The sequence below is a fragment of the Daejeonella sp. H1SJ63 genome (genome assembly GCF_029360775.1).
In the GTDB taxonomy this organism is placed as follows: Bacteria; Bacteroidota; Bacteroidia; order Sphingobacteriales; family Sphingobacteriaceae; genus Daejeonella.
In genome coordinates this window covers 56,880-114,550 of sequence record NZ_JARKMZ010000042.1, presented here as the reverse complement: position 1 = coordinate 114,550, position 57,671 = coordinate 56,880, and the positions used below count along the sequence as shown (strand labels likewise).

The window sequence follows — 57,671 nt, the reverse complement described above, 5'->3', positions numbered from 1 at the left end:
ACGCTCCACAATTCACTGGGAACCAAATATTATTACTGATAAGGAGGGTAAAGCCAGTGTATCTTTTTATTCTTCAGATTTGCCTGGCCAATATTCAATCATTGTTGAGGGGACAGACATGAACGGAAGTATCGGCTTTTTAAGACGAACAATAGAAATCAAAAAGTAGAGCACCAACTATGCCGCTCTAAGCATTCAGATACAGATCAATCAAACCCTCAGGAAGGTCAACATGTAAAATTCCACTCTCATCATCGATCTCAATAATCAGATCATCATTCAGAGGGAACATGATCTCTTTGTTTTTATAGGGCACCACAGCCACAAACTGCTGAGGGTATTCATGAATTTCAATGATCTCACCCAGTTCACCTGCCTTTTCATCATGCACAATGAAGCCTTTCAGATCAGTAATCAGAAACTCATCCTCATCTCTTTCGGGCTTTAAACTATTAGGCAGGTACAGCTTTTTACGAACTAATGCTTCGGCCTTTTCAATGCTGTCTATATCATCGAAATAGAAATTGCCGGTCTGATTATTCTGCAATTTACAGGAGGAGATGAAAAAAGGCACCAGCTTTCCATTGATCTCTGCAAAAACAGAATCCAGCTTAAGATCAGCAGGTTCATCGTATTCAAAATAAACCTGAACTTCTCCTTTTAAACCTTTGGTCTTGGTGATATAACCAATGTAAAAACAATCTTCAATCTTCATCGCTGTAAAACAGGAACGTCATTGCCAATGTCTCTTAACAGCCCTCCCGGAGGAGAACATGCTGATCAAACATCTGCAATGACGTTATTAAAATTATTTTCTGAGAATTACTCTGCAGCAGTTTCTTCAGAAGCAGCTTCTTCTGCAGGAGCTTCAGTTTCAGCAGATGCCTCAACTTCAGCAGCTTCTTCAGCTACAGTTTCCTCAACCTCTTCTACAGGAGGAGTATTTTTTGCAGCGATTGCAGCAGCAATTTCCTCTTTCTTCTTAGCCTCAGCAACTAAAGCAGCTTTCTTAATTTCTTCTTTAGATTTAGAAAGGCTTTCTTTCTTTCCTTCAATCTTACCTTCTTTTCCTTGTAACCACTGAGCAAATTTTGCTTCAGCCTGCTCAGGAGTTAAAGCACCTTTCTTTACACCACCTTCAAGATGTTTTTTGTATAAAACACCCTTGTATGAAAGGATAGCACGGCAGGTATCAGTAGGTTGAGCACCTTTGTTAACCCAGTCTAAAGCTTTATCGAAATTGATATCAATAGTAGCCGGATTTGTGTTAGGATTGTAAGAACCTAATCTCTCGATGAATTTACCATCTCTTGGAGCACGGGCGTCTGCTACCACTACGTGATAAAAAGGTTTTCCCTTCTTACCGAATCTTTGCAATCTGATTTTAGTTGCCATTTTTCAAGTTTTATGTATTCAACATATTCCCGGAGTCTATTCTGCGGGGCTGCAAAGATAATAAAAAATCAGAATTAAAAACTGGAATTAGCTATTTTTGAGGCATGTCTGAAAGAAAACCCCGAATTGCAGTGGATATGGACGAAGTAATTGCCGATCCGATCTCTAAATTTATACAACTTTATAACCGCGACTATGGTATCCCGCTCGATCTGAAAATACATCCGGGAAATGAAGTTTATCATCATGTTCCTGAACATGCTAAAATGAAATTATGGGAATACATTAACGAAAAAGGCTTTTTTCGTGATCTTGATGTCATGCCCGACAGCGTGGAAGTACTCAGGGCCCTTCAGGATAAATATGAAGTTTTTATCGTATCAGCAGCCATGGAATTCCCTAATTCGCTGCAGGATAAACACGAGTGGCTGGCAGATCATTTTCCGTTCATAGGATGGCAGAATATCATCTTTTGCGGACTTAAAATCGTGAATGTAGATATCATTATCGACGACCGCATCAAAAATTTTAAGGATTTTAACGGCAGAAAACTCCTTTACAGCTCGCCGCACAACTTATTATTAACTGATTACGAAAGGGTAAACAACTGGAAAGAAGTTGCAGAAAAACTCCTGTAACATTTTCCGGTTTTTCAATCTAAAAAGAAAAACCAGTCATGATAGTTACAACAACAAACGAAATTGAAGGGAAAAAGGTAGCTAAATACTTAGGTATCGTATCCGGAGAAGCCATTATAGGCGCAAATATTGTTAAAGATTTCTTTGCCGGTATCCGTGATATAGTTGGCGGTCGCTCAGGCTCATACGAAGAAGGACTGCGTGAAGCAAAGGATATCGCTTTACGCGAAATGCAGGAACAAGCTTTACGCATCGGAGCTAATGCTATTCTGGCCGTTGACCTTGATTATGAAACTCTGGGAAGCAACGGAAGTATGCTGATGGTTAGTGCTTCGGGTACTGCTGTCATACTTGAAGACAGGGTCTGATTACCTTCCCGGATTATAGCCGGGATTCTACAAAATCAATCAGTGAATGAATGACCTTAATGTGAATTTCCTGCGCTCTGTCGGCATATTCCGACTTCGGAGCGCGGATTTCTACATCACATAATCCGGCCATTTTACCCCCATCCTTACCACTTAAACCGATTACCCTCATCCCCTTTTTCTTTGCCGCTTCTATCGCATTCAATACATTTTCAGAATTTCCGCTGGTGCTGATGGCAAAAAGCACATCACCTTTTGACCCGATGGCTTCCACCATTCTTGAAAAAACAAAGGCATAACCATAATCATTAGCCACACAACTGAGGTGGGAGGGATCTGAAATTGCAATTGCCGGATAAGCCGGACGATCATTACGATACCTGCCGGATAGCTCTTCGGCGAAATGCATGGCATCACTCATCGAACCGCCATTACCGCAGGATATCACTTTTCCACCGGCCCGAATGGCCTCTACCAGAATATTTCCTGCCTGTTCAATGTTTCTGAAATTACTGTCATCAGAAATAAACTGATCAAGTATTTCTCTGGCTTCTGTAAAATGTTGTTTTATTCTTTCCATCAGGGCTTTACCAATTAATAAACAGCTCTCCCGGTATCTTTGGGGGCCACATCCTGACGAATCAGGATGTAAAGTTCAGCATCAATGTCTTTGGCAAATCCCAGAATCTTAAGATTACCTTCAGGCTTACCATTCAGCACAATATTGCCCCTCACCCAGGTTTCTGCCTTCTTTTCCAAATTCATAATATGAACTTTTTATGTCAATCCGGTTTCACTGAGGATTAAGCAGACTTTGATTTTAAGATTAAAGAGAAAGAATCTCTACAATCTTCAGCAATTCAGAATTTACTTCCTTGTTATGTTTTATGGCATTACCGAAAGGGGTAAAATGAATTTTTCCGTTCACAATACCGATCATTTCACTGCTTTTTCCCTCTATCAGCGACTCAACCGCTGCAACACCAAGCCTGCTGGCCAGCACTCTGTCCATGCAGGAAGGAGGACCACCTCTTTGAATATGTCCGAGGATAGAAACCCGGGTATCAATTGCCGGAAACTTTTCTTTAACAACCTTAGCCACCTCAAAACCTCCGCCTGCATCATCCCCTTCCGCTACAATAATGATCTTTGATGATTTGTCCTTCCGGCTGTGCTCCAAACGTGACAGAAGGGCATTGATATCAGTTTTCGTTTCCGGAATCAGAATAGCCTCAGCACCCGAGCCAATACCACTCCTCAAAGCAATAAGTCCGGAGTCGCGTCCCATAACCTCAACAATAAACAAACGGTCATGCGACTCGGCTGTATCACGTATTTTATCCACTGCATCAATTACCGTATTGATTGCAGTATCATAACCAATGGTAAAGTCAGTTCCGATCAGATCGTTATCAATTGTACCCGGAAGACCGATTACAGGAATATCAAACTCCTCACTGAAAACCTTGGCGCCGGTAAAGGTACCGTCACCACCGATTGCCACCAGTGCATCTACATCATGCTTCTTTAATTGCTCATAAGCCTTCTGACGGCCCTCTTTTGTACGGAACTCATCGCTTCTGGCCGTTTTCAGCACAGTTCCACCGCGCTGTATGATGTTGGCAACAGATTTACGGTCCATGGATTTAAACTCACCACTGATCATACCATCATAACCTCTTAAAATTCCGGTCACATTCAGGTTATGGTACAATGCGGTTCTTACTACGGCACGAATCGCAGCATTCATTCCGGGAGAATCACCACCGGATGTGAAAACACCTATATTTTTAATATTTACTTTACTCATCTTTCTTTACTATTAAAAGCGGATTTGCCGCTATCCAAAAACTTCACATAATTCTGAATGTCCAGGTCAAATGCCTGAGGCGGAACAAGCACATTACCCTCATGATCTGCAATTACATAATAGGGCTGAGAATTTGTTCCAAACTTTGAGGCCTGAAAATCACTCCATTTCTGTCCGATTGATTTTATTTTTTTACCGCTGAAAGTAGAAACATATTTCTCTTCTTCTGCAAGTTCTGTTTTATCATCAACATACAAAGATATTAAGACATAATTTTCTTTTAATCTGCGCAAAACCTCTTTATCAGGCCATACACTGGCTTCCATTTTGCGGCAATTGGTACAGCTCCAACCGGTAAAATCTATCAGAACGGGCTTATTCACACTTTTTGCATAGGCAAGTCCCTGTTCGTAATCATAAAATGCGTCCAGACCATGAGGTGCATGGAACAATCCTGCATATTTCTTTCCTGATGTCTCCGGAGATTTTACCGCAGCCGGTCCCGCATTCGAATACAAATCAAACTCCTGTGTTACCTGTGGAGGAAGCCAGGCACTGATCGCTTTAAGCGGGGCTCCCCATAATCCGGGAATCATATACAATGTAAAACCAAGAATAAACATAGAAAAGAACAATCTTGGCAATGAAAGGAAGTTAATCTCCGAATCGTGTGATAAACGAATTTTGCCCAGCAGGTATAATGCCCATAATCCAAACACCACGATCCAGATGATCAGGAATACATCCCTGTTCAAGATACCCCAATGATAAGCCAGATCAACATTTGATAAGAACTTAAATGCAAGCGCAATTTCAAGGAAGCCCAGAGAAACCTTAACGGTATTCAGCCAGCCTCCGGATTTTGGCATCTCCTTCAGCCAGGAAGGGAATACCGCAAACAAGGTAAACGGAATGGCAAGGGCTGCTGAAAAACCAAGCATCCCGGTTGCCGGACCTAAATAAGATCCTTTTGAAACTGCATCAACCAGTAATGTTCCAATAATCGGTCCGGTACACGAAAAAGAAACCAATGCCAGGGTGAATGCCATGAAAAATAATCCCATAATACCGCTTTGATTCGATTTTTCATCCATTTTATTGACCAGTGATGATGGAAGCGTGATCTCAAAGGCACCCAGAAATGAAATTCCAAAAATAACCAGAACAACAAAAAACAACAGATTAAACAGGGCACTGCTTGCCGCTTCATTCAATGCTGATGCCCCAAATATCAACGTAATCAGCAAGCCAAGCGCAACGTAAATTACTATGATCGATAATCCATAAATAGCTGCACTGCGAATTCCTTTTGCTCTTGATCCGCTCTGCTTGGTAAAAAATGAAACGGTCATCGGAATCATCGGATAAATACAAGGCATGAAAAATGCCGCAAGTCCGCCGATAAATCCGGCTATAAAAATTGCCCAAAGTGATCCTGATGCATCATTTTGAGGAACTACAGCTACTGCTGGGCTCATGCTTTCGACATTGGCTGAGGCCGTATCTGCCGGAAGGGCAGCGAGCTGAGAACTATCAGTTGCTGCCTTGGAGCCTGCAGTGCCGGCCATAGCAGAAGCAGCTGCCAGATCAATCCCGAATTCAAGCTCTGCAGGAGGTAAGCAGCGCTGATCATCACAAACCATAAATTCGAGTACACCTTTAACCTTTGTCTTTGGCACGTTTAAACTTACACGCTGTTTAAAAACTACCTGATCCTGATGCCAGGCAATTTCCATATTGAAATTCTTGTCGAAAGCTGTTACTGCCTTAGGGCTTTCGCTAACCTTACCTATAAGTTTGTAGTCGGCTGAGGGCTGGAACTTAAATGAGGTTGGAATTGGCCCCCCATCTTCAATAAACTGCGAATACAAATGCCACCCCTTATCAATTTTGGCTGTAATGACCAGATTTGATTCCTTATCATTCAGCTTCTCGGATGAAAAGCTCCATTTTACCGGATCAAACATTTTGGCCTTAGGATCAGTAAATTGCGCCTGTGCCCCAAGACCAATAAACAGAAGTATAACTCCTAAAAATCTTTTCATATCCTATTGATTAATAAACTCAATTTCCTTGTTATTAAACTTTTTTTGACCTTCTGTGGTTTCCAGTAATAATTGTCCGATAGCGCTTACCCCGAGAATTTTCCCACTCTCTATACGGCCATCAAATTTGAAAAGAGACCATTGATGCATCAAATAAAGCTTTTGCAAATACTCTTTGTCAAGCTTTTCAAACGCTCCTGCTCTCAATTGTAAATACCTTGCTTCAACAGAGTTGCAAATTTCGCTTAATATTCCCATTAAGTCATAATCCTGATGTAATTCTTGTTTGAAAGAACTAATATTTTTCAGATTGTCAGGAAATTGACTCTGATTTACATTAAGGCCAATGCCAACTATGGCATGTTTGATCCGACTACCCTGAATAATATTCTCAATCAGCATTCCACCGATTTTTTTATTGTCAATATAAAGATCATTAGGCCATTTAATGTGCGCCTTTCCATTAAAATACTTATATAAAACATCGTTTAAAGCCAAACTGATGGCTTTATTAAGCTCAAATTGCTGTTCAACCTGTAAAAAAGAAGGATTCAGAAGTATACTGAAAGTAAGGTTTTTTCCTTCTTCACTTTGCCATGAATTGCCCGACTGGCCTCTGCCGGCAAATTGCTTCTCTGCCAATATAACAGTACCATCCAAAAATGGCGTAGATTTTGACAAAGCATCCCTAAGAAAGGTATTTGTTGAGTCTACCTCTTTTAGTCTAATTAGATTTTGACCGACGAATAGTCCTGAAAAAGTATTATTTTGCAATTAAGATTTGCTTTATTTAATTTATCAAAACTAATTTTTTTTAATGGTAAAAAATAAAAATGTCCGGGAATCAACATCCATCTCAGAACTCATTATACACGGAATTCAGGAGAAGAAAGGAAATGAAATTGTACGACTGGATCTAAGAAATATACATAGCTCGGTTGCTGATTATTTTGTTATCTGCCATGCCGAGTCATCCACCCAGATTAAAGCTATCGCCCAGAGTGTTGAAGAAGAAGTTTTTAAAGCATTAAAAATTGAACCCTGGAGAAAAGAGGGACTACAACAGGCCGAATGGATTATTATTGATTATGTAGATGTTGTAGTTCATATTTTCAAAACCGACAAACGGGAATTCTACGGAATTGAAGACCTTTGGGGTGATGCTGAGATGCAATCTTTTCAAAGTGCATAAACCATAAGAGGCTTCATTACGTTATACATAGATATTGCTAAAAAAATGAAAGAAAATAGATCCGATTCTAAAAAAACGATAAAAAAAATACCGGGTAAAAAGATTGTCCCCAAACCGCCAAGATTCAATATTATGTGGTTATATGCCATCATAATTCTGGGTCTTTTTGTTGTTCAGTATCTTTTTAGCGGAAACAATGCTAAAACCATCAATTACCAGAAGTTTGAGACAGAAATGCTTAAGCCGGGAGATGTTGAAAAGCTTGTTGCCTATAAAAACGGAGATCTGTATAATGTGGATGTCTACATTAAAAAAGATCGTTTAGACCAGAAAAAATACGATGATGTAAAGAACAAGAGCAGTTTTAATGCTGCTCCGGCAGGGCCTCAATATATCTTTACCTCAGCAACTTATGAAAGTTTTGAGTCTAAAGTGATGGCAGCAGAGAAAGACCTGCCTGCCGACCAGCGTACTCCAATCATTTCTGAATCGAGAGAAAGCCCATGGGCAGGATGGTTCATGTCATTCATTTTACCGGTTCTGCTTCTTGTTGGATTCTGGGTGTTCATCATGAAAAGAATGGGTGGCGGAGCAGGCGGTGGTGGTGGCGGCCAGATATTCAATATTGGAAAATCGAAAGCCACACTGTTCGATAAAGAGTCGCAGGTTACCATAACATTTAATGATGTTGCCGGACTTGAAGAAGCGAAACAGGAAGTAATGGAGATTGTTGATTTTCTTAAAAATCCGAAGAAATACACCAATCTCGGAGGTAAGATTCCTAAAGGCGCTCTGTTGATCGGTTCACCCGGAACAGGTAAGACCCTTATGGCAAAAGCTGTAGCAGGCGAGGCTCAGGTTCCGTTCTTCTCATTATCAGGATCCGATTTCGTTGAAATGTTTGTTGGTGTAGGTGCATCACGTGTTCGGGATCTTTTCAAACAGGCAAAAGATAAAGCTCCTTGTATCATCTTTATCGATGAGATTGATGCTATCGGACGTGCCAGAGGAAAAAACAATATTGTAGGAGGTAACGACGAAAGAGAAAATACATTGAACCAGCTGCTGGTTGAAATGGACGGTTTTGGTACAGATTCAGGTATTATCATCCTGGCAGCTACCAACAGACCTGATGTACTGGATACAGCATTATTGCGCCCGGGACGTTTTGACCGTCAGATTTCTATTGATAAACCAGATCTGGTTGGCCGTGAGCAGATATTTAAGGTTCACCTTAAACCACTGAAGCTCGCTGAAGGCGTAGATGCGAAAAAACTTTCTGCTCAAACTCCGGGATTTGCGGGTGCTGAAATTGCCAACGTTTGTAATGAGGCTGCATTGATTGCGGCACGCCGTAACAAAGAAGCAGTCGACATGCAGGATTTTCAGGATGCAGTTGATCGTGTAATTGGCGGTCTGGAGAAAAAGAATAAGATCATATCACCTGAAGAAAAGCGAATTGTTGCTTATCATGAAGCAGGGCATGCTATTGCAGGATGGTTTCTTGAACATGCTGATCCATTGGTGAAGGTATCTATTGTTCCGCGGGGTGTTGCAGCTCTGGGTTATGCACAGTATCTGCCAAAAGAGCAATTTTTATACACCACTGAGCAATTGCTTGATGGAATGTGTATGACACTGGGCGGACGTGTAGCAGAAGATCTCGTCTTTAGTAAAATTTCTACCGGAGCACAAAATGATCTTGAACGTATCACCAAACTTTCTTATGCCATGGTTACTATATACGGTATGAATGACAAGGTGGGTAATGTTTCATTCAATGATACACAGGGTGAATACCAGTTCAACAAACCTTATTCTGAAAAAACTTCAGAAATGATTGATATTGAAGTGCGCAATCAAATCGAAAAGGCATATAACCGAACCAAACAATTACTGACAGATAAGCGCGAGGGATTGGAAAAGCTGGCTGAAAAGCTTCTTGAAAAGGAAATTTTATTCCAGTCTGATCTTGAAGAAATCCTGGGTAAACGTCCGTTTGATAACCGTACAACTTACGATGAATTCGTTAATGGTACCCCATCTGAAGATGAAAAAGTACAGCCAAAAGAACCGGTTGAGCACGAAGGTGTGGTAGATCATAATATCGATCTGGCTGAAAACCGCTCTTCACAGGACTAAAAAATATCATTCCAGAGAAAGGAGAACTAAGCATTTAACCATGTTTGGTTTTCCTTTTTTAAATACAAGGAGTTCATGAAAGAAACTACTTCTAAAGAGAAAATGCTGAAGAAGATCCGAAAGGCCCTTCTTGAAAAACGCGATAATCCTTATCCTAATTTAGAAGATACTCCGCTCTACGAAGAGTATAACGACCATCTGGATATCCTGTTTGCAGAGCAGCTTACAGCTGTATCCGGAAATTTTGTTTTTTGCGAGAATGATATTCAGCTGATAGAAAATCTGCTGCATCTGGCAGAAGAAAAAGGCTGGCGTAAACTCTATTGCTGGGAGCCCGGATTACAGAAGCTTTTAAGCACTTATGAATTCCCGTTTTACAGCACTGACACAGACTTTTTAAATGCCGATGTCGGGATAACAGCCTGCGAGGCACTTATTGCCAGAAATGGCAGTATAATGGTATCTAATGGCACAGAAGCCGGCAGAAGATTAAGTATATATCCTCATGTTCATATTGTAATTGCATATACCTCTCAGCTCGTACTTGATCTAAAAGACGCCTTTAAGCTTTTAAAAGAAAAATATGCTGAAAATCTGCCAAGTATGATTTCAAACATTACCGGACCAAGCCGCACTGCCGATATTGAAAAAACCCTTGTCCTTGGTGCCCATGGCCCTAAGGAACTTTATGTCTTTTTACTGGAAGGATAAGAAACACGGATAGTGAATTTCATCTGCAGAAAATAATTCGGAAAACGCTTTCTGCATCAGGTATCATTAATCAGATATTACTGATCATTTTTACCAGAAGCTTGTGTGCTCCTGCCCCCTGAATACTAACCAAAACTGATTGGGCAATATACCCTGCTGAAATAACATCTATATAATACCTGCCGGGAGGCAGGGCATTTAAACAAACTCTGCCCAACTGGTCGCATACAGCGGTCATCCCTATACTATCAATACTGATCATAGCATTGCTTACGGGATGCTCTCTTTCAGAACTAACTACCTGAAGATCAAGCTCCCCCTTTAAAGAATCAGTTACAGTCCGTATCCTTTCAAGGACAGAACCCGAATCGAACGGAGCATCTTTATGCTCTAAGGTTCCGGAGTGAGAATTTACATCTTGCATTATTTTCAATTTTGCCGAATTAAAAAAACAACAAAGTATATAGAACTAATCAAATATACGTCAGAATAACGAATTAGTAGTCTTTTGATACAAAACAAATTTGAAACCGGTATGAATTTTTAACCTGTATCTTTCAAACAAAAAGATCAATGGCACTGAAATCATTAAAAAATAATACTAAAAAAATTAGTATTTTTGAAAATGCTGTATGTTCAAAATAAGGATTTCTTTAAAGGGAGAGGTGCACAGATAAATACGCACAATAAGTTTTTAAAGTCTGATTATGTAGCCGAACATCCCGAAGGGATAGATGAATTAATGCTCGAAAACGCCAGCACTCAAATCTATGAAGAGCATCCCAAAACTATTGTCAGCATATCCAAAAGCCAGGATCTTCCTTTCTTACATTCCATAAATCCGTATCAGGGCTGTGAACATGGATGCATCTATTGCTATGCCAGGAATTCACACGAGTATTATGGCTTCAGTGCCGGCCTCGATTTCGAGAGAAAAATTATTGTGAAAAGAGAGGCCCCTCAATTACTTGAAAAGTATCTGAATAAACCCGGATATACTCCATCTGTGATCATGCTATCAGGTAATACAGACTGCTATCAGCCAATAGAGCGTAAGCTAAAGATTACCAGATCACTTCTCGAAACATTTCTGAAGTATAAACACCCTGTAAGCATAATCAGCAAAAATAATCTAATGCTCAGGGACCTGGATATTCTGAAAGATCTTGCGGCCCTTGATTTGCTTCATATATCGGTAACTCTCAACTCGCTCAATGAAAACCTGAGACAAAAAATGGAACCCAGAACCGTAACCGGCCAAAGCAGAATAGACCTTATTAAAAAATTAAGTCGGGAAAACATTCCGGTAAGACTAATGTTTGCACCCATTATTCCGGGTTTGAATAGTGATGAGATACCCGAAGTAATCAAGGCCGCCGCAGATGCAGGCGCATCAGAAGCTGCTTTTACGCTTGTAAGACTGAATGGGGCAATAGCTGAGATTTTCACAGACTGGCTAATTAAATCATTCCCCGACAGGGCAGAAAAAGTATTGAATCTGATTGCAGCTTGCCATGATGGAAAGCTAAACGACAGCCGGTGGGGGAAACGAATTTCAGGAGATGGAAAAGTAGCTGAAAGCATTCATAAACTGTTTAAAATATCTGTCAGGAGGTTTATGAATGGCCGAAAAATGCGGGAATTTAACTTTGATCATTTCAACCAAACCGGAGGTAAGCAGTTGAATTTATTTTAGCTTTTTATTTTTCTTAAAAAGAATATGTACCTTTAATACAGTAAACCAATACAGTATTCAGTATAATTTCTTTTAATGAGCATTATTATCAGGTCTGTAATTACAGGTACGGGTAGTTTCGTACCCGGAAATATTATTTCAAACAAAGACTTTTTAGAACATCGCTTTTACGAAAAAAATGGAGAACCCATTTCACGTGAAAATGAAGAGATAATAGAAAAATTTAAAGATATCACAGAAATCGAGGAACGTCGTTATGCAAATAAGGAGCATAGCGCCTCAGATTTAGGTTATTTTGCCGGAAAAGAGGCCATTGAGACCTCGGGTATCGACCCGGAATCCCTGGACTATATCATCGTAGCGCATAATTTCGGAGATATCGTCCCCGGCAGTACACGTGCCGATGTTTTACCCGCTGTAGCATCACGCATTAAACATAAACTTGGAATTAAGAACCCTGATTGTGTAGCCTACGATCTGCCATTCGGATGCCCCGGATGGCTTCAGGGAATGATACAGGCTGATTATTTTATACGTTCGGGTGATGCAAAACGCATTCTGATTATAGGAACAGAAACTTTATCAAGAGTTACTGACCCGCATGACAGAGACAGTATGATCTATTCTGATGGAGCAGGCGCCTGTATACTTGAAGGCCGGGAAAACAGCGCTGAAGGTATTTTAGCTCATAAAACCCAAACCCATACTTCTGAAGAAGCTTATTATTTATATTCAGGTAAATCGAGCAATCCCGATCTGGTTTCCGATGAAAAGTTCATCAAAATGGATGGCCGTAAGATTTATGAATACGCACTGAAAAACGTGCCTCTGGTAATTCAGCAGGCATTGGAAAAATCTGCTACATCTATAAATGATGTAAAAAAGGTACTGGTTCATCAGGCAAATGGTAAAATGGATGAGGCTATCCTTAAAAGACTATTTAAACTTTATGGGATAAAAGATGCTCCATTAGAGGTAATGCCTATGACTATTGCAAAGTTTGGAAACAGCTCTGTGGCCACGGTCCCAACACTGCTTGATATGATCCTTAAACACAGAATGAAAGATCATCAAATCAAAAAAGGAGACAGAGTAGTATTTGCCTCTGTGGGTGCCGGAATGAATATTAATGCAATGGTTTATCAGTTTTAACAAGAGATAACCTAATTCCCAAGTCGTTTTAAACCCTCTTTGGCCCTGTGTTCGATACTGTTCTCGAAATCATGGTCTTTCATATTTATTGCAAGATTAAAATAAATCTTTGCCCTGTTCTTATTCTTAATATTTTCATAAATCATTCCTGACCAGAGCGCAGCATTTGAAGCAAAAGAATAAGGTTCATTTTTGCCGAGATCAATTGCCTGCTGATAGTATTTCAATGCCTGCTCTTCTCTGGAACTGAGGTCGTAGATACGGCCCAAACGATAATTAAATTCAATCTTATCTCTAAATAGCTTGAAATCTTCTGTACTTTTCCCGGATAGCTGAGAAAGAGCTCTTTCATAATTACCACCATCAGATAGTAATCTTGCTTTGAGTAAACTAATATCCGGAGCCGGATAATTTACTTCACGGATTGCCTGTACATCTCTCCAATCTATATCATAACCTTTCTCCTTTACTGCATCAGTGTAACTATAATAAGCTTTTGTATTAGATCTCAGCAATTCAAGCCAGGCAAGACGCAAATAGGTATCCTTAATTAAATTAACCCCTTTGTAATTTTTGAGGTAATTATTAAAACTTAAAGTTGCGGAGGGGTCAAGATTTTGCATTTTTGCCATCCCGCTCAAATAATCAAGATAAGGATAGCTTTGATAATAAGGTTCAGTAGGTCTCTTACTCAATTCTTCCAGTGTCCTTTTGCTATTCCCTGATTTTAAAGCGGCATAAGCTCTTAGGTATGTTCTCAGGAGACTTTCCCTATCCATTCTATCAGTATTTTTAATAATCTTAGCAAAGTTTGCCGTATCAATTACAATATCCGTTTGAATGATAGAAAGGTAGAACACAGTCTCGTCATAAAAATGAGAATAAGCTGAAGCCGGCAGCCTTTCAACAAGACTTTCAAGCATTCTCATACCGGTTCTGGTATCACCACGAATTCCGAACAACTTTTTCAAAGCATCAGGCAATGTACCCAGTGCTGCATTGATCATACCCAGACCCTTCTGATTAGGAAGAAACTCCGGAAACTTTCTGGCATTTTCCTGAAATAAATTATAGGCTCTGTTAATTTCAATGGCTGCGGTAAAATACTCCTTTGCCTTGCCGCGGCATATCGCAAGCTGAAGGTTTATTTCAGCCAATGAATAAAGATAGTACGGCGAACTTTTATCATCTTTTTCTATCCTCTTTAATATTTGATTCTTACTATCCTTAAGCCGCTCAAAATCAGATTCATTTTCAGTAGTCATCAGATTGAAGTAGTCAACATAATTATCCAGAAGATATGGTATTGCATTAGTTGGGTTCTTTCTTTTCTCAGCATTGATAAGTATACGTGCCGTGCTAAGTTTCAAAGACAATATATTCTCATAAGCTCTGATACAATTGGCATTGAAATCAAATTTTGCATAAGAAACCTTAGAGATCAGCAAGCACCCTAATAAGATCAAAAATCTATATTTTACCATTCAGCAAAAATAAGGTATTAGGTCAAAAAAAAAGCGACCAGAACCCTGATCGCTTTTCGATTTTTTTTAATCCCTGATTATAATGCAGGAGTTTCTTCTAATGCGAAGCCTTCATCAACAAGAATACGTCCGCAATGCTCGCAAACAATAATACGCTTACGCTGACGGATATCCAGTTGTCTCTGTGGAGGAATCTGGTTGAAACAGCCTGAACATGAATCACGCTGAATAGTTACAACTGCCAATCCGTTTTTAGCATTCTTGCGAAGACGGTGATAAGCTGTTAATAAACGTTCTTCGATATGTTTCTCAGCAACCTCAGCCTTTTCGAGGATACTTGCTTCTTCCTTTTGAGTTTCTGCAGTAATTGTATCCAGCTCAGCCTTTTTCAGATCAAGATCATTCTTACGCTCAGTAATATTTGCTAATGCCTTTTCGTAAATCTCTGTCTTATTCTGAATTTCAAACGAATACTCTTTAATCTTCTTCTCAGAAACCTGAACTTCTAAACCCTGAATTTCAATCTCTTTGGAGATCGCATCATACTCACGGTTATTTTTAACTTCATTCAACTGAGCTTCATATTTCTTGGTGGCAGCTAATGCCTCCTTGATCATATTCTTGCGGGTTACAATAGAATCCTCAAGTTCATCAAGCTCTGCTTTTATTTTCTGAATACGGGTTTCTAAACCTGCAACCTCATCTTCAAGGTCAGCAACTTCCATAGGAAGCTCTCCCCTTGTCTGACGGATCTTGTCGATCTGTGTGTGAAGGGTCTGAAGCTCGAATAATGCCTTTAATTTATCTTCTACTGATTGTTCCATTAAATCAAGTAATTTACGGGGTTTGTGTTCTGTATTGTTAAACGGAGGGCAAAGTTAGGAAAATTTTCTGTAATTAATTCCAACAATAATTCCTGTGTAAACTGCTCACTTTCAAAATGTCCGACATCTGCAATGATTAATTTTCCTTCCGCATCAAAAAACTCATGATATTTAAAGTCGGCGGTAATAAAAATATCTGCTCCGGCGCTGATTGCATTTTGCAGGAGAAAACTTCCCGATCCCCCGCAAACAGCCACTCTGCGTATCTTTTTAGACCTCAATGCAGTATGCCTGATCACTTTAGCGCCAAGCTTTTCTTTTATAAAATTTAAAAAATCAAGCTCATCTCTGTCGCTTTCCAGGCTACCGATCATACCCGAGCCCACCTCACTAAATAAATTATTAAGGGTATAAAGATCGTAAGCAACTTCTTCATAGGGGTGTACTTCATGCATTGCAGCCAGAATTTTCTTCTCCAGATAAGCCGGGTAAATCATTTCTATCCTCACTTCCTGCTCCAGATGCTGCTTTCCTATTTCACCTACAAAAGGATCGGTTCCTTCCATCGCTTTAAATGTTCCTATGCCATCAGCGTTAAAGCTGCACTCTGAGTAATTACCTATATGGCCCGCCCCCGCAGCAAACATAGCTTTCCTTACCATTTCTGCACTTTCCAAAGGACTGAACGTTACAACCTTTCTGAGAATTCCGGATTTGGGACTCAGAATACGGCAATTCTGAACTCCGAGTTTATCACATATTTTTCTGTTTACGCCTTCCGAAACATGATCCAGATTGGTATGAATAGCAAAAATGGCAATATCATGCTTAATCGCCTTAATCACCACCCTCTCTACATAGTTCTTCCCGTTAAACTTCTTAAGTCCTTTAAAAACAATGGGATGATGTGAAATAATCAGATTCAGGCCATGTTCTATGGCTTCATCAATAATTGATTCAGTACAATCGAGTGAAATAAGGGCACCTTTGATTTCCATATCCTGATAACCGACAATCAGTCCGGAATTATCATAGTCTTCCTGATATGCCGGAGGTGCAATGGATTCAAGAAAGGATGTAAGTTCTCTTAATTTCATAGACAAAGATACCCTATAAGTTCAGCCAGCTCCAAATTCTGGCTAAAAGGCTGATCAAAACACTTAAAAGAATCATGCTGGTAATTGGCATGTAAAAACTGAAGCCAGGCCGGGTAATCCTGATATCGCCGGGAAGATTACCAATCCAGCTTAGTTTATCATGAAAAAAATAAATCAGAATGCCGAAAAGAAGGATAATTATACCCGCCATTATCAGCACCTTACCGGTAGTAGTAGTCATTAATTATTAAATGGGTTATTATTTCGGCATCATTCTTACCAGCTCAGCACTTTCATTTGCTGCTTTACGATTATATTCAAAAGTAATAGACCTGTGATTAATAATGTCAACAATAGTTCCGATAAAACACAATCCTACTGTTAAAATATACAAAATGCCCATTCCAAGCTGCCCTGTAATAAACCGCTGAATACCTGCCAAACCCAAAAATCCAAGTAAGGTAAAAAGAAGAATTTCCTGAGGATCCTTACGTCTGCCGGAGTAAAACATAACAAACCCCTGCTTTTGACGCTCATTCATTCCGCTCATAACCTGTTGCAAATAGGAATATTCTTCGGGACTCAGCCCTTTTAAGTGAATCAAAGGGTCTCTTTCCATGTTGTTATCTTTTTGATGTATTTAAATTTAATAAATTATTAATCAATTCTATAATCCTGTAAATCAGTATGAAAGTGGCCGGAATACCAAACCAATGCCGGCTGAATGAAGCCTGAAACTCGCCCTGAAAAAAATACCTGATCGAACGGCCAAGTCCGCAACCGGGACACCAGCTAATCCCCAGGTTATCTAAAGGGCAAAGTGTATAGTGATCTGACCCTGATCTGGTAAAGGCAAATAACAAAAGCCCCCCTGTCCATAAGAACAATTCAACAGGAAAGCCTTTTATAAAAGAATAAATCACGAATTTTCCCGATTAATTTTGAACCCTTTTTGTCTAATTTAAATATATGAAATATTGCCCAAAGTCCATTTTAGCTCTCTGATGCATATTAGTGCTTTTAAGCGTATATTTGCTTTGAAATTCAGGGCGTGAACATTCGGGATATTTTAAATCAGTATAAAACGGACCCCCGCATTGCCATTCTGGCGGCGAGCCTCAATACAGGCAAAAAAAAACGGGTACATCTGAAGGGACTTGTCGGATCCAGCGATTCGGTCATTGCTACAGCTGCGTATTTTTTACTGCACAGGCACATGGTCTTCGTTCTTCCTGAGCGGGAAGAAGCAGCCTATTTTCTCAGTGACCTGGAAAATCTGTTTGAAAAAGAAATTCTCTTCTTCCCATCTTCCTTCAGAAAAGCATTTGAGTTTACACAGATCGACAGCAGCAATGTATTGCAGCGTGCTGAAGTTTTAAATGAGCTTAATCATAGTAGTGAATACGGAAAGATCATCGTAACTTATCCTGAAGCACTGGCAGAAAAAGTGATAGACCGGAATGCGCTGGAAAAAAACACTCTGGAAATTGCTGTTGGGAATAAGCTCAGTATCGACTTCATTAATGAATTTCTGATTGAATATGATTTTGAACGGGTTGATTTTGTATATGAACCCGGACAATTCTCGATTCGTGGCGGCATCGTTGATATCTTCTCTTTTTCTCATGACCTTCCTTACAGGATTGAATTTTTTGCTGATTATATTGAAAGTATAAGAACTTTTGAAATAGAAGATCAGCTTTCTGTTGAACAGGTAAAAAGCATCACGATTGTACCGAATGTACAATCGAAATTCCTGACAGACCATAACATTTCCCTGCTTGAGTACATTGATAACGACAGCATGTTGTGGTTTAAAGATGTGGAGTTTACGCTTGATATTGTAAAAAGCGGATATAAAAAAGCTGTAGAATTCTGGAAGGCCCTTCCGGCAAAAGATAAAGAGGAGAACCCTCAGTGGATTGATCCGAAATTCAATTTTACTGATGAAAAAATGCTGGCTGATCAGCTTAAGGATTTTGATCTGATTGAGTTTGGGAAACAGTTCTTTTATCAGGCAGATGAAAGCATCGCATTCGATATTAAACCTCAGCCTTCATTCAATAAAGATTTCAATCTGCTCATTCATAACTTTAAAGAGAATGAAAAAGCAGGAATTGAAAATCTCATTTTCACAGATTCAACCAAACAGATTGAACGTCTTTACAGCATTTTTGATGATTTAAATGCCGGCGTACAGTTTAAGCCGGTTCACCTTTCATTGAGGGAAGGCTTTATTGACGGGGGACAGAAACTGGCTTGCTATACTGATCATCAAATCTTTGACCGATACTATAAGTACAAATTAAAGAAGGGATATATCCGTAGCCAGGCAATTACACTTAAAGAGCTCCGCGAGCTGAAGCCGGGCGATTTTATTACGCATATTGACCATGGTATCGGGAAATATGCCGGTCTTGAAAAAGTAGATGTGAATGGCAGATCGCAGGAAATGATCCGTCTGGTTTACGCAGATAATGATCTTCTTTATGTGAATATCAATTCACTGAACAGAATTTCAAAATACTCAGGTAAAGAGGGTACTGTTCCTAAAATGAACAAACTCGGAACAGATACCTGGGAGAAGCTGAAGAAAACTACAAAAAAAAAAGTTAAGGATATTGCCCGCGACCTGATTAAACTCTATGCAATCAGAAAAGCCCAAACGGGTAATGCCTTCATGCCTGATACCTATCTGCAGACCGAACTGGAGGCCTCTTTCATTTATGAAGATACTCCTGATCAGATCAAAGCTACAGCCGATGTAAAGAAAGATATGGAATCACCGCATCCTATGGACAGGCTTGTTTGCGGTGATGTGGGATTCGGTAAAACCGAGATTGCAATACGTGCGGCATTTAAGGCGGTAACTGACAGCAAACAGGTTGCCATACTGGTTCCAACAACCATTCTTGCATTACAGCATTATAAAACTTTCAGCTCCAGGCTTGCTGAGTTTCCATGTAACATTGACTATATCAACCGGTTTAAATCGGCAAAACAGGTGAAAGAAACCCTGCAAAAGCTGGCAGATGGGAAAATTGATATCGTTATAGGTACTCACCGGATTGTAAGTAAGGATGTTAAATTCAAAGATCTTGGATTGCTGATTATTGATGAGGAGCAAAAATTCGGGGTAAGTGTTAAAGAAAAGCTGAAACAATTCAGGGCAAATGTTGATACTCTGACACTTACAGCTACTCCAATACCAAGAACACTGCATTTTTCACTGATGGGTGCACGCGACCTGAGCATTATCAGCACGCCTCCGCCAAACCGGCAGCCGGTAGTTACTGAACTGCATGTATTCAATGAAAAATTAATCAAGGAGGCTGTAGAATTCGAGATCGACCGAGGCGGTCAGGTCTTCTTCATACATAACAGGGTTCAGGATCTGATGCAACTGGGCGGACTGATCAATACCCTGGTTCCGAGGGCAAGAATAGGAATTGCACACGGACAACTGGAAGGTGATGCCCTCGAAGATGTGATGCTTAAATTTGTCAGCGGCGAATACGATGTTCTGGTTGCTACAACAATTATTGAAGCCGGATTGGATATTGCCAATGCAAATACTATCCTGATCAACCATGCGCATATGTTCGGTCTTAGTGATTTGCACCAGATGCGCGGACGTGTAGGAAGATCCAATAAAAAAGCTTTCTGCTACCTGCTCAGTCCGCCATTATCCACTCTAACCACCGAAGCCAGAAAACGCCTCAGTGCGATCGAGGAATTCTCTGATCTGGGCAGCGGCTTTAATGTGGCGATGCGCGATCTGGATATTCGCGGAAGCGGTAACCTTCTGGGTGCCGAACAAAGCGGGTTCATCGCTGAAATCGGTTTTGAAATGTATCACAAAATTCTCGATGAAGCCATCCAGGAACTAAAAGATGACGAATTCAAAAATCTGTTCAAAGATGAGAAACCAAGACCTTTCATCTCCTTTACCCATGTGGATACCGACCTGGAGGTAATGATTCCGGATGAATACGTAACCAATATCGCCGAACGCTATAATCTGTACACAGAACTTTCGAATATTCAGGACGAAACAGAACTTGATACCTTCAGACAAAAACTGGCCGACAGGTTTGGTCCGGTGCCGCCTCAGGTTACTGAATTGATTGATACCTGGAGGCTTCAAAATCTGGGTAAAATGATAGGATTCGAGAAGATATCATTTAAAAAAGGAGTTCTCAGAGGATATTTCATCGCTAATAAGCAATCACCCTATTATGAATCCGAACAATTTGGGCGTGTGCTTCAATTCATGCAGACACATCCGGGCATCAGTAACCTCAAAGAAGTAAAAAATACCCTGAGGCTTGCCATCGAGCATGTTAACTCATTGGATACAGCAATTGATTTTCTTCAGGAAATGGCGCTGGAACAAGTTTCTTAATCGGCCAGCTGGAAAGTGATCGGCAATGTGTAAGAAGTTCTTACAGGTTTCCCATTCGCATAACCCGGGTTCCATGGCGGACTTAACTTTAAAACTCTGATCGCTTCCTCATCACAACCATTTCCAATACCTCTGATTACTTTAAAATCAGTGAGTGAGCCATTTTTCTCAACAATAAAACTAATAAAAACCTTCCCCTGAGTTTTCTTTCGTCTGGCTTTTGGAGGATAACGTAACCGGGAACCAAGAAATCTGGCCAATGCATTTTGGCCGCCCTGAAATTCAGGTGCATTTTCAACATTACCAAGATCATATAACCTGCCCTCGTACCTTGCATCGCTAACTGCCTCATTTTCTTCTGCAACCGCCTGAGATTCAGGATTACTTAACGCCGTGTTTGCTGTTTGCTCAGACTGATTCTGAGCATAGGATGCTGTATCATAAGAGCGTCGTGTTTCGATCAGATTCTTAATCTCAAGCTCTCTTAACGCAAGTATTTTACCCTCCTCATCAACGGTCATCTCTATTTTAATATCGGCTGAAACATCCTGATTTCTTGAGGGCTGAAAATAGCTAACACTCGTCCAGTAGCTTGCTATCAGCAAATTCCCGACACGCTCATATTCAAGGCTGGATACAATCCATTGGAGATTAAAGTTTCTCATATCAGACAAGCGTTTCCAATGAAGGTCCTTCAGACGCTGATAAGTAAGATTGTGGTAATTATAATAGGTTTGAGTAATTGGAGTAAAATAACTTGGCGGATCAAAATAGCCCTTTCTCTGATCAGTGTAAAAAGCCTCAATAAATTTGATCAGTGAACTACGCACCTCACTATCATCCATGCTTGAATTCTCAATCAAAGCATCCGAATTCCTGTCGTGTATAAAGGTAGGAACTTCTTCTTTGGTGGAAAAAAGACTGTGAACATCATCCACAAAAAGTGTAAGATAACCCATGATCAAAATAATCAGACCAAGGCCAATGCCCATATACCATAATGAACGATCAGGCTTCGGTTCATTATCAGTACCTAAATTATTAAGTCTGTTAAAGTCCTGCTCCATATATTTTCTTCTTCTTACAGAATCTCAATAAAAATTGTTCCAAATTTTGTTCTGCAATCAAAAAGTACTGATCAGATGTAAATATACAAAGACAAGTGGCGCTGCAAGCAAAAGACCATCAAAGCGATCGAGGAAGCCCCCATGACCTGGTAAAAAAGAGCCTGAATCTTTGGTTGAAAGACTGCGTTTAAGCATAGATTCAGATAAATCGCCTAAAGTACCCGCTGATGCAATTATTACTGCAACAGCAAGCCAGTGGATAAGCGGAAGCCCGGTAAAATAAATATTCACAATATAGGCCGCAAGCATGCTGCAAATGATCCCACCGGCAAAACCTTCCCAACTCTTTTTAGGAGAATGCCTCTCAAAAAGACGGTGTTTTCCTAAACTTATTCCAAAAAGATACGCCCCCGTATCGCTTGACCAAAGCATGATCAGAAAAGCTAAAGGATAATGACTGGAATATTGGCCGTCTCTGTAAGCCATAGCATAGAAAAAGCAGAACGGAACTACTGCATAAATTACTCCAAAAATTGTATAAGCAATGTTATGAAATGGATTCTTATGTTTTCTATACAGTTCGGCGATAATGACAAGAATAACAAATGGAACACTAAGCAACAGATTAGAAAACGATGCGCCGTTCAGAAAATAAGCTGCCAGAGGTAAAGTTATACTAAGCATCAGCAACAAACCGGTAATTATCTGAGGCTGCACATCTTCTGTTTTAACCAATTTGTAAAACTCGAGGCTGCATATTGCACTTATTAAAATAAAAAATAATGTAAATGTATTGCTACTAATCAGCACCAAAGCCAGTACAACCGCAACAAAGAAAAAACCAGTTATAGCTCTTGTTTTCATCCGTAAATATTTTATTTGCTTTTTATCCCGCAGGTGCAGGATGGAACCTTTGATGATTAAACCCCGTAGGGCTCATGGCCACAAAAACTAAAGACCGGGAATAAATAAAAATTGCCCTGTGCGCTTAATATTTATTTTAATCATGTCGGATTCATTTAAAGTTCGTTTTCTGTAATTATCCTCATCGCTTTTTCAGAATTTTCTTGATGGATATAAACCTCTGCTTCTCCAATTCTGTAAGGAAAACCTTGCTTATTGATCAGAATAGCTTCTATTTCATGATCAATCAATACCTGCCTGACCAGTTCTGATTTAAAAAAATCAGCCGATGAAAAGATCTTAACCCAGCCCGCTTCCATCACTGATTGTTTTTAGCTTATTTTCTCTCATTGCTGAAGCATAGAAATAACGCAGTAGTATAACAGACACAGCCATACCGATAAACATGAAAGGCATATTAATGGCTTCCATCTCAAACATTTCCTCAACAGACTTGCCATTTTGCTGATACACATAAGCGGTAACTACCGCGGCTGCATTATTCAAAAAATGCCCCAGAATCGGAATCCATAAACTTCCGCTCCAAACAAATAAATATCCAAAAAGAGCTCCCAATAACATTCTGGGCATAAATCCATAAAACTGAAAATGAATTGAGCTGAAAATAATCGCTGTTATCCAGATTGCTGCATGGTAATTTCCGGTCCAGCGGCTAAATATTCTCTGCAGGCAACCCCTGAAAGTCAGTTCCTCACCCACAGCCGGAATAATTGCCAGCATCAGCATATTCACAAGGAATGAATTTATAGAAGGCATCACCAGCAACTGCTTGGTTATTACCTCCATTTGCTGCTCCTTCAGGAGCATCCAGGCCTCAAGATCCTTTAAGAAGGAAGGGAGAGCCATAGACTTATTCAAGTCATTAACATACTCAAGAAATTGTGCCAGACCAAACATGATAAGTATTGTTAATCCGGCCAAAACCCATGAAAAGTTATTTAATTTAAGAAAAGCTGACCAGTTATTACTTTCCATTTTAGCAAACCACAATGCCGGTAAAACAAACATTCCAACTGAAGTTACAATTTGAATCAGCTTAAGTATCTGAATATTTTCAGCAGATCCCGAACTCATTTTAATCATCGGTTCCAGTCCGTAAATTGCTGTTCCAAGAGCAAAGCCAATCATTGTAAACAGGAAGGCACCGCTAAAGATCAACAGTAAAAGAAGGAGTAATGAATTGAAAGGATGACGTTCTGCTGACCCGGATTTAAACATGCTGATTAATTATTTGTAATTTTGCGTTTTATTGCTGTCGGCGGATAGCACTGAAATAAAAGTTGAAAGATAGTTAATGTCTGTTAAGATTGGAAATATTGATTTAGGGGAGTTCCCGCTCCTGCTTGCTCCGATGGAGGATGTGAGTGATCCGCCATTCCGTTTTGTGTGTAAACAGAACGGCGTGGATATGATGTACACAGAATTCATTTCTTCGGAAGGGCTGATCCGTGATGCGGCAAAGAGCAGGGCAAAGCTGGATATTTTTGAGTACGAAAGGCCTATCGGCATTCAGATCTTTGGAAGCGAAATCGAAAGTATGCGTGAAGCTACCCGGATTGCAACTTTAGCTAAACCGGATTTGATCGATATCAATTATGGCTGTCCGGTGAAAAATGTTGCATGCCGTGGTGCAGGTGCAAGTTTATTGCAGGATATCGACAGAATGGTCTTAATGACTAAAGCTGTAGTGGAGGCCACCCATCTTCCTGTAACAGTTAAAACCCGTCTGGGATGGGACGATAGCACAAAAAATGTTTATGAAGTTGCAGAAAGACTCCAGGATATTGGCATTCAGGCCTTAACCATTCATGGACGTACCCGCGCTCAGATGTACAAAGGAGAAGCTGACTGGACCATGATCCGTGAAATCAAAAGAAATCCAAGAATTAAGATACCAATATTTGGAAATGGAGATGTAACCTCTATTGAACGGGCAGCAGACTGGCGTATGGAATATGAGGTAGATGGCATTATGATTGGAAGGGCGGCAATTGGTTATCCATGGATTTTCAGAGAAATTAAACACTTTTTCAATACCGGCGAATATTTACCGGGCCCAACGATTAGTGAAAGGGTAGATGTATGCAGAACACATCTCGATAAGTCGATTGCCTGGAAAGGAAATAAAACCGGTGTTTTTGAGATGAGAAGACATTATGCCAATTATTTTAAAGGAATACCGGATTTCAAGGAATACAGAATGAAACTGGTTTCACTTGAAAATATTAATGATATTCATTCTGCTCTTCAGGAAATTAATGAACGATTCCAGCCTGAAATGGCCTGATTTTTTGCTTTATTTTTATATTGCCATTAATTAATTTTATTCAAATGATTACCAGGATCACTGACGGAGTAAAAATATCGGTAGAAACGATATACCAGCCTGAATATTCAAATCCGGCGAATGAGCATTTTATGTTCGCTTACCGGATAAATATTGAAAACATGACGGAATACAGTGTGCAATTGTTAAACCGTCATTGGATGATTTTTGATTCCAATGGAAGTAAACGTGAAGTTGAAGGTGAGGGTGTTGTTGGCTTACAGCCGGTAATAGAACCCGGAAATCACCATGAATATGTTTCAGGATGTAATTTAAAGACAGATATGGGCAGTATGAAGGGCTCCTATGAAATGATGCGCATTGTTGACGGCCGGAAATTCAAAGTCAATATTCCCGAATTTTTATTAATTGCTCCCTATAAGCTAAATTAATTTTAAGCTATAAAAAAAGCCCTGCTGAATTGAATTCAGGAGGGCTTTTTATTTTTTTGAAGCAATCTTTATTCTTCTCTTCTTCCCATCAGCATACTTGCGTAATATACCAATGTTGCAAGAGAACCCAAAGCTGCAACCACATAGGTCATGGCTGCCCACCATAATGCATCTTTTGCCTGATTATTTTCTATTTCAGCCTGCATAATACCCTTGTTCATTTGTAGCCATGCTAATGCCCTGTTACTTGCATCGAACTCTACAGGTAAGGTGATAAATGCAAAAAGAGTAACAATTGCAAGTGCAGCTACACCGATAGCAAGTACCGTTATATCGCCTGAAAAGGCAAGAAGCAACACACCAATCATCAAAGCCCATTGTGTAATCTTTGAGGCCACATTAACAGCAGGTACAACGGCAGATCTGAATTTCAACCAGCTGTATGCCTTTGCATGCTGAACAGCATGTCCGCATTCGTGAGCTGCAACCGCTGCTGCGGCCACACTACGGCCATGATATACTTCCGGACTTAAATTTACCGTACGATCCATTGGATTATAGTGGTCTGAAAGTTGTCCTTCGGCAGAAATGATCTGAACTCCGGAAACTCCGTTATCCCTTAACATTTTTTCTGCGATATCCCTGCCGCTCATACCTGAGGCAAGTGGCATTTCTGTGTACTGCTTAAATTTGCTTTTAAATCGCCACTGCACTGCAAAACTGATTACAGCAATGACTATCATTAAAATTAATCCCATAGTTTAGTTCAATTTTTTATAAACATATTCAATAACCATTCCGAATAAAAATAAATTGAAATAATTTACCTTTAAAAGACGATGGCCGATACCTTTTCTTACTGGGAAAAAACCTCATTCCTGTCCGGATTTGATGTCCTGATTATTGGCAGCGGTATCGTTGGTCTCAGTGCAGGTATGCATCTGAAGAAAAAAAGACCTGAATTGAATATTGGAATTCTGGAGTCAGGTTTTATCCCCGCAGGCGCCAGTACAAAAAATGCCGGTTTTGCTTGTTTTGGAAGCATTTCCGAGCTTTTGGAAGAACTCAAAACAGGTACTGAAAACGAGGTTTTGAGTCTGATTGAAATGCGCTGGAGAGGACTTGAGAAGTTAAGAAAAAATCTTGGGGATGAGGCACTTTCATTCAAAAACTATGGCGGATTCGAACTGTTTAAAGAAACTGAAACAGAGGCATCTGAACATTGTATAAATAATATTCCCTACTTCAATCAATTGCTTAAAAATATTATTGGAAAACCTGACATTTATGCAGTAAATAATGCAAAAATTGCAGAATTCGGTCTGGCAGGTATAAACAATATCATCTGCAATAAATATGAAGCTCAAATCGATACCGGTAAGATGATGAGAGCAATGATTTCAAAAGTTCAGGGTCTTGGAGTGCTTATTTTGAACAATTGCAGGGTAAATAAACTGGAACAAGATACTTCCGGTCAAATACTTCATACTAACCAGGGAATAATCCGGTCAAATAATGTAATAGTAGCAACAAATGCCTACGGAAAGGAATTGATCCCTGAACTTGATATTGTTCCCGGAAGAGGTCAGGTGCTGATTACTGAACCTGTAAAAGACCTTAAAATCATGGGAACTTTCCATTACAACAAGGGCTTTACTTATTTCAGAAATATTGATGACCGCATTCTGCTCGGAGGGTTTCGTGATCTGGACTTTCAGACTGAAGAAACATTAAAACCAGGAACTACTGAATTAATTCAGAATTCGTTGGAAGAACTTCTCCATAATACCATATTACCGGGCAGAAAAATAAAAATAGAGCAAAGATGGAGCGGAGTAATGGGCTTTGGTAAAGAACTCAAACCCATAATCTCCGGGATCAGCCCGGGATTATACTGTGCAGTCCGATGCAATGGTATGGGCGTTGCGATGGGAAGCTTATCAGGCGAACAGGTTGCTGATTTAGTTCAACTCTAAAAGGGCTTACTATATTCGTATTTTTGATAAAATTATTAGCAATGGAAATCTATATTCTGGCAGCAACATCCCTCATACTCATCATGCTGTTCATATATCTCAGAACCAAAACCTTTGGAAACGGTATCTCTTTTAAAGATTTTGACCGGCTGAAACTTGAAAATGAACAATTGAAAATCAGTCTGGCCAAGACCGAAGAACGCGCTGTAAACTTTCGTTCGGAACTGGATAAGCTTAAAAACGAACTGGACTCAGAACGATTAAAACTTAGTGACACGATACGGGAACTGGAAAGTTCAAAATCCTATTTGAAAGCGCGTGAAGAAAAGATTGAAGAACAAAAAAAAGAGCTGCTGAACAATCAGGAAAAGTTCAATAAGGATTTCGAGCTCATTGCTGCACGTATTTTGGACGAAAAAACCAAAAAGTTTACCGAAGAGAACCGTAGCAACCTGGATATCATATTAAATCCGCTGAAAGAAAATATCAAGGCTTTTGAGGATAAGGTGGAGAAAGTTTATAAGGCTGAATCTGATGAAAGAAATATGCTGAAAGGCCATATTAATCAGCTTATTGAGCAATCAAAACTGATGAATGATGAAACTCAAAATCTGACCAGGGCACTAAAAGGAGACAATAAAAAGCAGGGCAACTGGGGTGAAATGATACTTGAGCGGATATTAGAACGGTCCGGACTGGTCAAAGACAGGGAATACAGGATTCAAACATCTCTTCAGTCTGCTGAAGGAAGCCGTTTTCAACCCGATGTGGTGATCGACCTGCCCGATGATAAACACCTGATAGTCGATTCCAAGGTCTCATTGGTAGCTTATGAACGTCTGGTTAACAGTGAATCTGAAGAAGAACGAGAGCTCTATACCAAACAGCATGTTAACTCCATCCGAAATCATATCAGTGAACTATCCTCAAAAAATTATTCAGAGCTCTATAAAATCAACTCTCCGGATTTTGTGATGCTCTTCATCCCGATTGAATCATCTTTCGGCATTGCTGTTCAAAAAGATTCTGAACTGTTCAATTATGCCTGGGATAAACAGGTAGTAATTGTTAGTCCGTCAACACTTCTTGCCACTCTGCGAACTATTGCAAGCATGTGGAAACAGGAAAGACAAAACAGAAATGTAATGGAAATTGCCCGATTAAGCGGAGAAATGTATGATAAGTTTATCGGTTTTATGAACGATATGGAAGGTATCGGCAAAAACATCAAACAAAGTCAGGATGCCTACGATAAAGCATTGAATAAGCTTTCAACCGGAAGAGGAAATCTCAGCATCACAGCAGAAAAGATCAAAAAATTAGGCGCCAGAACCGGTAAACAACTGGATCAAAAGTTCATAAACGAAGATGATCTTTGATCTGACTATTTTCCGGACTCAGGTAAAGGCTTAATGGAAAGAAACCAAAAAGCGGTTATTTACAATATTGTCCTGGATTTATTGATTTCTTTTCTAATAAACTTCCACATTGGAAATAAGCGGACAAGCCTTAGAGTCCAGTATATTCACTCTTATTTTTGAAGTATTTACCGGATCTGCTCTTAAAATGCGCTTATAACCTATTGTGGTAGCCTCTGCAAGCTTTTTCCACTGACCATCTTTCCAGATATCCACAGAAAAACTCTTTACCCTCTGACCCAGTTTAATGTATTCCTGTATTGAAACATATTTTACTCTTGTTTCTTTACCAAGATCTATTTCAAAACTTCCTGATTTACGGTTGTCATCAGTTGCCCAGTAGGTTTCTTTATTCCCATCGGTTATATTGGCCGGAGCGTACAATTTAGAATTTGCACGATATGAGTCAGCACTGACTTTCGACTTTTTTGCCAGGTTAAGAGCGAATTCAGTATCCAGAAGATTTTTATATCCTCGCAGCGAAGCTATGTCTTTCTCATGGAAAAGTCCGCGCTGATCCGGAGGGATATTCAATAGAAGGGTAGATCCCCGACCAACTGAAGTTAAATAGATCTCAAAGAGCTCCTCCGGAGTTTTTACCTTATCATCTTCTTTTGCATGGTAAAACCACCCGGGACGGATAGAAACATCCACTTCTGCAGGGACCCATTTATCGCCATCTATCGAACCCGTGTTCAGCAAATTCGTAATTCCGGGTTTACCGGCATGTAATGTATCTGTAGAAATAGTGTTCCAATTGGTTTCTCCTGCAATTCCCCGTTCGTTGCCTACCCACCTTACTCCGGGACCGGCATCACTGAAAAAGATCACATTGGGTTGGATTTTACTGACTACATCCAGTGTTTTAGGCCAGTCATAATATTTTGCAGAATTGATTTTTCTGACTTCTCTGGCACCTCCATAATATCCATCCCCGCCATTAGCACCATCAAACCACATTTCAAATACAGGACCGTAATTAGTGAACAGTTCCTTTAACTGATTTCTATAATATTCCAGATAGGCAGGTCTGCCGTATTCAGGATGATTTCTGTCCCATGGTGAAAGATAAACACCGAATTTCAGACCATATTTTCCTGCGGCGTCTGCCGCTTCTTTTACCAGATCTCCTTTCCCATTTTTGTATGGACTGTTTTTGATCGAGTGCTCCGTGTATTTACTTGGCCACAAACAAAAGCCATCGTGGTGCTTGGTGGTTAAAATCAGGGTTTTGAAACCTGTTTCTTTGAGGATTTTAGCCCATTGTCCGGCATCCGGGGATGTTGGGTTAAAAATAGATTCCTTTTCGTCGCCATAACCCCATTCCTGTCCGGTAAATGTATTGGTGGTAAAATGCACAAAGGCATTGGTTTCCATTTCATGCCAGAGCACCTGTTCAGCAGTAGGCAGGGGATAAACGGGTGCGGGAGCATCTTTTGATATATTCTGAGCTTTGGCACCTATAGCCAAAGCCAAAAAAACGATGAGTAACCTGGAATTCATGTGAAAATGAAAATATAAAATAAATATATGCTTTATTTTATATCGCCAGGAAAATGCTATTCCTGATTAACTTTCAAAGAATTCCAGCCCTGAGCTTTGATTGGATGAACAATTGCTGATTTAGAAATCATATTGCATCCGGCTGATGCCTCCGTAATATGCCCGATAACTGAAATATCGGGATTGAATTTTATCTTTTCGTAATCTGCCTGTTTAATTGTAAACAGAAGTTCATAATCTTCGCCACCGTTCAGGGCACAAACTGTTGGATCGAGACCAAAATCGCGTGCCGTTTGATAAGTCATGGGATCAATTGGTATCTTTTCTTCATATAGATTACAGCCTTTATCAGACTGCTTACAGATATGAAGAATCTCTGATGCCAAACCATCCGAAACATCGATCATTGATGTTGGCTTAACTTTCATTGATTTCAGCGCTTCAACAATGTCCTTTCTAGCTTCAGGCTTTAACTGACGCTCCACAATATAATCTTTACCCTCCAGATCAGGCTGAATATTAGGGTTTTCCAGAAAAATGCTCTTTTCTCTTTCAAGAAGCTGAAGACCGGTATAAGCACCCCCCAGATCGCCTGAAACACATAAAAGATCACCCTCTCCGGCACCATTACGGTAACAAATATCTTTTTCATCGGCATAACCAATACTGGTTACACTGATTACCAATCCCTGTTTGGATGAAGTAGTATCGCCTCCAACCAGATCAATTCCATACTTTTCACAAGCTATGCCTATTCCCTGATACAATTCTTCAATTGCCTCCAGTGGAAATTTGCTCGATAAGCCGATGGAAACAGTGATCTGACTGGCAGTACCGTTCATTGCATAAATATCGCTGAGATTAACCTGAACAGCTTTATAGCCCAAATGTTTGAGGGGAGTATAGGCTAGATCAAAATGAATACCTTCCAGTAAAAGATCAGTAGAAATCAAGGTTCGCTTTCCATCAAAATTCAAGACAGCAGCATCATCACCAATGCCTTTTAAAGTACTTTTATTACTGATCGTGAAATGCTTTGTGAGATGATCAATGAGTCCGAATTCGCCCAGTTGTTCAATTTCTGTACGTCCCTTATTTTCAAACATAGTTTACCTTTTAAAATACAAAGGTGCTAATTTTAAAGGAAGTGTTAATCAGATCAGGGTAATTTGTAAAGCCGTTTCATTTTTTCATATTCAGCTTTGGGCACCTGAACCAGAACGGGATTTTTCTTTTTATCCAGAAAAGCAATAAGTTTCAGAATATCTTCCTCTTTCATTGCTGTACATCCTGCAGTAGGGCTGCTGCTTCCGCTCCAGATATGCATAAAAATACAGGAACCCATGCCCGGAATGCTGGGATTTACATTATAATCTACAAATATCCCATATTTATAGACATCGCTTTTCATGCGCATGGTTTCAGCCGAATTCCAGTCCTTTTTAACAGTATCTGTTTTAACAATACGATTATAATAGGCCGACTTGCTGTCATCCACACAAAAAGTACGATCATCAACTTTCAAAGATTTCATCTTTGCAGATATATCCTGATAGCCAAATAATCCGCTGAGTGTATAAATACCTGCCGGAGCATTTCCATCACCCTCTTTTTTCAATTTTCCTGTATTGAGTTTAGCATCATGTAAACCTTTACCCCAGGCCATTCCGCTTCTGCCGGTAACGATTGGAATATTTAATAAAACAGGCTTCCATGCATCAGCTGTGTACTCGTAAACACTCATTTTACCTTCAATCTTATTCCAGGAATCAGAAGTTACTACGATCAATTGCTCTGTTTTAAACTTAGTTTTTAAATCGGCAGGCTGATCAAAGAAAACACCAAAAAGTATGGAAACTATTAAAGTGATCATCATGTTATTAAATGGCATTTTTTAACCAGTGCTTACCCTCAGTAAATCGGGTAATGAGCATTGCAGAAACCGTATCACCTGTAGCATTAAGAAGGGTAGCCATCGGATCAACCAAAGTTCCGATGATCATAACAACAGGAAGCATCTCCACAGGAAAATTATAAACTGTCATGATCATAATTTCTGCAATATAACCTCCGTTCGGAATTCCTCCTTCTACCGTACTCAGGATAACTGTAATACCCAAAGCAATTAAAATAGTTGTGGGTTCAGTAAAATCCTTACCCATTATTGCAAAAACTGCTGCAATCTTAATAATAGCCGAAATGCTTGATCCATCCTTATGAAGCGGTGCACCTAAAGGAATTACCAGACTTGAAATATGTTCGGGTATTTTCATTGCCCTTGCAGCTGTAAGATTTGCCGGAACTGTTGCAATACTGCTGCAGGTACTTAATGCAGTAAGGGATGGTATGATATTATTTTTCCAATAGATCCTGATACCCGGAACCCCTCCGGCTAAAAATGCATAAAGACTAAAGAAAACAATAAAATAAAATAAAGCTAATCCGTAATAAATTGCCATTGAATGGGCATAGGTTCCAAATAATTGAGGACCAAACACACCAATCTGATATGCAAAATAAGCACCTAAACCTATTGGTGCTATTTTCATGATCAGAATCAGAAATTGCTTCATTACTTCATCGCCGGCTATCAGAAATTTTTTAAACGGGCCCGCAATTTCTCCTCCACGGGATGTTGCAAAACCCATCAGTAATGAAAAAATAATGAAAGCAAGCATACTTTTACGTGAAAGAAGCTCATAAAACTCATTTACTGTAAGCAAACTTGTTGCCTGCTCAGCAAAACTTTGAGTATGCATATCTTCCACTGCCTTTACAGTGGTTTCAATGGTTTGTGGAAGAGGAAATAACCAGACTGTAAAAACTGTTAATAAAGCTGAAATAAATACCGTTCCTACAAAAACAAGCAGCGTAATAAACATTACTTTTCCCATTTTTCTTCCTTTATCCATATTGGCTACTGACGAAGAAATTGCGAAAAATATAAGCGGAATTACTGCTGTAAAAAGGAGATTTAGAAATATATCTCCAAGAGGTTTAAGTACCTCTACTTTTTTACCTAAAATTAATCCCAAAACAGTTCCGGTAATAATACCTATCAGCAATTGTATTATACTGCTGTAGTTCTTTAAAAATCCGGATTTCTGTTCATTCATAAATTATAATCCAAACTGAGCAGAGATTTCAAGCATTCTTTCAATTGGTCTTTGTGCCTTCAAAATAATATCCATTGGAACAGTTACTTCAGGAAGTTCATTTTTAATACATAAATACAATTTCTCTAAAGTATTTCTTTTCATATGCGGACAGTCATTGCATGCACAGGCATTATTTGGAGGAGCCGGAATAAATACCTTTTCAGGACTTGCCTTTTCCATCTGATGAATAATTCCGCTTTCAGTTGCTACAATAAATTCCCTGGCAGAATTAGTCATGGTATATTTCAACATACCAGTAGTAGAACCTATATAATCAGCCATCTGCAATACATGCTCTTCACATTCAGGATGAGCTATAAATTTAGCTTCTGGATGCCGGTTCTTAAGTTTCGTAATCTTTTCACGCGAAAAGATTTCATGAACCATACAGGCACCATTCCAAAGAACAAGATCCCTTCCTGTTTTCTCAGCTACAAAAGCCCCTAAATTTCTATCCGGACCAAATATGATCTTCTGATCTTTTGGTAAACTCTCTACTATTTTTACAGCATTTGCAGATGTGCAAACTATATCACTCATTGCTTTCAATTCTGCTGTACAGTTTACATAAGTAATTACAATATGATCAGGATACTTCTCCCTAAATTTGCTGAATAATTTCGGCGGACAACTATCTGAAAGTGAGCATCCTGCTTTTAAATCAGGTAATAATACCTTTTTTGCAGGCGACAAAATCTTAGCTGTTTCTGCCATAAAGTGCACACCGGCAAACACAATAACATCAGCATTTGTTTTTGCTGCTTCCTGAGATAAACCAAGACTATCACCAATATAATCTGCAATATCCTGTATATCAGATTCCTGATAATAATGAGCAAGAATTACAGCATTTTTTTCCTTTTTTAAACGCCTTATTTCGCTATATAAATCGAGTGTCGGATCAATCGGCTCATCGATAAAACCTTTAATATTTAATTCTTCTAAGGTATTCATTTATCAACTGTTCAATAAATACAATTTATTATTTAAGTAATATTCTTATTGTTTATTAGTGTGTTGGTATTGTTAGAAATTAAGTACAATTTTTATCTGTTAAATTGTTTTTAATTATTTATCAACATATTATAAACACAAATTATCTATTATCATATTGATAATTAAGCTATTTAATTATCAATATATTTTTTTCAAATCTTATATGTGTATTTTTTCCTTGTATGTAAAACGTGGATTACTACAGTTTTAATGCTTAAAACTTCTTCAAAAATAAGTTAAATTCAGGGTAATTGAAGTATTTATGAGTCTGTTTGTAAATTATTCAACTACTATTAGCAGTAAATTAACATCTTTGAGAGGGTTATTAACATGATATTTGAATAGTCATATTTAAAACATTATTTCGATGAGGAATGTTGATTTTCTGGTAATTGGGTCTGGTATAGCCGGATTAAGTTTTGCACTTAAAGCTGCTCAATACGGTAAGGTTCTGATTGTTACGAAAGCAAATGAGGATGAATCAAATACTAAATATGCTCAGGGTGGTGTAGCCGTAGTTGTTGATAAAGTTGAAGATTCGTTTGATAAGCACATTAAAGATACTCTTATTGCTGGTGATGGACTTTGTGATAAGCATATTGTTGAGATTGTAGTTACTGAAGGTCCGGCAAGAATTGATGAAATTATTGAATATGGAACTCATTTTGATAAGACGAGGGAGGGAATTTTTGATCTCGCAAAAGAAGGCGGACATTCTGAAAGCCGGGTACTTCATTATAAGGATATTACCGGTTTTGAGATAGAGAGGGCTTTGCTTGAGCAGGTTCACCATAATCATAATATCGAATTACTGACACATTATTTTGCTGTTGAATTGATCACTCAGCATCACATTGGTCAATTAGTTGACAAACGATCTGCTGATATTGAATGTTATGGAATTTATGCATTAAACACTGCTACTAATAAGGTTGAGAAGTTCCTTTCAAAAGTTACTTTAATGGCTTCTGGTGGCGCTGGTCATATTTATTCAGCTACTACTAATCCGGTTATAGCAACAGGTGATGGTATAGCGATGGCTTACCGTGCAAAAGCTAAGGTTAGAAATATGGAATTTATCCAGTTTCATCCAACTGCATTGTATAATCCCGGTGAATATCCATCATTTTTAATTTCTGAAGCTGTTCGTGGTTTTGGGGGTATTTTAAAAACGAGATCAGGTGAGGAATTTATGCAAAATTATGATGAGCGTAAATCTCTTGCTCCGCGTGATATTGTTGCCAGGGCGATTGATGCTGAAATGAAGAAATCAGGTGATGATTTTGTTTTTCTTGATATCCGGCATCGTTCAAAATCAGATATACTTGCTCATTTTCCAAATATCTATGCCAAATGTTTAAGTATAGGTATCGATATGTGCAAAGATTTAATTCCTGTTACTCCGGCTGCACATTATATGTGCGGGGGTATCCTGGTTGATGAATATGGTCAATCATCAATTCATCGTTTATATGCTTGTGGCGAATGTTCATCAACGGGTTTGCATGGTGCTAACCGATTGGCATCCAATTCATTACTTGAAGCTCCTGTTTTTGCTCACAGAATCTTCGAGCATGTAATTTCCCGGTTTAAGCATAATGTAATCCCTGATAATATTACTGAATGGGATGAAACTGATACTAAACTCTCTGATGAGGATATTTTAGTAACTCATAATTTACGGGAGGTTCAGAAGGTAATGAGTGATTATGTTGGCATTGTCCGTTCAGATTTCAGACTTGAAAGAGCACTGCGCAGACTTGGTCTTTTATATGAAGAAACAGAGAGTTTTTACAAGGAAACCAAACTTTCTGTTAAATTGTGTGAGTTGAGAAATGTTATACAAAATGCTTATTTAGTTATTAAATCAGCAATGATGCGTAAAGAGAGCAGGGGCCTGCATTATACAACCGACTATAAGGTTCATGCTCAGGAGCCTCACGACACTGTATTTTAATTAAGAAATTATGCCATTAATATTACCTGTAAAAGGAATTTCGCCCGTAATTGGCGAGAATTGTTTTCTTGCTGAAAATTCAACAATAGTTGGAGAAGTTACCATGGGAGCAAATTGCTCTGTTTGGTTCAATGCTGTTGTCAGGGGAGATGTAAATTATATCAGAATTGGTAATAATACCAATATCCAGGATGGGGCAGTTATTCATTGTACATATCAAAAGGCAGGAACAACTATAGGCAATAATGTTTCTATAGGTCATAATGCATTGGTTCATGGTTGTATTTTAAAAGACCATGTACTAATTGGTATGGGGGCAATAGTAATGGATAATGCAGTGGTTGAGGAGTTCTGTATTATCGCAGCAGGGGCAATTGTTCTTGAAAATACAATCTGTGAAGCGGGGTATTTATATGCCGGTATACCAGCCCGTAAGATAAAACCAGTTACTGAAGCTCAAAGAGCTCTTTTAAAACAGCTTCCGGAGAATTATAAAATGTATTCAGGCTGGTTTAATCCGGAAAAGGAATAGTAACCGTTTCTTCCAGATCCCAGTTAGGCCTAAGGGCAATAATCTTTTCAAATGTCCAGCTTTTTTCTGGCTGGGCTTTTGATTTTATATTTCCTGTATCCCATTTTCCGTTGCTGTTTTCATCATAAATAACCCTGACTAAATATTTGGCTGTAGGGTAACGGGTGTAGTTTAATATTGTATTTTTTCTTATCTGATCCTGCCTTTTGACTTCATTTTTTTCTCCGAGCCACTGAATGATATATGTTTTGCTTGTATCAGGGACGGTTAATTTTATGGATATGCTACCGTAATTTTCTTCAGTATCTAATTCAAACTTTCTGTTGTACAGTTTCGATTTGTTATTTACTATATCTGTGAAGGCGTTCTCTTTTAAGCTTAGTATATATTGTTTTTTTAATTTCCATGGATACCTGATCAGATAATTTCTTTGATTTTCAGGGCTTTTAACTATCTGAAGTCCCTTAACCTGAACTGAATCTTCAAGCAGAGTTATCAGACTTTCCTGTATACTTTGAATAGGGGCAGAGAATCTTACTGTAAGGTCTGAACCGGGTTTTAATTTAGTTCCGGTAAGGTTATCTATTATGGTTAATGACTTGGTGTAGGTGTCTCTTTTGTTTCTTCTCAGTATAATTGTATCCAGACTTTGTTTGTCTGAATTTACCTGTACTTTTAATGAGTCGAAAGTAATTTCAGGAAGCCAGATTGTAGCAGAATCTAAAGTATTGCTGAATTCAACAGTTTTGTTTGTGTTTAATTCTGCAGGATCCAGAAATTTGATCTCAGGCTTTACGATAGATTTATTGAATATCATACTTATTTTTCCGTCAGGATCAATTTTTCGGTCGGTTACCATAAATGTACCTGGTACTTCTTTGAATAGCCTGAGAGTCAGATCAGCAGTATCCTTGTTTAGTTTCAGCGGTTCTGTGACGAACCCTATTTCTTCGTTGTAATTGTTATAGATTCTATCTCCTCCGCCCTGTTCGTTAAGCGCGTATATTCTGTAAGTATCCTCTCTTAAGTTTGATAATTTGAAATTGCCTGAAGTATCAGTGCTTGTATAGAAACTGGCTTTCTTTTTTCCAAACAAAGAGTCCTGACTTAGCGGCAAAATGAAAACGGTAACATCTTTAACTTTTTCTTTTGTTAAAGCATTTATAATTTTTCCTGATATTGATAAAGAATCGATCTCATTACCGGTTGAAAATACATAAGTATAATTCTTCAGGATGTTGCTTTCGTTTACATCGGCTATAGCTTTGCCAAAGTTTATGGTATAAGTTGTATTTTTTTCTAACTCCTTTTCAAACTCTATTGTTAGTAATTCTTTTTTAGCTTTAAAAAGGGGAGGGTAATCAAGAGCCGGTGAAATGCTTATTTCTGTAAACTCATTTGAAAGTTTAATGAATTCATCAAATTCGATTTCAATTTTTTTGCTTACAAAATTTCTGTTAAGATTTTTCGGAAATTCTTTTACAATGGCCGGTTGGATTGTATCTCTTGGTCCGCCGGTTGGCGATTGAACACTGGCGCAACTGTTGAATAGTGTAATCGAAGAAATTACAGCAAAAAAAATCGGTAAAAATATATGGTTTTTAAATTTTGGCATTTTTAAGCCCTCTGGTAAATTTAAGCCTGTTTTTAAATAAAATGATTGTCGGCATATAAAAAGTTGCTTATATCTCATTATTTAAAGTCCACATTTTATATCATTAACATCTTGATTATCAATATGTTAATGTTCATCTGCTCATGTGTACCATTAAAACTGATATATCAGATGGTGAGACGCCGGAAATTCGTGAAGCCTGACCTAAAGTTCTTGGTTTTATTTTCATGAGTTTTTCTCTTGCTTCTTTTGAAAGAGATACGAGTCCAAGATAGTTGAAATCAGGATTTATAATATGGTCTTCCATTCGTTTCATTTTATCTACGATTTCAATTTCTTTTTCAAAATAACTTTCATACTTAACTTTAATTTCGGCCTGTTCTATTGTTTCAGGGTTATAGTTATTAAGCAGTTCGTTAAATGTGTTATCTGCTTTTCTCAGATCACTTAAGTTTATCTGTGGTCTGGTGATCAGCGAAAAGAGTCTGACATTTTGGTTTATTCCGGGAGTTCCCTTTTCTTCAAGTATTTCGTTCACAGCTTTAGGTGCAACCGATGTTGTTTTTAAGTAGGATACTATTTCGTCTGCATTTTTTACTTTTTGATTTACGCGTTCAAGTCGTTTATCATTTATTAAGCCAAGTTCATGGCCGATTGGACTTAAGCGAATATCTGCATTATCCTGACGAAGCAATAAACGATGCTCCGCCCTGGATGTAAACATTCGATAGGGCTCTTCGGTTCCTTTTGTAACCAAATCATCAATCAGTACACCTATGTATGATTCTGATCTTTTCAGGACCAGCTCGTCTTTTTCTTTAATTTTCTGGTGTGCATTTATTCCTGCGATGAATCCCTGACAGGCCGCTTCTTCATATCCCGTAGTTCCATTAATTTGTCCGGCGAAATAAAGATTCTGAATCTTTTTGGTTTCCAGTGTAAGATTTAATTGAGTTGGCGGGAAAAAATCGTATTCAATAGCATACCCCGGTCTGAACATTTTAGCTTTTTCAAATCCAGGGATTTGTGTTAGTGCTCTGTACTGTACATCTTCCGGGAGAGAGGTTGAAAATCCGTTTACATAAATTTCTACAGTGTTCCAGCCCTCCGGTTCTACAAAGATCTGATGTCTTTCACGTTCGGCAAATCTGTTTATTTTATCTTCAATGGATGGGCAATACCTTGGTCCCAGGCCTTTTATCCTGCCTGTAAACATAGGTGATTTTTCAAAACCTTCTTTCAGGGTTTCATGTACTTCTGTATTTGTATAAGTAATCCAGCAGCATCTTTGTTCAGTTGGAAGTTCAACATCAGTGTAGGAAAATCTTCCTCTTGATTCATCACCCCATTGCTCCTCCATTTTGGAATAATTCAAAGATCTCCCGTCTACCCTTGGTGGGGTTCCTGTTTTCATTCTCCCGGCTTCAAAGCCTAATTCTACCAGTTGTTCAGTTATTCCTGTAGCTGATTTTTCACCTGTTCTTCCTCCTCCGAATTTCTTTTCGCCGATATGAATGATTCCATTCAGGAATGTTCCGTTAGTTAAGACAACTGCATCAGATTTTATTTTGATTCCAAGTGATGTCCTTACTCCGCATACTTTATCGTTCTCAACCAGAAGTGATGTAACGGTATCTTGCCAGAAATCTACATTTGGAGTTTTTTCAAGCATTAGCCTCCATTCCTCAGCGAAGCGCATTCTATCTATTTGCGCTCTTGGGCTCCACATGGCGGGCCCCTTGGAACTGTTCAACATTCTGAATTGAATAGTTGTTTTGTCTGATATTATTCCTGAATAGCCACCAAGTGCATCTATCTCACGCACGATCTGCCCTTTTGCAACTCCGCCCATTGCCGGATTACAACTCATCTGAGCTATAGTTCCCATGTTCATTGTAATTAATAATACTTTTGAACCGAGGTTTGCGGCTGCCGCGGCTGCTTCGCAACCTGCATGGCCTGCACCAACTACTATTATATCGTATTTCTCAAACATTTTATTTAATGTTCCACGTGGAACAACCTTTTTTTACAAAATTACTCATTACTTAATTAATAATTGTTTCACGTGGAACACGCTTAACAAAATCAGTAAGTATGCCGCTAAAAGTATACTTACTCTGCTTGTTGCAATGATATCTGACAGACTCATTGTATTCTTATTTTAATTCTGATAATTCCAGCCAGCGCAAAGTCATTTCATCAACCCCATCTTTCAGATTTTTGATTTCTCCTGAAATTTCAGATAATCTGGTATGATCAGTTATTCCTGAATTAAGCTCTTTGGTTAAAACAAGTATCTTTTCTTCCTGTTCGCTGATTTTAATTTCCAGGGTCTCATACTCTTTTTCTTCCTTAAAGCTTAACTTTCTTTTTACTGAGGCAGTCCCGGGTTTCTTTACTTCCGGGTCAGACTTTTCTTTTGAAGTCTTTTTGGGTTCTTCCTGTTCCAGTCTGTAATCTGTATAGTTGCCATTATAAATCTGCACCTTTCCTTCCCCCTCAAATATGAAAAGCTGATCAGTAAGACGATCAATTAAATATCTGTCGTGAGATACCAGCATTAATATACCCGGAAAATTGAGCAAAAAGTCTTCAAGTACATTAAGCGTGTCGATATCAAGATCGTTGGTTGGCTCATCCAGTATCAGGTAGTTCGGATTTTTCATCAGAACCCTCATTAATTGCAAACGCTTCTTTTCGCCCCCGCTTAACTTGTTTACCATGCCGTATTGCTTGGCAGGAGGGAAGAGGAAGTGAGTTAAAACCTGACTGGCTGTAAGGTTCTTTCCATCTGCCATAGTGATATATTCCGCAATATTTTTTACTACGTCGATTACGCGTTCGTCTTCTTTAAATTCCAGTCCGCCCTGACGGTAATAGCCAAATACTGTAGTTTCACCCACATTCACATGCCCGCTATCTGGTTTAATTACTCCGGTAATGATATTCAGTAAGGTTGATTTTCCGGTTCCATTCCTGCCTGCAACACCAATTCTGTCTCCCTTTTTAAATATGTAGGAGAAGTTATTGATGATAGCTTTTCCATTGAATGATTTACTGATATGATCGAGTTCCAGAATCTTGTTACCTTGTCTGGATACATTGACACTTAATTCCAGATTTGACTTAATATTACGACCTTTTGTTTTTTCTTCAAGATCGTAGAAAGCATCAATTCTTGATTTGGATTTTGTTGTTCTGGCTTTAGGTTGTCTGCGCATCCATTCCAGTTCTTTCTTAAGGAGATTGGTATTTTTACTGAATGCAGCGTCTTCAGCTGCTTCCATTTCGGCTTTTCTTTCCAGATAATAACTGTAATTGCCATTAAAATTCTGAAGTTTACCACGGTCAAGTTCAATAATTCTGGATGATACATTATCCAGAAAATATCTGTCATGAGTAACCAATAATATCGTTTTATGTCCTCCGGTCAGATAGCTCTCAAGCCATTCGATGGTTTCTATATCAAGGTGGTTCGTTGGTTCGTCGAGGATGTAAACATCCGGATCATCGATCAGTAATTTAGCTAAAGCCAGGCGTTTTCTTTGTCCGCCGGATAAAGTGCTGATCTTTTGTTCCAGATTATGTACACCCATTCTCCCAAGAATAGTTTTGATCTCATATTCGTATTCCCAGGCGTTTGCATTGCTTAACTCATCCATCAACCTGTTAAGCAATTTTTCATCATGAACTTCCTGATTTACAGCTTCTTCGTATTTTCTGATCAGTTGCTGTCTCTCATTTCCAATGGAGTAAATAAAGTCTGATATGGTATTTTGATTCTGAAACTGCGGGTCTTGTTCCAGATAACCAATCCTCAGATCGCGTTCAGTTACTACCTTGCCAATAGAAGGTGCAAGAAGGCCCGAAAGGATTCTCAGGAAAGTTGATTTTCCGGTTCCGTTTATTCCAACAAGAGCAACGCGGTCGCCTTTTTCGAGACCGAAATAAATGTCTTTGAAAAGCCAGTTATCATTAAATGAATGTCCTAATTGTTCCGTAGATAATATGCTCACGATAGATTCTGTATTTGTATGGAAGGGTATATAAATGTTCCTTTAAGATCTTTTAAGGATTGTTTTAACATTGTTTTTGCAACAGTTTTGGCTTTAATACTTTTGTATTTTTTTAAGGGTCCGATAAGTAAAGGATCAATAATAACCGAAAGTATATTCATGATTATCTCTGCAGGTCTTTTTTCTCGTCTTTCACCTTTAAGAAATGATGGCTGGTAAATATGAAGAGAAGGAACACCGGATGATTTTAGACTATTTTCCAGTTCGCCTTTAAGTTTTAAATAGGAGTTTGATGAGGCTGCATCTGCACCTATTGATGTAACAATATGAAATTGTTTAAGCCCCTTATTCATTCCGATATGAAGCATTTTTAAAGGATATTCCAGATCTATCTTTCTGTATAGATTTGCATCGGGTGTTTTTCCTGTGGTTGTACCAAGGCAGCTGAATATAATGTCGGCTTTTAGTTCCTCAGCATGGGAATCAAGATCATCAAAGTTCAGGATCAGCTCTCTGATCTTAGGATCGGAAATTCCTGATGCGCTTCGTGCTACAAGCAGGATATCAGAAATTTCATCGGAGCTGCGAAGCTCAGACAGCAAACAACTGCCAATAAGTCCGCTACCACCAACCAATATGACTTTATATGACATTAACTTCAGCTAAATAATCAGCAAAGGTACGCATATTAGGTTTGGAATTAATATTGTATGTTTAAACATATATTTAAATTATCAATATGAAACCATCATGATTTTGGTAAAACCCACAGGGGGATGACTATCGGATCTTGATTGCCATGCCTGACGGCATGCAGGCCTGCCTGCTGTAGGCAGGCCTGTCTACCGGCAGGTAGATTCATCATTATTAAAAAACGAAAAAATAAACAGATGAAAAAGATCATTCACCGCGCAGCAGACCGCGGAATTCAGGATCATGGCTGGCTGAAAGCTGCACATTCTTTCAGTTTTGCAAATTATTTTGACCCGGCAAAAACACATTTCGGTTTGTTAAGAGTACTTAATGATGATATTATAGCACCAGGGATGGGTTTTGGGACTCATGGGCATGATAATATGGAGATCGTTACAATTCCTTTGAAAGGTGCGCTGGCCCATAAAGACAGCCTTGGATCTATAGGTAATATTACTGCAGGCGAGGTTCAGATCATGTCTGCAGGTAAAGGGATACAGCACTCTGAATTTAATGGTTCATCAACGCAGCCTGTAAATCTGCTTCAAATTTGGGTATTTCCTAAAGAGAGGAATATTCAACCCCGCTATGATCAGATGAAATACGACATAAATTCAAATCAAAATACCTTTCTTACACTTGTCTCTCCAAAAGCAGCTCCTGGTGTAATGTGGATTAATCAGGATGCATTTTTCAGCATAGGGAAGTTTGATGCAGGAAGGGAAGCTAATTACACTATTCAGAATCCGGGAAACGGTGCTTATGTGTTTATGATTGAGGGTTCTGCAAAAATCGATGGTGCACTGCTTCTAAAAAGAGATGCAATTGGCGTTTATGATACTGAAAGTTTTGAAATTGAAATTATGGAGAACTCACAGGTTCTGATTATAGAAGTTCCAATGCAATAAATCAGAAAGCTCTTCGTGACAGATAAAGATTCTCTTTTTCTGTCATAAGAGCTTTTGCAGCTTTTCCTTTATCCGGGTAACCCAACAGGTGTAGTGTACCATGAATCATAACCCTGTGCAGCTCATCATCTTCTTTCACCTTAAAGATGCCGGCATTTTCACGAACACGCTCAATGCTGATAAATATATCGCCTGCAATAACTGATTTTTTATCACTGTTATCAAAAGTGATGATATCTGTGAGAGTATCGTGGTTAAGATATTGCTGATTTATTCCTAAAAGATAGGCATCACTGCAAAAAATAAAATTCAGTTCTCTGAGCTTATGTCCTTCAGCAATAATGGTATTGCGAATCCATTTTCGAATGAAAATTTTTTGTTTTAAAGTAAAATCAATGTCTTCAGAAAAGAAATGAATGGCTAAGCTGCTCATTAAATTTTAAAATGTAGTTCAAGCTCGTTACCCTTAGAGTTGAAAATACATTGGTCGGCAAGCTTTTTAATGATGAAAACACCTCTTCCGGTTAGATTTTCAATATTCTCAGGTGCAGTTGGATCAGGTAGATTATTGAAATTAAAGCCTTCACCTTCATCTGATATTGTGAAGATAAGTCGCTTATTTTCAATTACTTCAAGATTTATATATACCTTTTTCTCAGGATTTTGTCTGTTTCCGTGAACAATTCCATTAATAACTGCTTCGCTCAGACAAGTAAGTACATTAGCATAGATCTCGTCACTAAATCCGTACTTGGCACTAAGCTCGTCGATGAAATTTTCGACAATAGTAATACTTTCAATTTTTGAAGGCAATTGAATAGTATACAATGAAGTATTATCCGAATATTCTGTCTGATTGATCATTTATTGCCCGAATTTAAATATTTAAAATAATCTCCCACCTTTATTTTGTAAAATGTATTCAGAGACGGGGATACAGTTTTAAGCAAATCAATTTCTTTTTGCTTAATTTTTTGATATTCCTGCAATAATAGAGAATTTACAGGTGGTAATTGGTTTGCTTCTTTACTTTCTCTAAGTTCATCCTGTTCGCGTTCACGTTCAGCCTTTTCAGCTTCAAGTAATTTACTTAGAATTTCTTTCTGTCGTACTAAAGTTTCCTGCTGTATTTTTTTGTTTACGAGATCAGTTTCAGTTTGTTCCATCTCTTTCATCAATTTATCGAGATTTCCCAAGCCACCTTTTCCGCTTTTGTTCTCCAACCGGTTAATTTCCTGCATGGCTTGTCTGATCATCTGCTGCTCTCTTGCCATTTTTGTCAATTGCTCGCTCATGGCCCGATTTCGGCTTCCCTGCTGTCCTGAACCTTGTTTGCCTTGCTTTTGCATTTCTTCCCGGGCTTTTTGCATGTTTTGATTTAATTGTTCCTGCATTTTACTGAGTTGTGAAAGACTTTGCTTCTTTTTACTCTTTCCTCCGGTTTTGGAATTTTGCTGAGCCTTTTGTAATTGCTCCAATGCTTCATTCAGCATCAAAGCCAGATTGTTAATTGAAGTCATTGCAAACTGCTGGTTTCGATTAGCTTCAGCAGTTCTTCGCTCGCCCAGACTTTCAATGGCTTTATTAACATTGTGGTTAATTATTTGAATTTCTTTGTTTACAACAGACTGTATCTGAGGAATCCTTTTACTAAGGGAATACAAACTATCTTCAATCATCTTCAGATTGATCTGAATATCTTTTTGTTTCTGTGTCTGCAGCACATATCCGGGATCGTTTATATTTATTGAACGGATCGTTTGCATTGTTTTTTCCTGCTCAAATGAACTGAATAATAAATTGTCGAGTATCTCCCTTAACTCTTTGGCATTCACGTCATTTTCTTTTTCTTCAGCCTCCTGCTGCATATTTTCAAGCTTTTTTGAAAGCTGTTCCATCTGAGAAGCAGCTTTCTTTTGGTTTTCTGCAGCTTTCTTTATCTCTTTTTTGCTGAGGTTTTCAGAAATCTGTTCCTGTTGCTGTTCAATCTGTTCCTGTTCTTTTTCGGGATTTTTGAAATCGTTTTTCTGCTCAAGATCATTGTTTTTTTCTTCGAGCTTGTTCAGTTGCTCCTGCAGTTCTTTAAACTCATTATTGAGTTTATTTTGTTCTTGCTTCAATTGCTGATTATCAGTATCCTTTTCCAGTGTTTTATCAGAAAGTTCTTTCTGCTCGCTTGCCAGTTTATTGAGCTTTTCAATTGTCTCAGTTAGTTTTTGTTCGAATTCAAGTTGTTTGTAAAGCTCTAAAATTCTGTCCAGTTCCTTTTGCAGGGATTTATTGTCCATCTGCATTTTTGAAAGTTCGTCCTGTGTAAGGTTCTTATTATTCTTTTCGAGCAATTTTTCGATGTTTTTCAGGATCTCACGTGTTTTTTCGTCCAGAACATTATTGAAGAGCTCTCCGATTTGTTTTTGCTTTTCCAAAATTTTCTCATTCTGCTCACTGTTTTCCTGCAATTCAACAATATTCTGTTTGTTTTCCTTTTGAATCTCCTTTACCAGATTTTCCAGTTCTGTTTGTTTTTGGAGCAGATTTTCCAGGCGCTTTTTCTCATCATAAGAAAGCGCTTTGTTTTCAAGCAGATCCTGATTTAAACGTTTTGTTTCTTTTTCAAGTTTAGTGGCTTCCTTAATGGCAGATTCCATTTTTTCTTTAAGCTGCCTGGCATTTTCCTCTAACTGTCTGCTGATTTCCTTTTCAGAAGGAAGTTTAAAAGTTTTTACGTTCGATTTCACAGCCTTAGGGCCATTAACGCCGTCATTATCAAATACCTCAAAATAATATTCAATTTGATCTCCCGGTAACGCTCCGGCTTCTGCTGCATTCCAGACATGGTAAAAATTGCTCTGCAGATCATTTTTGTCGAATTGAACACCTTTATTTTGCGTCTTTTCTTTATTTCCTGAATCAGCTGACAGTATTCTGTAATTAAAATTGAGTTTGGTGAATCCATGATCATCATTCACCTGACCAATAAAATAAAGCAGTTTTGCATTTACTGAGTCCGGACGTTCAGAAACTTCGATCAAAGGAAGCAGATCGGGTATTACTTTAATCTGGTAGGTAAATGATTCGGATGACCTGACCTCTTTATTTATTGGTTTCACCGTGTAGCTCAGATCTTTTTTTGCCCGATGAGAAAAGCTGAACAGGTTTTCTTCTGATTCAGCGATCAGAAAGGACTTATTCTCAAGCTTAACATCCAGTTGCTCGCTGTTATCAGCTCTGAACTTCCATGTTATTGAAGAACCCTCAGGAATCACTAAATCGCCGGTGTTTTCAAGTTTTTCATTGCTTTTATTCAGATAGGGGGGATAGTTAATGAAAACATCAAAATTAAGCAGTGATGGTTTGGGTTTAACTTCTATCAGATAATCTTCAGAACTGAATTCACCAGCAATAAGGCGTATTTTCTTGTTTTTTTGCAAGTTTTTGAAGCTGTAACTGAATCTGACAATATTTTCTTTATCAAGTTTGTAGGTATTGGGTCCGTCTTCAAGATATAATTCAGAGGGGATCTCATTGCCGTTTAATTTTACTTTTAACTCAAAATCACTTCCCTGTACGGCAATAAGATTGTTGTTGAGTATCTCAAAAGTAAAAGGTGCTTTTTTAACAAAATTACGGTTGTGATAGATCAGCCTCTCGGTACTTTCACTTAAAATAGATGGGGAAGCAAAAAATATAAAAATAATAATCGCCAGTGGAGCCACTGCATATTTAAGGTATTTGCGGTTATTGCCTATATGGATGGCTGAGCTGAATGGAATTGGTCTGAGTTCGGCAACTTTCTGATTGATACCGGCCTCAATTAATGTTCTTTGATCAGGGTTTAGTTCAGAAAGCTGTTTTAGTTGAATCGCGTTTAGCAGCTTATCTTTTACATGACTGAAATGCTGTCCTATTATTGTTGCGGCTTGTTCATGACTAATTGTTTTTCCGAGTTTGTAATAAGAAAGCAGGGGGATAGTGATATAGTTTATTAAAACAAAAAGATTTCCGCCTATAAAAGCATAGAAAAGGAAACTTCTAATAACCTGATCAAAATGACCCCAGTATTCAGCAATGGCAATGATGATATAGGCAGCAAAAAGAGAACTAATCATAAAAATACCACCCTTAACAATTTTGTTCAGGTAATATTTACGGATAAAGCCGTCAATCTTATTTATCAGGTAGACGTAGTTTGCTTCTGACCCCCTCATGTTTTCTAATCACGTCAATTATAAACATGAATTTAGCGAAATTATTACTTAAGTTTAACGTACTAAGCCTGAAAGTATAAGAGCAGAAACGGCTGCTTGCTGATTATCTTTTTTTGAGTAAGACTACATTGGCAACTTTACGTTCACCATTATGATCCCATTTTTTATTATCAGAAGGGTAGTTAACTATACCGTTTTCGCCATAGTTATGGATCCACAATGCTGTTGAACCGCCCCCATCCAGGTTAACCGCATCAACCGCATTAATCCACCGCATCAATTTGCTTAATTCAAAGAGGCTCATTCCCGCAGAATTTTCATTTCTTCCATCCACAGTAATTAAAAGAATTCTTTTGTTTTTTGTGACAGCGACCGCGGTTCTTGGGTGACGCGTTTTATTAAATGTATTGTTCGTATCCAGACTTTCACTTATCCCATCCATGATGAGGAGCGGCCCGCTAACCATGATATCATCTGCATCGAGCGAGTTTTCCCAGTTTTCCTGTCCGTTCCATTTGGCAATACTCAGTTTTCCGTTTTTTATTGTCAAAGCAGATTTTTGATGAACTGCTCTTGTGTTTGATTTACCCAAACGGTTTTCATTGATGACTTTACCGTCAGATTTTATATAGTCTACTGAGCCTCCTTTTGCTATATCAAAGAATGTACCGTTCATTGCAGCAATTGCACTTGACCTTTTGCCATATTCACTCGTTGGAATAAGCTTTTTAGGCTCATAGCCCAAATCAAATTCCAGTTTCTTCTTTTGTTTGATTTCCAGAATGCTCACATTTTGATTGGAATTAAATAAAGTTTTGTTAAACCAGAATGTCTTTAAATGAACGCCGGGAGCAATTTTTTCCTTTTTCCAGTTTGCATTTATTGCTGAAAGAGAATCTGATTGTGCAAAAAGTGAGAGGCTTAAGCCTGCTGTTAGTAAAACAGAAAAGAAGAGCGATTTCATAAGGATAATTATTCAGCAAATTTATTGATTAAAAATCAATAAAAAAGCCCCATTCTGATGAAAGAATGGGGCTACAACCTTCTGAAATCTTTATTTTTTCGGATCCAGGGTTTCTTCAATTCTTGCCAGTACATCTTCAAGATGTGATCGCAGTACCGGATTAGAATATTTTGAAAGGGCAGATTTTACCTGAGCAGACAGAGTTTTAAGTTCCTGTCTGGCCATCGGACGGATGTCTGATTGAGAAACATCCATCTGAGGACCTGCGAATGCAGCAAACTGCGGAGGAACCGGTGTTTCATCGGCAGTTAACAGAAAGGCCATTCTTTCGATATAAGCTCTTTGCAGATTACGACGATAAGTATCCAGGTTAGCCCCGGTCTTTAATTCAGACCAGATACCATTACGCAGATCTGAAAATAACTCGGCCATATCATATGCCGCATCACCGTTTTTCGCCGAATTGTCAATTACGCGGGTTAAGCGGCCAAAATCAAGTATTCCGTTTAATACACCAACCTGAGTTCTGCGTATACGGTCAACGATCCCGGCATTGTCAAATTTGTTCAGAATGCTTGCATCAAGCATCCATACCGGTGTTTTGAAAGCATTATCGTTCAGGAATTTTACGGCTTCCTTTTGTTTTGCTTTGGCTACATGAGTATAAACCGGCCCTTTTTGTTCATAGGTCTTATCGTTTTCGTATATACCTCCAATGTTTGAGCGCACATGGCCCATGTAGCGGTTCCACTGACCTAAAATTTCACCATGAATTTCTTTTAGGTTATCATAAGGTTTTCCTTCCTCATAGGTCCATTTTTCAATGTTTGGAAGTATACGTTTCAGGTTGGCAATTCCGTATGCAGATGCTTTCATTGCATCATCGCCAAGGTCTTCAGACTGAGCACGCGGATCAATCGGATTTCCGGTTTGCTGACCGTAGAAATAAACAGGCTTGCCTGCTCTTTCAATTGTCCATTTATTGAGAATGGCAGCCTCTTCTTCCGGAGTTTTATTGTCGAACCAGCTATATCCCCATTTAACCGCCCATTTATCGTATTCGCCAATACCCGGGTATAAAACTACACCCTCATCTCCGGGCTGAGCGATATAATTGAAACGGGCATAATCCATGATGGATGGTGCTGTTCCTCCCATTCTTTTTGTGAATGATGCTGAGCGTAATGAGTCTACCGGATAGGCAACGCTGGATCCAAAGTTATGAGGCAGACCAAGAGTATGTCCAACTTCATGCGATGAAACAAACCGGATAAGCTGGCCCATCAGCTCGTCTTTGAATTTAGGATTTCTTGCTTCAGGATTGATCGCGGCAGTTTGTACGAAAAACCAGTTACGAAGAAGGTTCATCACATTGTGATACCAGCCAATATCAGATTCCATAATCTCACCTGAACGGGGATCTGAAATATGCGGACCGTAAGCATTGGCGATATTTGACGCAAAATATCGGATTACTGAATAACGCGCATCTTCCGGCGACCAGTCCGGATCGTTAGTTGGTGGTTCAAGAGCTGTAATTGCATTCTTAAAGCCTGCTGCTTCAAAGGCTGCATTCCAATCCTTAACACCATCAATCAGATACGGTCTCCATTTTACCGGGGTTGCAGGATCGATATAGTAAACAATTTGTTTTTTAGGTTCAACCAGCTCACCGCGCTTATATGCTTCGGGATCTTTAGGTTCCAGCTTCCAGCGGTGGATATAACGGGTTACCTGTGCTTTTTGAGCATCCAGTCCGTAATCAGTCTGGCTTTGTCCGAAAAATCCCACTCTATCATCCGAAAAACGTGGTTTGAAAGGAACCTTTGGTAGCAATAACATGGAGTTATGAATCTCAACCGTCATTGAGCCCAAAGTTTTATCACCCGGAGGATCAGTTGCACGATAAGTTTTTAATGAGCGGACTTCAATATTGACAGGGTAAGACTTTATCGTATCCACATAGGTACGGCTTTCATCCATCGTGGTTATTTTATATTGAGTTCTTACCTGTTGCGGTAATCCAAGCGACTGTACATCTTTTGCATAGAGGTCGGTGACATCGATTACAACAGAATTTGAATCCCTGTTGATCGCTTTGATATCGAAGGAGGAAAGTACTGCATCGAGATTGGAGTTTTTAACAGACTGAAGCATATCTGAATTCTCTGCAGCGATATTTCTGTAAGACGGAACCCTGATAAATACCTGCTTATCCCTCTTCTGCCATTTCCAGATTTGCTCATTTAGTTCTTCACCACCATAGGTGCCGTCAACAGCTGGTGCTTTGGAATATCTTGTAACTACCAGCATTTCACGATTGAACAAAGAATCAGGAATCTCAAAGAAATATTTACCATCCAGTCGATGTACCTTGAATAATCCATTATCTGTCTTTGCTTTATCCGTGATGACCTCTTTATAGGGTTTTATTCCACTCTTTGGAGCAGAAGGTGCCGGGGGTGTTACCGGTTTAGCAGCTTCCGGAGCCGGAGCATTACCCTTTTTTCGGTCCTGAGCCTGTAAATTGTTCAGACTGGATGCAATTGCCAATGCAGTCAATGCCGCGAACCGGAGCTTGCGTAGCTTATTTGTCATACTTAATTTAATTATTGGTTAATTATTTAGGAATTTACAAATTTATAATTTGCTCTGACTAAAGGATAGAAATTCATTCATTTCAGAGTAAAAGTGATTTTTTAAATTTTATATTCTCTTTTTTAGCCTAAGAATAACCCTTTCAATTGTTTTTGAACTTGTCCGGATAATATCGATTACAAAATTTCTTTCATCTCCGGGTTTGAACATGTTTTCAATTTCATTTTCTTTCATTTCACTGACAGGCTTGAAATTAATTGCTAAAATTTCATCCCCTTTTTCAAGGCCTGCAATATCTGCTGATGAGTTTGGCTCAACCCTGTTAATAATCAGCTTTTCAAAATTGTCACCTGCCGAGCTGAGCTCCATACCTGTCATGTCATGTTCAAAAGGCTCTTTATGCTTAAAAGATGGTTTAATATATATTGAAGATCGGTGGTAATCGAACACCACATTGAACCTTTTGAGTACAGCAATACCCATATTCCCGTTTCTGCTTACAGGATATATTCCAGACGAAAGATCCTTGTGATCAGGGAAAGCCGTAATTACATCCTCAAGTATATATTTTCCAATTTTCAGGGATTTGATCCTGCCAACATATCCATTAATCGGGCCGGTAAGGCCAATTCCCAGATTAGCATTAATTTTATTTTCGGGTAATTTAAATGGAACGCCGTCGTTTGTTTCAAGTGAAACCGGATGGCCGGCACCCGTATCAATTATGAATTTTCCTGTAAGTTTCTCTCCCGATTCCAATACTATTTCTGAAATGACATAAGGCTTCCTTTCTTCAATACTAATTGGTATTCTAAAACCCTTTCGTGGAACATGATTGGTTTCGGGCCGGAATAGGGTAAGGGTATTGTTTATGAAATTTATACGGACAATAAAACTATTGAAAAATTCATAACCAATCAGTCCATGGATGTTGATACCGGCATAATTTGAGAGCTCAAAGACGTCGGTTTTAAGTACAGCTGCAGAAATATTTTCGGCTTTTGTACTTTCCAAGGCCAGTTCAATGCCCGGACTAATATAGGCGCTTAAGTCTTCGCCCTCTCCAAGTCCGGAGATTTTTATGCTTTTCAGATTTGAAATCTGTAAAGAATCTATCAGTCTCGGATCAGAGATGATCATAAGTCCTACACCTGTATCCAGTACAAAGTTAAACGGCCCTTTTCCATTGATTGTCAGAGGAATGATCATCAGATTTTTGATCATCCTAAAAGAAATTGTTTCCCGCTTCTTATTTCCGTTAAACTCAAACTTCTGTGCATGCACCTTGATGTGCAGCAAAAGAAAACATACCGATATGAAAATGGATTTTCTCAATGACCTGCTACTTTTAAGAGCGATTGGTATTAAAAAGACTAAAAAAAGCTTAACAAGTTACGCGGCTACAACCGATTATTTATCAAGGATTTCTGATCATTGTCAATGAATGGCAAATAGCATTCGATAATTCTTTGCTAATTTTAGGCTTTATAACTTATCTTTTACATTTATTTCCTTCTTATTGGGGAGATAGTATGTCTTTTTTAATCTTGATATGAAACCATCATAATTTTGTTAATCCCTTCGCCGGGGGTATGATTATCAAAACATGATCTGCCTACCGGCAGGTAGGCCTGCTTGCCGCAGGCAGGTTCATCACCATTAAAAAACAAAAAAATAAACGGATGAAAATAAAGTATGTTTTTATAGTCCTGATTATATTTTGCAATTCTGAAGGGTTAAGTGCCAAAAAAATAAGACCTTCAAAGATTCTGAGAATGCTCCGTCAGTCGGATGTTCTGAATGAGCATTTTACGGGTTTTGCCTTGTATGATCTTAAGAACAGGAAAATGATTGCAGGGCAGAACAGCGACAAACATTTTACTCCTGCTTCGAATACCAAATTGTTTACATTTTACGCAGGATTAAAATTACTTAAAGATTCCATCGCCGGTTTGAATTATGTAGAACGGGGCGATTCCCTGATTATTTGGGGTACCGGTGATCCAGGGTTTTTAAACTCCGATTTTGCAAGTCAGCCTGTTTTAAAGAAGCTGAATGCTTCCCGAAAGAAGATCTACTGGTCGGCAGGCAGGTTTACAGGCGATTTTTATGGTGTGGGCTGGACTTATGATGATTATAATGAATATTATCAGCCAGAAATGTCTGAGCTTCCGGTATATGGCAATATCGTTCGTTTCAGCAAAAATGAACAGGGTATTCGCACAAACCCCACTTTTAATTCGCCCGCTTTCAGGTTAAATACTGAAGTTTCAGCACCTGCAGGAAGGTTCCGTATCAGACGTGATTTACTGAGTAATGAATTTTTTCAACCGAAGGCTGAGGCTCCTTCGGGGTTTAGTCAGATAGTTCCATTTAAAGTAAGCACTGAGCTGGTCAGTGATTTGCTGCAGCAAAATCTCCCCAATTATTCGGGTTTTATAAGTATGAAGGTACCTGCAGATGTTAAAACATGGTTTAGCATTCCCTCAGATACACTTTACAAACATATGCTGCTCCCCAGCGATAATTTCATCGCCGAACAAATCCTGTTGAATATTGCAGCATCAAGAGGAATGGAAATGAAAACATCTGTGGTTATTGATTATATGTTAAAAAATTATTTGAATGATTTGCCTGATAAAGCGTTATGGGTTGACGGTTCCGGACTTTCACGGCAAAATCTTTTTACCCCCAGAAGTATGGTAAAGCTCTGCGAAAAAATTTACGATGAGGCAGGTAATGAAAACAGGCTTTTTGATCTTTTACCTCAGGGCGGAAAGACCGGGACATTAAGAAACCTGTATAAATCTGAGAAGCCATTTGTTTTTGCCAAAACCGGTAGCCTTTCCAATAATCATAACCTGACCGGATATCTGATCACCGGCAATGGCCGGAAGCTTATCTTTTCGTTTATGAATAATAATTTTACTGCAGCAACTGCAGATGTAAGGGCTGAAATGGAAAAAGTAATTACCTGGATTCATCAAAATTATTGATTTTAATGAAGCTGTTTTACGTCATTATACTGCTTTTAAGTTTGCACAAGTCATTACCAGACGGTACAGAAAAGCACATCATGCAGGCAAACAAACTGAAATAAATTAAAAATGCAGCAGCAAACTAATATTTCACTCTTTTTTGGCGGTACTGCCTATCTGGGGATGCCTCATAACGAAGAATTCAGAAAACTTTTCATCAGGGGAATGGAGATCTATGGTGTAAATCATGGAGCATCCAGAAACAATAATATAACGCTTGATATTTTTTCGATTGCTGAAAATGCAGCTGCAAAACGATTTGGAGCCGGAGATTCTATTCTTGTATCCAGCGGATATTTGTCAGCACAGCTTGTTGTTCAGAATTACAGCCCTTCTCATGAACTGATCTATGCACCCGAAACACATCCGGCACTCTGGCCTGGAATTTCGAATCCACCGAAGATGAAGTTCAGTGACTGGGCAGAACAAACAGTTCACAGGGTTAACAGTTCTTCAGAGCCATGTATGATCATCAGTAATTCAGTCAATAATTTGATTCCTGAAATTTATGATTTCAGCTGGCTTAAAAAGATTGATCCATCTCGCAATCCGGTGCTTTTGGTAGACGATTCCCATGGCATCGGCATCACCGGCGAAAACGGGGAGGGAGTCTTTAAAAGATTGCCTGATCTGGTAAACATCAAAACCATTGTAATTTCTTCATTGGCTAAGGCATTAGGTACAGATGCAGGAATTATTCTAAGCGACATAGATACAATTCAGGAATTACGAAACACGCCTGTTTATGCAGGAAGTTCACCTCCTTCACCCGGGGCATTATTTGCTTTTACGAATGCCGGGAGTATTTATTCCAATGAGTTGAAGAAACTGCGCCATAATTTAAGATTGTTCACAGATCTGCTGATTTCTAAGGAGAAGTTGTTCTTTATACCCGACTTTCCGGTGTTTTTAGTCCCGGATGATCAGCTGGCTATACATCTTTCGAAAAATGGTATAAACTTTTCATCTTTTCCTTATCCCGACCCGAAAGGTAAATCGCTGCACCGCATCGTAATCAGCAGTATTCATACAGCAGAAGAATTGGGTATTCTGGCCAATCTGATCAATGATTTTAAATCTTAAAGATCCTCAAAAGGGATATCCATCAGCTCGAAGTTTCTCCAGCCGATAAAATCAAAGTGCCACCATTCATTGTTCAGCACCCTGAAATTATTTTTTTCCATCACAGTCTGCAGTAGTTCTCTGTTTTTAATCACTTCTTCCGGAAGATTTTTAAAATCAGATGCGGCTTCAGGAGCAAAGCTATCGTAAGGGGTCGGCATTGCCAGTTCCTTTCCGGTTTTAAGATTGATCAGGGTGAGGTCAATGGCACAGCCACGATTATGTCTGGAACCGTCTTTAGGATTGGCAACAAAGCTCTTATCATTAGCAATTGCGAAAAACTTAGTTGTAACTGTATAGGGACGGTATCCGTCAAAGATCTTCAGACCCAACCCTGATTTTTTCAGTTCATCCTGAACATTTTTTAATGCCTCTGTAACCGGCCGTCTTGCAAATGCCCTTGCCTGTTTATAAACTGCCTGTCCGGTAAAATTATTTTTGGTGGCATAACGGATGTCCAGCTTAATTCCGGGAATATATTTTTTGAGTTCTAGCAGTTCTTTACTGCTGTCTGCTTTGACATATTCCCTGTAGGCTTTAAGATCATTGATAATCTGAAGTCCGTAAGGATTATTTTTCTGCGCTTTTGTTCCGGCAGAACAAAAAAGTAAGAATAAGAACAAGATCTTCTTCATCAGCGATTGGACACAATTAAAAGATCCAGATCCTTTACCGGTATGTTAAAGCGGTCTGAGAGGTCTTTATTTGTAAGCTTACCCTGATAGAGATAGATGGCATTACGAATACCAGGTTTTTCCCAGATCAGGTTCATTATACCACCCATTTCTCCGATATCGAGAATGATCGGGGTGAAAATATTGGTTAATGCATAAGTTGCAGTACGCGAAACTCTTGATGCGATATTCGGAACGCAGTAATGGATTACATCATACTTCCTGAATGTTGGAACGGTATGGTTTGTTACCTCTGATGTTTCGAAACATCCTCCCTGATCAATACTTACATCAATAATTACAGAATTGGGTTTCATTTTGCTGACTGTTTCTTCTGAAACTATGCAGGGGCTTCTTCCATGGCTGGCCCGGATTGCTCCTATGGCTACGTCACAGCTGCAAATAGCTTTTTGAAGCACTACCGGTTGAATAACCGAAGTGAAAACCCTGCTGCCTATATTATTCTGCAGGCGGCGAAGCCTGTATATCGAGCTATCAAAAACCTTCACTTCAGCACCCAGAGCTATGGCAGTGCGGGCAGCATATTCACCCACTGTTCCGGCGCCGAGAATAACAATTTCTGTTGGTGGAACCCCGGTGATGCCGCCAAGCATTAATCCCTTG

Annotated in this window: 54 protein-coding genes (2 of these 54 cut by a window edge); 18 read left to right on the top strand and 36 right to left on the bottom strand. The window is 38.9% G+C overall.

Annotation, left to right across the window (positions count from 1 at the left end):
• Positions 1-169, top strand: the final stretch of a protein-coding gene (locus tag P2W72_RS15390; RefSeq protein WP_276364437.1) for a hypothetical protein. The gene continues 2,654 nt to the left of window position 1, outside the view; only the last 169 of its 2,823 coding nucleotides appear in the window; its start codon lies off the left edge, out of view; it ends in the stop codon at positions 167-169.
• Positions 170-187: 18 nt separating this feature from the next.
• Here the strand turns inward: P2W72_RS15390 and rimM are convergent, their stop codons facing one another.
• The gene (rimM, locus tag P2W72_RS15385; RefSeq protein ID WP_276364434.1) at positions 188-715 is read right to left on the bottom strand and encodes a ribosome maturation factor RimM; all 528 of its coding nucleotides are present in this window, start codon (positions 713-715) and stop codon (positions 188-190) included.
• A gap of 107 nt (positions 716-822) precedes the next feature.
• Entirely contained in the window at positions 823-1,395 is a 573-nt protein-coding gene (locus tag P2W72_RS15380) for a 30S ribosomal protein S16 (protein WP_276364432.1), read from the bottom strand.
• 104 nt (positions 1,396-1,499) lie between these two features.
• Between P2W72_RS15380 and P2W72_RS15375 the strand changes: the two genes are divergently transcribed.
• Complete coding sequence (locus tag P2W72_RS15375) at positions 1,500-2,033, top strand: 5'(3')-deoxyribonucleotidase (RefSeq protein WP_276364429.1); 534 nt, start codon at positions 1,500-1,502, stop codon at positions 2,031-2,033.
• 38 nt (positions 2,034-2,071) lie between these two features.
• On the top strand, positions 2,072-2,401 hold the full coding sequence (locus P2W72_RS15370; protein ID WP_276364426.1) for a heavy metal-binding domain-containing protein: 330 nt from the start codon (positions 2,072-2,074) through the stop codon (positions 2,399-2,401).
• A gap of 13 nt (positions 2,402-2,414) precedes the next feature.
• Here P2W72_RS15370 and lpcA read toward each other — a convergent pair whose 3' ends face one another.
• The 5 genes from lpcA to P2W72_RS15345 form a co-directional block, all read right to left on the bottom strand.
• Positions 2,415-2,981 carry a D-sedoheptulose 7-phosphate isomerase gene (gene lpcA / locus P2W72_RS15365; RefSeq protein WP_276364423.1) on the bottom strand — a complete coding sequence of 189 codons (567 nt, stop codon included), beginning with the start codon at positions 2,979-2,981 and terminating at the stop codon, positions 2,415-2,417.
• A gap of 14 nt (positions 2,982-2,995) precedes the next feature.
• Positions 2,996-3,166 carry a hypothetical protein gene (locus P2W72_RS15360; protein ID WP_276364420.1) on the bottom strand — a complete coding sequence of 57 codons (171 nt, stop codon included), beginning with the start codon at positions 3,164-3,166 and terminating at the stop codon, positions 2,996-2,998.
• 61 nt (positions 3,167-3,227) lie between these two features.
• On the bottom strand, positions 3,228-4,211 hold the full coding sequence (gene pfkA / locus P2W72_RS15355) for a 6-phosphofructokinase (RefSeq protein WP_276364418.1): 984 nt from the start codon (positions 4,209-4,211) through the stop codon (positions 3,228-3,230).
• Positions 4,208-6,256, bottom strand: a complete 2,049-nt coding sequence (locus P2W72_RS15350) for a thioredoxin family protein (protein ID WP_276364415.1) — start codon at positions 6,254-6,256, stop codon at positions 4,208-4,210. Before P2W72_RS15350 ends, pfkA begins: the two co-directional genes overlap by 4 nt.
• Before the next feature lie 3 nt (positions 6,257-6,259).
• The gene (locus P2W72_RS15345; RefSeq protein WP_276364412.1) at positions 6,260-7,030 is read right to left on the bottom strand and encodes a biotin--[acetyl-CoA-carboxylase] ligase; all 771 of its coding nucleotides are present in this window, start codon (positions 7,028-7,030) and stop codon (positions 6,260-6,262) included.
• A 43-nt stretch (positions 7,031-7,073) separates the two neighbouring features.
• On the opposite strand from P2W72_RS15345, the gene rsfS reads away from it, so the two are divergent.
• The 3 genes from rsfS to P2W72_RS15330 all read left to right on the top strand — a co-directional run bounded on the left by rsfS (position 7,074) and on the right by P2W72_RS15330 (position 10,301).
• Positions 7,074-7,448 (top strand): ribosome silencing factor, encoded by a 375-nt coding sequence (gene rsfS / locus P2W72_RS15340; protein WP_276364409.1) that lies wholly within the window; start codon positions 7,074-7,076, stop codon positions 7,446-7,448.
• A 45-nt stretch (positions 7,449-7,493) separates the two neighbouring features.
• Positions 7,494-9,590, top strand: a complete 2,097-nt coding sequence (ftsH, locus tag P2W72_RS15335) for an ATP-dependent zinc metalloprotease FtsH (protein WP_276364405.1) — start codon at positions 7,494-7,496, stop codon at positions 9,588-9,590.
• A gap of 75 nt (positions 9,591-9,665) precedes the next feature.
• Entirely contained in the window at positions 9,666-10,301 is a 636-nt protein-coding gene (locus tag P2W72_RS15330) for an LUD domain-containing protein (RefSeq protein WP_276364402.1), read from the top strand.
• Positions 10,302-10,371: 70 nt separating this feature from the next.
• Here P2W72_RS15330 and P2W72_RS15325 read toward each other — a convergent pair whose 3' ends face one another.
• Entirely contained in the window at positions 10,372-10,725 is a 354-nt protein-coding gene (locus P2W72_RS15325) for a hypothetical protein (protein WP_276364399.1), read from the bottom strand.
• A 201-nt stretch (positions 10,726-10,926) separates the two neighbouring features.
• Here P2W72_RS15325 and P2W72_RS15320 point away from each other — a divergent pair, with 201 nt between their 5' ends.
• Positions 10,927-11,997: a PA0069 family radical SAM protein gene (locus P2W72_RS15320; protein WP_276364396.1), complete on the top strand. Its 1,071-nt coding sequence runs from the start codon at positions 10,927-10,929 to the stop codon at positions 11,995-11,997.
• 75 nt (positions 11,998-12,072) lie between these two features.
• Positions 12,073-13,149 carry a ketoacyl-ACP synthase III gene (locus tag P2W72_RS15315; protein WP_276364393.1) on the top strand — a complete coding sequence of 359 codons (1,077 nt, stop codon included), beginning with the start codon at positions 12,073-12,075 and terminating at the stop codon, positions 13,147-13,149.
• An 11-nt stretch (positions 13,150-13,160) separates the two neighbouring features.
• On the opposite strand, the gene P2W72_RS15310 is transcribed toward P2W72_RS15315, so the two are convergent.
• The 6 genes from P2W72_RS15310 to P2W72_RS15285 all read right to left on the bottom strand — a co-directional run bounded on the left by P2W72_RS15310 (position 13,161) and on the right by P2W72_RS15285 (position 17,477).
• On the bottom strand, positions 13,161-14,633 hold the full coding sequence (locus P2W72_RS15310; protein WP_276364391.1) for a tetratricopeptide repeat protein: 1,473 nt from the start codon (positions 14,631-14,633) through the stop codon (positions 13,161-13,163).
• A 77-nt stretch (positions 14,634-14,710) separates the two neighbouring features.
• Entirely contained in the window at positions 14,711-15,457 is a 747-nt protein-coding gene (locus P2W72_RS15305) for a C4-type zinc ribbon domain-containing protein (RefSeq protein WP_276364389.1), read from the bottom strand.
• A complete protein-coding gene (locus tag P2W72_RS15300) occupies positions 15,457-16,554 on the bottom strand; it encodes a Nif3-like dinuclear metal center hexameric protein (RefSeq protein ID WP_276364387.1) in 1,098 nt (365 codons plus the stop codon). The genes P2W72_RS15305 and P2W72_RS15300 overlap by 1 nt, the downstream gene beginning before the upstream one ends.
• A gap of 13 nt (positions 16,555-16,567) precedes the next feature.
• Entirely contained in the window at positions 16,568-16,795 is a 228-nt protein-coding gene (locus tag P2W72_RS15295; RefSeq protein WP_276364384.1) for a DUF2905 domain-containing protein, read from the bottom strand.
• 18 nt (positions 16,796-16,813) lie between these two features.
• Positions 16,814-17,173: a TM2 domain-containing protein gene (locus tag P2W72_RS15290; RefSeq protein ID WP_276364383.1), complete on the bottom strand. Its 360-nt coding sequence runs from the start codon at positions 17,171-17,173 to the stop codon at positions 16,814-16,816.
• Between the two features lie 4 nt (positions 17,174-17,177).
• Positions 17,178-17,477 carry a DUF2752 domain-containing protein gene (locus P2W72_RS15285; RefSeq protein ID WP_276364381.1) on the bottom strand — a complete coding sequence of 100 codons (300 nt, stop codon included), beginning with the start codon at positions 17,475-17,477 and terminating at the stop codon, positions 17,178-17,180.
• A 128-nt stretch (positions 17,478-17,605) separates the two neighbouring features.
• Here P2W72_RS15285 and mfd point away from each other — a divergent pair, with 128 nt between their 5' ends.
• A complete protein-coding gene (mfd, locus tag P2W72_RS15280) occupies positions 17,606-20,959 on the top strand; it encodes a transcription-repair coupling factor (RefSeq protein ID WP_276364379.1) in 3,354 nt (1,117 codons plus the stop codon).
• Here the strand turns inward: mfd and P2W72_RS15275 are convergent.
• The 4 genes from P2W72_RS15275 to P2W72_RS15260 all read right to left on the bottom strand — a co-directional run bounded on the left by P2W72_RS15275 (position 20,956) and on the right by P2W72_RS15260 (position 24,168).
• Positions 20,956-22,026: an energy transducer TonB gene (locus tag P2W72_RS15275; protein ID WP_276364376.1), complete on the bottom strand. Its 1,071-nt coding sequence runs from the start codon at positions 22,024-22,026 to the stop codon at positions 20,956-20,958. The genes mfd and P2W72_RS15275 overlap by 4 nt on opposite strands.
• A 57-nt stretch (positions 22,027-22,083) precedes the next feature.
• The gene (locus P2W72_RS15270; protein WP_276364375.1) at positions 22,084-22,890 is read right to left on the bottom strand and encodes a phosphatidate cytidylyltransferase; all 807 of its coding nucleotides are present in this window, start codon (positions 22,888-22,890) and stop codon (positions 22,084-22,086) included.
• 155 nt (positions 22,891-23,045) lie between these two features.
• Positions 23,046-23,249 (bottom strand): DUF2007 domain-containing protein, encoded by a 204-nt coding sequence (locus tag P2W72_RS15265; protein WP_276364374.1) that lies wholly within the window; start codon positions 23,247-23,249, stop codon positions 23,046-23,048.
• Entirely contained in the window at positions 23,230-24,168 is a 939-nt protein-coding gene (locus P2W72_RS15260) for a CPBP family intramembrane glutamic endopeptidase (RefSeq protein ID WP_276364373.1), read from the bottom strand. Before P2W72_RS15260 ends, P2W72_RS15265 begins: the two co-directional genes overlap by 20 nt.
• 76 nt (positions 24,169-24,244) lie before the next feature.
• Here P2W72_RS15260 and dusB point away from each other — a divergent pair, with 76 nt between their 5' ends.
• Both dusB and apaG read left to right on the top strand, forming a co-directional pair.
• Positions 24,245-25,237: a tRNA dihydrouridine synthase DusB gene (gene dusB, locus P2W72_RS15255; RefSeq protein WP_276364372.1), complete on the top strand. Its 993-nt coding sequence runs from the start codon at positions 24,245-24,247 to the stop codon at positions 25,235-25,237.
• Positions 25,238-25,281: 44 nt separating this feature from the next.
• Complete coding sequence (gene apaG, locus P2W72_RS15250; protein WP_276364371.1) at positions 25,282-25,668, top strand: Co2+/Mg2+ efflux protein ApaG; 387 nt, start codon at positions 25,282-25,284, stop codon at positions 25,666-25,668.
• A 68-nt stretch (positions 25,669-25,736) separates the two neighbouring features.
• On the opposite strand, the gene P2W72_RS15245 is transcribed toward apaG, so the two are convergent.
• Entirely contained in the window at positions 25,737-26,426 is a 690-nt protein-coding gene (locus tag P2W72_RS15245) for a zinc metallopeptidase (protein WP_276364370.1), read from the bottom strand.
• Positions 26,427-26,507: 81 nt separating this feature from the next.
• Here P2W72_RS15245 and P2W72_RS15240 point away from each other — a divergent pair, with 81 nt between their 5' ends.
• A complete protein-coding gene (locus tag P2W72_RS15240) occupies positions 26,508-27,644 on the top strand; it encodes an FAD-binding oxidoreductase (RefSeq protein WP_276364369.1) in 1,137 nt (378 codons plus the stop codon).
• A 41-nt stretch (positions 27,645-27,685) separates the two neighbouring features.
• The gene (locus tag P2W72_RS15235) at positions 27,686-29,023 is read left to right on the top strand and encodes a DNA recombination protein RmuC (RefSeq protein WP_276364368.1); all 1,338 of its coding nucleotides are present in this window, start codon (positions 27,686-27,688) and stop codon (positions 29,021-29,023) included.
• 93 nt (positions 29,024-29,116) lie between these two features.
• Here P2W72_RS15235 and P2W72_RS15230 read toward each other — a convergent pair whose 3' ends face one another.
• From P2W72_RS15230 to nadA, 5 genes are read right to left on the bottom strand one after another with little or no spacing between them, the layout of a single operon-like run.
• Complete coding sequence (locus P2W72_RS15230; protein WP_276364367.1) at positions 29,117-30,565, bottom strand: alpha-L-fucosidase; 1,449 nt, start codon at positions 30,563-30,565, stop codon at positions 29,117-29,119.
• A gap of 56 nt (positions 30,566-30,621) precedes the next feature.
• Positions 30,622-31,671 (bottom strand): thiamine-phosphate kinase, encoded by a 1,050-nt coding sequence (gene thiL, locus P2W72_RS15225; RefSeq protein WP_276364366.1) that lies wholly within the window; start codon positions 31,669-31,671, stop codon positions 30,622-30,624.
• Between the two features lie 53 nt (positions 31,672-31,724).
• Complete coding sequence (locus tag P2W72_RS15220) at positions 31,725-32,441, bottom strand: L,D-transpeptidase family protein (RefSeq protein WP_276364364.1); 717 nt, start codon at positions 32,439-32,441, stop codon at positions 31,725-31,727.
• Positions 32,442-32,445: 4 nt separating this feature from the next.
• Complete coding sequence (locus tag P2W72_RS15215; RefSeq protein ID WP_276364360.1) at positions 32,446-33,681, bottom strand: dicarboxylate/amino acid:cation symporter; 1,236 nt, start codon at positions 33,679-33,681, stop codon at positions 32,446-32,448.
• A gap of 3 nt (positions 33,682-33,684) precedes the next feature.
• On the bottom strand, positions 33,685-34,677 hold the full coding sequence (gene nadA / locus P2W72_RS15210; protein WP_276364357.1) for a quinolinate synthase NadA: 993 nt from the start codon (positions 34,675-34,677) through the stop codon (positions 33,685-33,687).
• Between the two features lie 409 nt (positions 34,678-35,086).
• Here nadA and nadB point away from each other — a divergent pair, with 409 nt between their 5' ends.
• Positions 35,087-36,676: an L-aspartate oxidase gene (gene nadB / locus P2W72_RS15205; protein WP_276364354.1), complete on the top strand. Its 1,590-nt coding sequence runs from the start codon at positions 35,087-35,089 to the stop codon at positions 36,674-36,676.
• A gap of 10 nt (positions 36,677-36,686) precedes the next feature.
• Entirely contained in the window at positions 36,687-37,208 is a 522-nt protein-coding gene (locus P2W72_RS15200) for a gamma carbonic anhydrase family protein (RefSeq protein WP_276364352.1), read from the top strand.
• Here the strand turns inward: P2W72_RS15200 and P2W72_RS15195 are convergent.
• The 4 genes from P2W72_RS15195 to P2W72_RS15180 form a co-directional block, all read right to left on the bottom strand.
• A complete protein-coding gene (locus tag P2W72_RS15195) occupies positions 37,189-38,823 on the bottom strand; it encodes an Ig-like domain-containing domain (protein WP_276364350.1) in 1,635 nt (544 codons plus the stop codon). The genes P2W72_RS15200 and P2W72_RS15195 overlap by 20 nt on opposite strands.
• 133 nt (positions 38,824-38,956) lie before the next feature.
• The gene (gene mnmG / locus P2W72_RS15190) at positions 38,957-40,819 is read right to left on the bottom strand and encodes a tRNA uridine-5-carboxymethylaminomethyl(34) synthesis enzyme MnmG (RefSeq protein WP_276364348.1); all 1,863 of its coding nucleotides are present in this window, start codon (positions 40,817-40,819) and stop codon (positions 38,957-38,959) included.
• Positions 40,820-40,982: 163 nt separating this feature from the next.
• Positions 40,983-42,842, bottom strand: a complete 1,860-nt coding sequence (locus P2W72_RS15185) for an ABC-F family ATP-binding cassette domain-containing protein (protein WP_276364346.1) — start codon at positions 42,840-42,842, stop codon at positions 40,983-40,985.
• A complete protein-coding gene (locus P2W72_RS15180; protein WP_276364343.1) occupies positions 42,839-43,495 on the bottom strand; it encodes a nucleoside-diphosphate sugar epimerase in 657 nt (218 codons plus the stop codon). Before P2W72_RS15180 ends, P2W72_RS15185 begins: the two co-directional genes overlap by 4 nt.
• A 237-nt stretch (positions 43,496-43,732) precedes the next feature.
• Here P2W72_RS15180 and P2W72_RS15175 point away from each other — a divergent pair, with 237 nt between their 5' ends.
• Positions 43,733-44,443 (top strand): pirin family protein, encoded by a 711-nt coding sequence (locus P2W72_RS15175; protein ID WP_276364340.1) that lies wholly within the window; start codon positions 43,733-43,735, stop codon positions 44,441-44,443.
• A gap of 1 nt (position 44,444) precedes the next feature.
• On the opposite strand, the gene ybeY is transcribed toward P2W72_RS15175, so the two are convergent.
• The 6 genes from ybeY to P2W72_RS15145 form a co-directional block, all read right to left on the bottom strand.
• The gene (gene ybeY, locus P2W72_RS15170) at positions 44,445-44,876 is read right to left on the bottom strand and encodes an rRNA maturation RNase YbeY (RefSeq protein WP_276364337.1); all 432 of its coding nucleotides are present in this window, start codon (positions 44,874-44,876) and stop codon (positions 44,445-44,447) included.
• Positions 44,876-45,307 (bottom strand): ATP-binding protein, encoded by a 432-nt coding sequence (locus tag P2W72_RS15165; protein WP_276364334.1) that lies wholly within the window; start codon positions 45,305-45,307, stop codon positions 44,876-44,878. Before P2W72_RS15165 ends, ybeY begins: the two co-directional genes overlap by 1 nt.
• Positions 45,304-48,651, bottom strand: a complete 3,348-nt coding sequence (locus tag P2W72_RS15160) for a DUF4175 family protein (protein WP_276364331.1) — start codon at positions 48,649-48,651, stop codon at positions 45,304-45,306. Before P2W72_RS15160 ends, P2W72_RS15165 begins: the two co-directional genes overlap by 4 nt.
• Positions 48,652-48,754: 103 nt before the next feature.
• Positions 48,755-49,615, bottom strand: a complete 861-nt coding sequence (locus P2W72_RS15155) for a phosphodiester glycosidase family protein (protein ID WP_276364329.1) — start codon at positions 49,613-49,615, stop codon at positions 48,755-48,757.
• Between the two features lie 90 nt (positions 49,616-49,705).
• Positions 49,706-52,213, bottom strand: a complete 2,508-nt coding sequence (locus P2W72_RS15150) for a zinc-dependent metalloprotease (RefSeq protein ID WP_276364326.1) — start codon at positions 52,211-52,213, stop codon at positions 49,706-49,708.
• Positions 52,214-52,321: 108 nt separating this feature from the next.
• A complete protein-coding gene (locus P2W72_RS15145; RefSeq protein ID WP_276364323.1) occupies positions 52,322-53,437 on the bottom strand; it encodes an aspartyl protease family protein in 1,116 nt (371 codons plus the stop codon).
• A 458-nt stretch (positions 53,438-53,895) separates the two neighbouring features.
• Between P2W72_RS15145 and P2W72_RS15140 the strand changes: the two genes are divergently transcribed.
• Positions 53,896-55,209: a D-alanyl-D-alanine carboxypeptidase gene (locus tag P2W72_RS15140; protein WP_276364322.1), complete on the top strand. Its 1,314-nt coding sequence runs from the start codon at positions 53,896-53,898 to the stop codon at positions 55,207-55,209.
• A 111-nt stretch (positions 55,210-55,320) separates the two neighbouring features.
• The gene (locus P2W72_RS15135) at positions 55,321-56,334 is read left to right on the top strand and encodes an aminotransferase class I/II-fold pyridoxal phosphate-dependent enzyme (protein ID WP_276364320.1); all 1,014 of its coding nucleotides are present in this window, start codon (positions 55,321-55,323) and stop codon (positions 56,332-56,334) included.
• Here the strand turns inward: P2W72_RS15135 and P2W72_RS15130 are convergent.
• Both P2W72_RS15130 and P2W72_RS15125 read right to left on the bottom strand, forming a co-directional pair.
• Positions 56,331-57,008, bottom strand: a complete 678-nt coding sequence (locus P2W72_RS15130; RefSeq protein WP_276364317.1) for a M15 family metallopeptidase — start codon at positions 57,006-57,008, stop codon at positions 56,331-56,333. The genes P2W72_RS15135 and P2W72_RS15130 overlap by 4 nt on opposite strands.
• Positions 57,008-57,671: the 3' portion of an alanine dehydrogenase gene (locus P2W72_RS15125; RefSeq protein WP_276364314.1), read on the bottom strand. It continues 551 nt past the right edge of the window; the window shows 664 of its 1,215 coding nt (coding positions 552-1,215); its start codon lies off the right edge, out of view; it ends in the stop codon at positions 57,008-57,010. The genes P2W72_RS15130 and P2W72_RS15125 overlap by 1 nt, the downstream gene beginning before the upstream one ends.

Coding starts and splice junctions, on each gene's coding strand:
- rimM (WP_276364434.1), bottom strand. CDS start 715: ATGAAGATTGAAGATTGTTTTTACATTGGTTATATCACCAAGACCAAA.
- P2W72_RS15380 (WP_276364432.1), bottom strand. CDS start 1,395: ATGGCAACTAAAATCAGATTGCAAAGATTCGGTAAGAAGGGAAAACCT.
- P2W72_RS15375 (WP_276364429.1), top strand. CDS start 1,500: ATGTCTGAAAGAAAACCCCGAATTGCAGTGGATATGGACGAAGTAATT.
- P2W72_RS15370 (WP_276364426.1), top strand. CDS start 2,072: ATGATAGTTACAACAACAAACGAAATTGAAGGGAAAAAGGTAGCTAAA.
- lpcA (WP_276364423.1), bottom strand. CDS start 2,981: ATGGAAAGAATAAAACAACATTTTACAGAAGCCAGAGAAATACTTGAT.
- P2W72_RS15360 (WP_276364420.1), bottom strand. CDS start 3,166: ATGAATTTGGAAAAGAAGGCAGAAACCTGGGTGAGGGGCAATATTGTG.
- pfkA (WP_276364418.1), bottom strand. CDS start 4,211: ATGAGTAAAGTAAATATTAAAAATATAGGTGTTTTCACATCCGGTGGT.
- P2W72_RS15350 (WP_276364415.1), bottom strand. CDS start 6,256: ATGAAAAGATTTTTAGGAGTTATACTTCTGTTTATTGGTCTTGGGGCA.
- rsfS (WP_276364409.1), top strand. CDS start 7,074: ATGGTAAAAAATAAAAATGTCCGGGAATCAACATCCATCTCAGAACTC.
- ftsH (WP_276364405.1), top strand. CDS start 7,494: ATGAAAGAAAATAGATCCGATTCTAAAAAAACGATAAAAAAAATACCG.
- P2W72_RS15330 (WP_276364402.1), top strand. CDS start 9,666: ATGAAAGAAACTACTTCTAAAGAGAAAATGCTGAAGAAGATCCGAAAG.
- P2W72_RS15325 (WP_276364399.1), bottom strand. CDS start 10,725: ATGCAAGATGTAAATTCTCACTCCGGAACCTTAGAGCATAAAGATGCT.
- P2W72_RS15320 (WP_276364396.1), top strand. CDS start 10,927: ATGCTGTATGTTCAAAATAAGGATTTCTTTAAAGGGAGAGGTGCACAG.
- P2W72_RS15315 (WP_276364393.1), top strand. CDS start 12,073: ATGAGCATTATTATCAGGTCTGTAATTACAGGTACGGGTAGTTTCGTA.
- P2W72_RS15310 (WP_276364391.1), bottom strand. CDS start 14,633: ATGGTAAAATATAGATTTTTGATCTTATTAGGGTGCTTGCTGATCTCT.
- P2W72_RS15305 (WP_276364389.1), bottom strand. CDS start 15,457: ATGGAACAATCAGTAGAAGATAAATTAAAGGCATTATTCGAGCTTCAG.
- P2W72_RS15300 (WP_276364387.1), bottom strand. CDS start 16,554: ATGAAATTAAGAGAACTTACATCCTTTCTTGAATCCATTGCACCTCCG.
- P2W72_RS15295 (WP_276364384.1), bottom strand. CDS start 16,795: ATGACTACTACTACCGGTAAGGTGCTGATAATGGCGGGTATAATTATC.
- P2W72_RS15290 (WP_276364383.1), bottom strand. CDS start 17,173: ATGGAAAGAGACCCTTTGATTCACTTAAAAGGGCTGAGTCCCGAAGAA.
- P2W72_RS15275 (WP_276364376.1), bottom strand. CDS start 22,026: ATGGAGCAGGACTTTAACAGACTTAATAATTTAGGTACTGATAATGAA.
- P2W72_RS15270 (WP_276364375.1), bottom strand. CDS start 22,890: ATGAAAACAAGAGCTATAACTGGTTTTTTCTTTGTTGCGGTTGTACTG.
- P2W72_RS15265 (WP_276364374.1), bottom strand. CDS start 23,249: ATGGAAGCGGGCTGGGTTAAGATCTTTTCATCGGCTGATTTTTTTAAA.
- P2W72_RS15260 (WP_276364373.1), bottom strand. CDS start 24,168: ATGTTTAAATCCGGGTCAGCAGAACGTCATCCTTTCAATTCATTACTC.
- dusB (WP_276364372.1), top strand. CDS start 24,245: ATGTCTGTTAAGATTGGAAATATTGATTTAGGGGAGTTCCCGCTCCTG.
- apaG (WP_276364371.1), top strand. CDS start 25,282: ATGATTACCAGGATCACTGACGGAGTAAAAATATCGGTAGAAACGATA.
- P2W72_RS15245 (WP_276364370.1), bottom strand. CDS start 26,426: ATGGGATTAATTTTAATGATAGTCATTGCTGTAATCAGTTTTGCAGTG.
- P2W72_RS15240 (WP_276364369.1), top strand. CDS start 26,508: ATGGCCGATACCTTTTCTTACTGGGAAAAAACCTCATTCCTGTCCGGA.
- P2W72_RS15235 (WP_276364368.1), top strand. CDS start 27,686: ATGGAAATCTATATTCTGGCAGCAACATCCCTCATACTCATCATGCTG.
- P2W72_RS15230 (WP_276364367.1), bottom strand. CDS start 30,565: ATGAATTCCAGGTTACTCATCGTTTTTTTGGCTTTGGCTATAGGTGCC.
- thiL (WP_276364366.1), bottom strand. CDS start 31,671: ATGTTTGAAAATAAGGGACGTACAGAAATTGAACAACTGGGCGAATTC.
- P2W72_RS15220 (WP_276364364.1), bottom strand. CDS start 32,441: ATGATGATCACTTTAATAGTTTCCATACTTTTTGGTGTTTTCTTTGAT.
- P2W72_RS15215 (WP_276364360.1), bottom strand. CDS start 33,681: ATGAATGAACAGAAATCCGGATTTTTAAAGAACTACAGCAGTATAATA.
- nadA (WP_276364357.1), bottom strand. CDS start 34,677: ATGAATACCTTAGAAGAATTAAATATTAAAGGTTTTATCGATGAGCCG.
- nadB (WP_276364354.1), top strand. CDS start 35,087: ATGAGGAATGTTGATTTTCTGGTAATTGGGTCTGGTATAGCCGGATTA.
- P2W72_RS15200 (WP_276364352.1), top strand. CDS start 36,687: ATGCCATTAATATTACCTGTAAAAGGAATTTCGCCCGTAATTGGCGAG.
- P2W72_RS15195 (WP_276364350.1), bottom strand. CDS start 38,823: ATGCCAAAATTTAAAAACCATATATTTTTACCGATTTTTTTTGCTGTA.
- mnmG (WP_276364348.1), bottom strand. CDS start 40,819: ATGTTTGAGAAATACGATATAATAGTAGTTGGTGCAGGCCATGCAGGT.
- P2W72_RS15180 (WP_276364343.1), bottom strand. CDS start 43,495: ATGTCATATAAAGTCATATTGGTTGGTGGTAGCGGACTTATTGGCAGT.
- P2W72_RS15175 (WP_276364340.1), top strand. CDS start 43,733: ATGAAAAAGATCATTCACCGCGCAGCAGACCGCGGAATTCAGGATCAT.
- ybeY (WP_276364337.1), bottom strand. CDS start 44,876: ATGAGCAGCTTAGCCATTCATTTCTTTTCTGAAGACATTGATTTTACT.
- P2W72_RS15165 (WP_276364334.1), bottom strand. CDS start 45,307: ATGATCAATCAGACAGAATATTCGGATAATACTTCATTGTATACTATT.
- P2W72_RS15160 (WP_276364331.1), bottom strand. CDS start 48,651: ATGAGGGGGTCAGAAGCAAACTACGTCTACCTGATAAATAAGATTGAC.
- P2W72_RS15155 (WP_276364329.1), bottom strand. CDS start 49,615: ATGAAATCGCTCTTCTTTTCTGTTTTACTAACAGCAGGCTTAAGCCTC.
- P2W72_RS15150 (WP_276364326.1), bottom strand. CDS start 52,213: ATGACAAATAAGCTACGCAAGCTCCGGTTCGCGGCATTGACTGCATTG.
- P2W72_RS15145 (WP_276364323.1), bottom strand. CDS start 53,437: ATGATCAAAAATCTGATGATCATTCCTCTGACAATCAATGGAAAAGGG.
- P2W72_RS15140 (WP_276364322.1), top strand. CDS start 53,896: ATGAAAATAAAGTATGTTTTTATAGTCCTGATTATATTTTGCAATTCT.
- P2W72_RS15135 (WP_276364320.1), top strand. CDS start 55,321: ATGCAGCAGCAAACTAATATTTCACTCTTTTTTGGCGGTACTGCCTAT.
- P2W72_RS15130 (WP_276364317.1), bottom strand. CDS start 57,008: ATGAAGAAGATCTTGTTCTTATTCTTACTTTTTTGTTCTGCCGGAACA.